Source organism: Pilimelia terevasa, from assembly GCF_014647915.1.
Lineage (GTDB): Bacteria > Actinomycetota > Actinomycetes > Mycobacteriales > Micromonosporaceae > Pilimelia > Pilimelia terevasa.
In genome coordinates, this window is the sequence record NZ_BMQC01000013.1 from 1 (window position 1) to 57,671 (window position 57,671).

The following is a 57,671-nucleotide window of genomic DNA, read 5'->3' on the forward strand; positions in this document are numbered from 1 at the left end:
CGCTCCTGCTGCACCCGCGCCTGCGCAGAGAGCTGGCTACCCGCCTCCTGCGCCAGATTCCGCACCTGCCGACCCGCCTCGGCGGCCACCTCCCCACCCTGCTCCTGCACCGACCCCAGAACCTGCGCGCCCTGGGTGGCCGCGGTGTCCGCTACCGCGCGCACGGAATCCGACGCCGCGCCGCTTCCGGCGGGGGCGGCAGAGTGGCCCGTGCCGGCAGGCGATCGTGTGCCGACGACATCCGCCATCGTGGTGACTCCTCGCGTGTGATGGACCGCCTCCCGGACGGGGGCTTGTCGCGACCTGTACCCCGCACACGCACGGGATACTCGTCCACCGTCCGATGGGGTGCCACGTACCGCGCCCCGCGAGCGGCGTCGGTCAGGCCCGACGGTCGGGGCCGACCGCGGCGGCCTCGGCCCGGTGCACCACGTACCGGCTCTTGCCGGCCTGCTTCGCCCGGTACATCGCGGCGTCGGCGGCCCGCAGCACCTCGTCGGGGTCCGGGCCGGCCGAGCCCGCCACGCCGATGCTGACCCGCAGGTGCAGCGGGTGGCCGTCCACCGGGACCGGCTCCCGCAGCGCGTGCAGGACCCGGTCGGCGACCCGGACCGCCTCGGCGGCGTCCGCCCCGGGAAGCAGCACGGCGAACTCGTCGCCGCCCAGCCGGGCCGCCGTGTCGGAGGTACGCAGGCAGCTCCGCAGCCGCTCGGCGAGCCCGACCAGCGCGGCGTCCCCCGCGTGGTGGCCGAGCGTGTCGTTGATCCCCTTGAAGTCGTCCAGGTCGATCGCCAGGACGGCGGCCCCCGGCGCCTGCGCCGCCGGGGCGGGCCGGGGGGCCAGCGCCTCCTCCAGCCGCTCGCCGAACAGCGAACGGTTCGCGAGCTGCGTCAGGGGGTCGTGGGACGCCTGGTGCTGGAGGAGCTGCTGCAGCTCGCGGGCCGCGGTCACCTCGCGGCTGTTGCTGATCAGCCCGCCGACGTGCGGGGCGTCGATCAGGTTCGTGGTGATGACCTCCAGCCAGCGCCAGGTGCCGTCGGCGTGCCGGTACCGGGCCTGGTGGGTGTGGCTGCGGCCGGGCGTGGCCAGCAGGGCCCGCATCGGCGCCTCGACCTGTGCCCGGTCCTGCGGGTGCAGGAACGTCGCGGCGGACCGGCCGTGCAGCGCGCCGGCCCGGTAGCCCAGGATGCGCTCGGCGGCGGGGCTGACATAGGTGACCCGCAGGTCGGCGCCGGTGATGGTGGTGATGTCGGAGGAGTGCTCCAGCAGCGCGCTCATCCGCTGCTCCTGCCGGCCGAGCTGGGCCAGCAGCCGGTCGTTGTCGGTGAACGCGACGAGCTGGCGCGCCACCACCAGGGCGACGCTGAGGAGCACCGCCGACAGCACGCCGACGGCCTGCGCGTTGACGCCCCGGCCCGAGGCGTTCAGGAGCTGGGGCAGCGAGACCAGCAGCAGGCCGAAGACCGCCGCCAGGGTCAGGTACGGCAGCAGGCTGTACGAGCGGCGGCGCCACCGGCCGCGCGCCGCCCGGCGCACCGACCAGCCCGTCCGGCGCTGGACGAGGACGCCGGCCACGCCGAGCAGGGCGGGCAGCAGCCAGACCAGCATCCGCAGGCCGTACACGTCGGCGTTGGCCAGGTCGGGGATGGGCAGGGTCAGGTTGGCGACGCTGATCACGCCGACGGAGGTGACCAGCAGGACGGCGGCGGGCCAGACCACGGGCGGGTCGTCGCTGACGGCCAGGCGCGCCCCGGCGAACGTGGTCAGGACGAACACCGCGGCGGTGACCAGCGCCAGCGCGATCTGGCTCCAGCTCGACCCGGGCCGCACGACGAGGAACCAACTGAACGCGGCGGCGCCCACCGACACGGTGCCGGTGTCCAGCCAGAAGGCGAGGCGGGCCCGCCCGCTGCGCCAGCGCACGGGGTGCCGCAGCATCGTCACCAGGACCGTGAGCAGCCCGCTGGACAGCCCGACCGCCTGGAGGATCGCCAGCCCCTGCGGCCACTCCAGGTACCGCAGTCCGGCGAACGCCGAGCCGACGTCGCCGACCATGAACACGGCCGAGGCGAAGCTGAGCGCGCGCCAGAACGCGCGGGCCGGGCCGGCCGGCAGGCTGCGCGCGACGCCGACGCTGACGGCGACGAGGACGACGTCGAGCAGCAGCATGGCGGCCCAGAAGACCTGGAGGCGGGCCGCGGCCCCGCCCCAGCCGCTGCCGAAGTACGCCGCGAGCGCCGCCGTCGCCACGGGCAGGCCCACGACGAGCAGGCCGCCCCCGGGACGCGGTGCCTCGGCGGACGGCTGCGGCTCAGCTCTCGACATCAGGCGCCCCGGCTCCTCTCGTGCGGCCCACCGTGCCCTGTCGTCGGGCCGGGCCGGAAGTCAAGAAGAAGTAAGGAGCCGATCGGTATTTGCTGGTGAGCCGCGCGCGTCGGCCCCCGGGCACGGGTCCGGGCGCGCCCGCCGTCCCGATCGTCCCCGGCGTCCGGGGCGGGCGGCGGCGTCGAGCTGACATTGAGGTTGGTCATCCACCGTGTCGGCGGACCCGGCAACCGTGCCGGGGGCCGACTCCCCGCAACGGAGGACATTTCCATGCGCAAGACCGCTATCGGGTGCGGCGTCGCCGTACTCGCCCTGTTCGGCGGCCTCACCGCCGCCGGGCCGGCCGGTGCTGCCGCTGCCGCGGCCAACGAGATCTACCTCGGCGACGCGACCCTCGCCCCGGGCGCCACCTCGGACGCCAACGCGCTGTATGTGAACTTTGACAGCGACTTTCTGTTCGTGCAGAACGCGACGGTGACCTACGACTACAGCAAGGCCGCCGGCGTCGTCGGCATCACCTCCGACGACGAGGACTGGGACTCCTGTACGGCCGGCACGGGCAAGCTGAACTGCAAGCTCTCGGAGTGGGAGCTGTACGACGGCTCCGACGTCCTGCCGACCGTCGCCCTGAACGCCCCGGCCAACGCCAAGGTCGGCGCCTCCGGCACCGTCACCGTCACGATGACCGACGCCGCCACCGGCACCCTGACGACCGCCTCCCGGGTCCGGGTCGCCGAGGCCGTCGACCTCGTGGCCGGCGCCGCGCAGAAGGCCACTGCCGCCGTGAACGGCACCTTCGACCAGAAGGTGAGCGTCCGCAACGGCGGCAAGAAGGCAGTGACCGGCGTCGTGGCCGTCTTCGGCGGTACGAACAACGTCGTCGACGACGAGACCGACTACGCCAACTGCAACTACGACGCGGACGGCGTCGCCGTCTCGTGCGCGTTCGACGACACGCTGGCCGTCGGCAGGACGTACACGGCGACCATCCCGATGCTCGTCGGCGCGGCCGCGATGGCGCCGGGCAGGCAGCGCAGCGAGATCACCTGGATGACGCCGGCCGAGGCCGAGGACGCCATCGACGAGGACGACGCGGGCGAGCCGGGCGAGGGCGACCCGCTGGTGCTGACCGAGGCCAAGGGCGTGCGGGCCGGCGAGCAGGCCGACGCGAACCCGGACAACAACACCTCCGTCACCGACGTCACCGTCACCGGCAAGAACGGCGCGGACGTCGCCGTCGCCGGCAGCACCGCGACCGGCAAGGTCGGCAGCACGGTCGAGCTGGAGCTGACCTACACCAACAACGGCCCGGCCGACCTGGAGACCACCGACGAGAACCTCGCCGTCACCGCGGTCGACGTGACCCTGCCGCAGGGCACCTCGATCGTCGGCGACCCCGACCAGGGCTGCGAGCTGCTGGAGGGCAGCACCTACCGGTGCTACGCCTTCGGCGCGCTGCTGGCCGTCGGCGAGTCCGAGTGGTGCGCGTTCCAGGTCCGCGTCGACCGGATCGTGCCCAACGGCGCGGGCAGGGTCAGCCTGGTGACCGACGACGAGTTCGTCCTCCACAAGAGCGACACCAACGCCGCGAACAACAGCGCGCAGCTCGTCGTCAAGGGAAGCTGAGCGACGCCGCGGGGACGCCGGTCCGGCGTCCCCGCGGCACCTCGGCCGTCGCGCCCACGCCCGGGGTGAGGCGGTCAGTAGCCGGGCAGGGTCGGGTCCACGTCGCGGATCCAGGCCAGGATCCCGCCGTCGAGGTGCACCGCGTCGGTCCGGCCGGCGGCCCGCAGCGCCGCGAGCGCCCGCGCCGAACGGGCGCCGGACTTGCAGTGGACCACGACGCGGCGGTCCGCCGGCAGCTCCGCGACGCGCGCGGGGTCGGCGAGCAGCCGGTCCAGCGGCAGCAGGACGCTGCCGGCCAGGCGGACCAGCTCGTGCTCCCACGGCTCGCGGACGTCCAGCACCAGCGGGTCGCCGCCGGCCGCGCGCAGGTCGCGCAGGGCCGCGGGCGAGATCGTGTCGCCGGCCGCCGCCGGACGGACGCCGCAGAAGTACGCGTAGTCGGCCAGCAGGTCGCGCTGGGTGGCCCGCGGTCCGCACAGGACGCAGTCGGGGTCGCGGCGGAGCGCCACGGTGCGCTGCTGCATCCGCAGGGCGTCGTGCAGCAGCAGGCGCCCGACCAGCGGTTCGCCGATGCCGGTCACCAGCTTGACGGCCTCGGTCGCCTGGACCGCACCGACCGCGGCGCACAGCACGCCGAGCACGCCCCCCTCGGCGCAGGACGGCGCGTCCCCCGGGGCGGGCGGCTCGGGGTACAGGCAGCGGTAGCAGGGGCCGTGCGCCGCCCAGAAGACCGACGCCTGGCCGTCGAAGCGCAGCACCGAGCCCCACACGTACGGCTTGCCGAGCAGGACGGCCGCGTCGTTGACCAGGTACCGGGTGGCGAAGTTGTCGGTGCCGTCCACCACCAGGTCGTACCCGGCGAACAGGTCGCGGGCGTTGCCGACGTCCAGGGTCGTCGGGTGCGGCTCGACCCGCACCAGCGGGTTGACCGCGGCCAGCGCCGCCGCCGCCGAGGCGGTCTTGGCCCGGCCGATGTCGCCCTGGCCGTGCAGCACCTGGCGGTGCAGGTTGGACTCGTCCACGGTGTCGGGGTCGACGACGCCGATCGTGCCGACCCCGGCCGCCGCCAGGTAGAGCAGGACCGGCGAGCCCAGCCCGCCCGCGCCGACGCACAGGACCCGCGCGTTCTTCAGCCGCCGCTGGCCGACCTCGCCCACCTCGGCGAGGGTGAGCTGCCGCGCGTAGCGGCGGCGCTCGGCGGCGGTCAGGGCCGCCCCCGGGGCGACCAGTGCCGGCAGTGCCATGGCTGCCCCTTCCCTCCGGTCCCGCGGCCCGGGCTGCCGTGCCGCCGGGACGCCCGCGGCGTCCCGCGCCATCGTGACACGGCCGGGCGGCGGCCGTCAGCGGGCGCCCTCGCCGTAGTCCTTCAGCGGCGGCCCGGCCGTCAGCAGCGGCGGGGCGTTCCACTTCTGGAGGGCGGTGTCGTCGCAGGCGGCCACCACCAGCTTGCCGATCTCGGGGAAGTCCGCCGGCCGGTAGAAGTCCGCCCGGGTGGCGGTGTCCGTCGGGGCCAGGCAGTACCCCTCGGCGACCGCGTCGCCGTCCTCGTCGGCCTCCCGGATCCGGTAGCTGGTCGCCGGGTCGCCGGTGTCGCGGCTGACGGTCCAGCGGGTCCGGTCCGGGGTGGCCCGGGCCGGGTCGCAGCGCACCGGCACCACGTACCGGCCGGGGGCCGGCGTGCCCGGGCTCTGGAGGCAGTAGGTGCCGAGCGCGGTGCCGTCGTAGTCCTCGGCGCCGATGGTGATCGGGCCGGTGGCGGTCGCGCCGCCCGCCGCCGGGGTCGGCAGGGTGAGCCGCTGGTTCCAGTCGGCCGTCCCGGCGACCTTCTGCTTGCAGGGCCACAGGATCAGGTACCCGAAGTCGATCGTCATCTCGGTCACGTCGATGCACCGGCCGAACTGGTGGAAGTTGACTAGCTGCCCCAGCTTCGCGCCGGCCCGGCCCGCCCCGACGGTCGCCTCCGGCGTGAACGACTTGCGCGAGTTGTACGTCGGGGTGTCGGTCGTCGAGTCGTGCTCGCAGTTGTTGGCGGCCCTGGCGCCGAGCGTGACCAGGCTGTTCACGGCCCCGGGTGTGGCGGCGTTGAAGCAGAACTGGTCGACGCCGGTACCGCTGGTGTCGATGCCCTGGAAGTTGGCCCAGTCGTTGAAGGCCCACTGCTGGCGCCACGTCACCGGGGACAGGCACCGCTGGAGCCGCACCTGGTCGCCGGTGCGGTGGCTGCCGCCCGCGTCCAGGCACAGCGGGGTCGCGCCGCCGGACACGAGCGTCAGGCTCAGGTCGGGCCGGTACGCGAAGCTCTGCCGGGGGGAGCCGGGGTCGCAGGTCTGGAGGGTGAGGGGGAGGCCGGCGGCAGGGGCGGCGCCGCCGTCGAAGCACAGGTTCGTGCCGTACTCCCGGATCAGCCCGCCGGGGATCACCGCGTCGGTGGTCTGGAACACGTACGTCACCCACAGCGCCCGCTGCCGGGCGGCGGCGTCCGGGCCGGCGGCGGGGGTGCCCCACGCGTGGATCAGCGCGAAGCGGGGGCTGGCCGCCGGGCCGTCGGCGGTGCAGGCGACGGCGTTGGCGGCGGCCCACTGCGCCGAGCGCCCGTGCGGGTCGGCGGTGAGGTAGTCGACGCGCACCCGGTACCGGTTGCCGCCGGCCTCGGTGCCGGCCCACTCGCCGCAGGGCAGCTTCCGGTGGTCGCCGACGGTGGCGTCCTCGGCGGCGTGCGCGGCGCGGATGTGGCCGACCGCCGCGTCGATCCCGGACCGGGCGGCCGTCAGCGCCTGCTCCCGGTCGACGTCGAGCCTGGTCGCCGCGGTCTCCACCAGGACCGCCGAGAGCGCGACGGTGCTCGTGGCGACGGCCGTCAGGACCAGCAGCAGCGCCATCGGCAGCGAGCCGCGGTCGCCGCGGGGCCGCCACGCCGCCGCGGGGTGAGACGGGCGGGTGGCGCTCACCGGGCCTCCGCCCGGCAGTCCGCGGCCCGCCCGGCGCCCCGGTTGGCGCTGTTGAGCGCGACGAAGGTCGTGTCGGCGAGCCGGCTGACCACCGCCCCCTCGTCGACGAGCCGGGCCAGCACCCGCACGCGCAGCCGCTGGTACAGGTGCGCGGCGTCGATGTCGTACCGGGTGAAGGCCGGCGCGTCGGCCGGCGCCGACACGGGCGCGGCGACCAGTTCCCATGCCGCCTGCGGCGCGCCCAGCGGCCAGGCGCGCCGCTCCAGCCGCGTACCGGCCAGCCGCAGTTGCAGGCAGCGGCCCACGGCGGCGTTGCTGAGCAGCAGGGTCACGGCGGGGTGGCCGGCGGCCGTCGCGGACGGGTCGACATCGGCCGCGTACCGCACCTCGGTCTCCAGCCGGGCGAACGCCCGCCGCGTGCTGCCCTGCGCGTCGGCGGCCCCCTCGATCGTCCGCGTCGCGCGGCTGACCTGGACGATGCCGGCGGTGACGGTGAGCAGGACGACCAGCAGGATCCCGCTGGCCACCAGCACCTCGGCGAGGGTCACCCCGGCGTCGTCGCCGCCGCGCCGGCTCACCGGGTCCCCCGGGTGACGGCGGCTCCGGCGATGGCGGTGAGCCGCACCGACGCCGCGGTACCCGCCGCCGCGCCCTGCGCCGTCGGTTCGGCGACGGCCGGCGCCAGGGCGTGGAAGACCGGGTCGGTGGTGCCGGCGGTGCGGGTGGTGGCGCTGAGCCGGGCGCAGCCGGCCGCCGGGCACTCGACGCCCGACCAGGTCAGCGCGACGACCACCCGGACGAACTCCGCGCCCGCCACCGCGGTGCCGCAGGCTGCCGACGGAGTGCGCTGCCAGCAGCGCCCGACGAAGTACTGGCGCCGGACCGTGACCCCGTCCACCCGCGGCAGCGCCACCGCGACGGTGGGCAGCCGCGCGCCGACGCCCGCGCCGGCCGCCGCGGCGGGGTCCACGGCGGCGACCATCGAGGCCAGCGCGGGGCGGGCCGCGGCGGGCGCCGCCGCCCACTGGGCCGCCACCCCGGCCGCGTCCCGCCCGCGGACCAGCTCGCCGACCGGCAGGGCGCGCACGGCGTCCAGGCTGTCCCCGGCGACCCGCCCGGCCTCCTGGAGGACGCCCTGGGCGTCGGTGGTCCGCAGCGCCCGGGCCAGGAACGCCGTCACCGGGAACATCACGACCCCCACCAGTGCCGCTGCGACCATCGCCTCGACCAGCGTGAAGCCGTCCGCCGACCGGGCTCGGCGGACCAGCCGCGTGCGGACGGAGGACACCTTCTGCCTATCGGCAGCCCCCGGCCCGAACCGAGCGCCTCAGCGGGCCAGCGGCCGGAACCCGCGCAGCCGCAGGCTGTTGGCCACCACGAAGACCGACGACAGCGCCATCGCCGCCCCGGCGATCATGGGACTGAGCAGCCCGAGGACGGCCAGGGGCAGCGCCACCACGTTGTAGGCGAACGCCCAGAACAGATTGCCGCGGATCGTCCGCAGCGTCCGCCGGGCCAGCCGGATCGCGTCCGCCGCCACCCGCAGGTCCCCGCGGACCAGGGTCAGGTCGGCGGCCTCGATGGCCGCGTCGGTCCCGGTGCCCATCGCCAGCCCCAGGTCGGCGCGGGCGAGCGCCGCGGCGTCGTTGACCCCGTCGCCGACCATCGCCACCACCCGCCCCCGCGCCTGGAGGGCGGCGACCACCGCCGCCTTCTCCGCCGGCAGCACCTCGGCGTGCACCTCGGTGATGCCCAGGGCGGCGGCGACGGTCCCGGCCGCCGCGGCGTTGTCGCCGGTTAACAGCACGGGTGTCAGGCCCAGCCCGCGCAGGGCGGCCACGGCGTCGGCGGAGGTCTCCTTCACCGTGTCGGCCACCACGCACGCGCCGCGCGCCTCCCCGTCCCACCCGGCGAGAACCGCGGTGTGGCCGCGCCGCTCGGCGTCGGCGACGGCGCGCGCGACCTCCTCCGGTACGACGAGACCCGACTCGGCGAGCAGCCGGGGCCGGCCGACCACCACGCGGACACCGTCGACCTCCCCGACGACGCCCAGGCCGGGCCGGTTGGCGAACCCGGTCACGGCGGGCAGCGGGCCGGTCCGGTCGGCGGCGGCGCCGGCCACCGCCCGGCCGACCGGGTGCTCCGAGGCCGCCTCCACGGCACCGGCGCGGCGCAGCAGCAGGTCCGGGTCCGCGCCGGGCGCCGCCACGACGTCGACCAGCGCCATCCGGCCCGTGGTCACCGTGCCGGTCTTGTCCAGGACGACGGTGTCGACCCGCCGGGTCGACTCCAGCACCTCGGGGCCGCGGATGAGGATGCCGAGCTGCGCGCCGCGGCCGGTACCCACGAGCAGCGCCGTCGGCGTGGCCAGCCCGAGCGCGCAGGGGCAGGCGATGATCAGGACGGCGACCGCCGCGGTGAACGCCGCCGCGGACCCGTACCCCGCCCCGAGCCAGAAGCCGAGCGTGCCGGCGGACAGCGCCAGCACGACGGGGACGAAGACGGCCGAGACCCGGTCCGCGAGCCGCTGGACGGCCGCCTTGCCGGCCTGCGCCTCCTCCACCAGCGCGGCCATCCGCGCGAGCTGGGTGTCGGCGCCGACCCGCGTCGCGCGGACCGTCAGCCGGCCGCCGGCGTTGACGGTCGCGCCGACCACGGCGTCGCCGGGGCCGACGTCGACCGGTACGGACTCGCCGGTGACCGATGCCGCGTCGACGGCCGAGCTGCCCTCCTCGACCACGCCGTCGGTGGCGACGCGCTCGCCGGGCCGGACCACGAAGCGGTCCCCGACCACGAGCTGGCCGACGGGGATCCGCTGCTCCTGCCCGCCGCGGCGGACCGTGACGTCCTTGGCGCCCAGGGCCAGCAGCGCGCGCAGCGCGGCGCCCGCCCGGCGCCGCGCCCGGTGCTCGAAGTACCGCCCGGCCAGCAGGAACACCGTCACACCCGCCGCGGCCTCCAGGTAGATCGCACCGGCGCCGTCGGTGCGGGCGACGGCGAGGGTGAAGCCGTGCCGCATCCCGGGCACCCCGGCGGTACCCAGGAACAGCGCCCACGCCGACCAGCCGAACGCGGCGAGCGTCCCGACGGAGACGAGGGTGTCCATGGTGGCCGCGCCGTGGCGCAGGTTGGCCCAGGCGGCGCGGTGGAACGGCCAGCCGCCGTACGCGACGACGGGTCCGGCGAGCGCGAACGACAGCCACTGCCAGTACGTGAACTGCCACGGCGGGACCATGGCGAGGGCGACCACCGGTACCGCGAGGACGGCCGACACGGCGAGCCGCTGGCGTACCGGGCGCAGGTCGTCGGCGCCCTCGGCCGGGTCGGCGCCGGTGCCGGCGTCGCGGTCGGCGAGCGGCGGCGGGAGGGTGGCGGTGTAGCCGGTGCGGTGGACGTCGGCGACGAGGTCGTCGACGCTGACCGCGCCGGTGTAGTGCACCGTGGCCTTCTCGGTGGCGTAGTTGACGGTCGCGGTGACGCCCTCGCGGCGGTTCAGCCGCTTCTCGATCCGGGCGGCGCAGGAGGCGCAGGTCATCCCGCCGATCACCAGGTCGACGCGGTGGGTGGCCGGGTCCTGGACCCGCGGCCCGGTCACCGGCCGGCGCCTTCGTGGTCGGCGCCCGGGTGTGCGAGGCCCGGGTGTGCGAGGCCCGGGTGTGCGAGGCCCTGGTGGACGTCGCCCGGGTGGGTGTCGCCCGGGTGGACGGTGGCCTGGGGGGCCGGCGCGGGGCCGGGGCGGGGCGGGGCGGCCGGGGCGACGACGCGGCCGAGCCCGAAGGCGGCGGCGAAGACCGCGACCAGCACGGCCGCGAACAGCCCCAGGCGGGCGGGCACGGCCATGTCAGCCGACCAGCTCGTACCCGGCCTCGTCGACCGCCGCGCGCACGGCGGCCGGGTCGGGCGGGGTCTCGCTCACCACGGTCGCCGTACCCGCGGCGAGGTCGACCGTCACCTCCCGCACGCCGGGCAGGGCGCGCAGTTCGCGGCCGACCGCCTCGACACAGTGCTGGCAGGTCATCCCCTGGACCGCGTAGCTGGTCTCCATCGGTGCCGTCCTCTCAGCCGGTATACCCACCTGGGGTATGAGGAAACCAAGATTACCTCATACCCCCGAGGGGTAACCACCCGCGCCCCCGCGCGGGGGCGCTGCACGGTCCCGGGTGCACCTCCGGCGCCACCCGTGGGCGGGGGGCTCAGGGGCGGGCGGCGAGCTGCTGGATCCGGGCGATCTCGGCGGACTGGGTGTCGGCGATCGTCGCGGCGAGCGCGCGGGCCTCGGGGTTGGCGCCGTTGGCCTTCTCCCTGCCCGCCGTCTTCGCCGTACCCTCGTCATGCGCGATCATCAGCGTCAGGAAACGCCGGTCGAAGGCCGCCCCGCGGAGCCGGGCCAGCGCGCGCACCTCGGCGGGGCCGACCAGGCCGGGCAGGTCGCCGGACCCCGGGTGGCCGGCGGCCGGGCCGGCCGGCGGTACCGGCTCCCCCCACGCGCGCAGCCAGCCCGCGAGTTGGTGGAGCTGCGGCTCCCGGGCGCCGCGGGTCGCGGCCGCGAGCGCCCGGACCTCGGCGCCGGCCCGGGTACCGGCCAGCTCGGCCAGCTCCAGGGCCTGCCGGTGGTGCGCCGTCATGCCGGCGGCGAACGCCACGTCCGCCCGGCTGAAGACGGGCGACGCCGTCGGGCCGGCGACCGCGGCGGTCGGGGCGGCCCCGCCGCAGCCGCCGAGCGCCACCACAGCGACCAAGGCGGGCACGGCAGCCCACGCGGGCTGACCGGCCCGCGCAGGCAGAGCGGCCCACACGGGCAGAGCGGCCCGCGCCCGCGCCGCGGTCGAGACCGTCGGGGCGGGGCCGGGCGGCGCCGGACGGCAAGCGGTCCTGCGGGACATCGGTGTTCCCCTCCCGGGTCGTCCGGTCGGCGGCGGCGGGGTCCCCGGCCCGCGCGCAAGGTCCGCGGCACGGGGCGGCGCCGGTGATCATCGCCGCGGAGCCTAGCCGCGGCGGCGGCGTGGTCGCGCGATACGCACCGGTACATCGGGGGGCGTTTCGGGCCGGCGGCAACGCCCGCGCGTCGCGGCGCGTCTGACCTGCTGTCAGTACCGCACCTGCCGCGGTCGGCCTGCGGGCCGGTGTCCCGGCGGGAGGAGGCAGCACATGCACCGAATCACCGCCGCCCTGTTCGGCACGCTGGCCGGCACGGCCGTCATCGTCGGCCTGCGCCTGGTCCCGCCGGAGCCGCCGCCGGCCGAGGTCGACCCGGCCGGCTCCGCCAGCGACGACACGGGCGGCGCCGGCACGGGCGGCGGCGCCGACAACGCGACGGGCGGCTCCCGCCCCGGCGACCCGCCGCCGGCCCCGACGGTCCGCCCCACGCCGGACATCGACAAGGGCAACGACGGCAGCGGCAACGGCAACGACGGCGGAGACGGCGGAGACGACGACGGAGGCGGCAGCGGCGTCTTCCCCGGGAAGTCGGTCACCGACCGGTACGGCGCCGTGCGGGTCACCGTGACGCTGGCCCGCGGCAGGATCACCGAGATCGCCACCCGGCACCCGGACAAGGGGGAGTCCGGGCAGATCAACGACCGCGCGGTGCCGCTGCTCAAGGAGCGGACCCTGGTCGCCCAGAGCGCCGAGGTGGACACCGTCTCCGGCGCCACCTACACCAGTCGCGCGTACCGCAAGTCCCTCCAGTCGGCACTGGACGCGGCGAAGCCGGCCCGCCGCTGACGCGGGGGCCGGCTCCGGTGCCCGGCGGTGCGCGGGTCCGCGACCCGCTCCGGTGCGGTGGCGCTCAGTCGCCGGCGCCGCAGGCGACCCCGTCGCGGTTGCGGTCCAGCCCGTGCGGGTCGCCCGCCCGGACGGCGAGCCCGCCCAGGCCGCGCTCGCGCAGGTACCCGCACCGGTCGGCGACCATCGACGGGAACGTCCGCGGCACGCACTGGCTGCCGTTGCCGTAGCTGCGCAGGCAGCCGTCCACGCCGGCCGGTACCGGTACGGCCGGCGGGCGGACGGCGGCGGTGCGGCGGGCCCGGGGCGGGGCCGCGGCCGGCGCCTCGATCTTCACCCACTGGGCCGCCGAGGGCACCCCGCGGGCGTCCGAGGCGTACAGCATGTACCAGCCCGGCGGCGCAATGTTCGGGTTGTCGGTGACCTGCACCTCGACGGTGCCGTCGTCGTCCTCGTCGGTGACGGGCAGCACCACGTACCGCTGGTTCGGGTCCGAGGAGTGGGTGACGGCGGCCGGCCGGATGAGGGCCACCTCGGCGATCTCCCGGTCGACCGTCAGCTTCTGCCGGCTGCCCGTCGACCAGGTGCGGGACGCGACCGCGGTGATCGCCGGCCGGTTCTTCTCGAACAGGTACCAGGGCGAGTACACCGAGATCCGGTTGTCGAACGAGCCGTCGCTCGGGTTGTCGCCGACCGCCATCACCCGGCCGTCGGGCAGCAGGAACGCCGACGAGTGGTACCCGCGCGGCACCGGGTCCCGGGCCATCCCGTCGTTGAACCGGTCGGTCGACGGGTTGTACATCGACGCCTCGAACACCGGGTCGGCCCGGTTGTGCAGCGCGCCGCCGGTCTCGAAGACCTGCCCGTCGGGCAGGATCACCGCCGAGACGTACATCTTGCCCTGGTGCGCCTTCTGCACCGACCCGTCCTCGCGGTAGCCGGTGGGCAGCTTCGGGCCGGGCATGTACTTCGGCTTGCGGGCCGTCAGGTCGATGATGTCGGTGTGCCGCACGGCGTCCGGGTTGGAGTTGACGTTGCCGCCGCCCATGGTGAGGACCCGCTGGTCCTGGGCCGGCGGCAGCAGCACGCTCATCGACTGGTCGCGCCGGTCCTTGTCCTGCAGGCCGGGGACATCGGTGACGACGCCGGTGTTGTGGTCGTAGAGGGACGCGCCGGTGCCGGGCTGGCCGTCGCCGAAGACGTGGCTGCCGGTGTAGAACAGCTTGCCGTCCGCGGTCAGGATCATCGCCGGGTACAGGCCCCAGAAGCGGTACGTCTGGGTGACCTCGTCCGGCTTCAGCCAGCGCTGCTCGGCCGCCGAGAAGTACTCGGTGCTCACCGCGCCCTCGGACCGCTCGTTGAGCCCGCCGACCGAGAGCACGTCGCCGTTGCCGAGCACGGTCGCCGACGGGTACCAGTGGCCCTCGTTCATGTCGTTGGTGCGGGTGTAGCTGTTGGTCGCCGGGTCGAAGACGTACGACACCCGCAGGCCCTTGTACCCGTGCGAGCCGTCGGCCGCCGGGTACGCGGCGTTGCCGCCGAGGACCAGCAGCCGCCCGTCGGGGAGCTGGGCGTGGCCGGCGCAGAACAGGTCGGCCGGCGTCGGGATCGACGTGAACGCGCCGGTTCGCGGGTCGTACAGCGTCGTGCTGAACCGGCCCTTGGCGAACTCCCCGGTGTCGTTGCCCGACCCGGCGATCAGCAGTACCTTGCCGGTGCGCAGCAGCGCCGCGTGGATCCCGCGGACCGGCGACTGGTACGGCAGCACCTCCCAGGCGCCCGTCGGACACCGCTTGCCCGGCCGGCAGACCGGGTTCTCCGGCGGCTTGCCGGCCTCGTTCATCCGGTAGTCGTCGGTGGTCACCGCCCCGGCCCCGGCGAGGCCGACGCCCCACTGGACCCCGGTGGTGCCCGGCGGGACGACCGGGGTCCGGGCGGTGGCCTCGGTGTACTTCGCGGCGGCGGGCAGGTTGGCCAGTTCGGTCCAGTACTGCCACTGGGTGCCGTCGTACCGGAACAGCGTGATGGACGCGGCCGCCGCGGTACTGCGGTACCAGAGCGAGAGGTCGTAGCGCAGGCCCGGCGTGACCGCCGGGGCACAGCCGGCCTGCTCGGCCATCATCACCTTCGCGTCGCCGTCGGTGTACGCCGACACCGTCAGCGTCATCGCGCGGCGGCCGCCGTGCGCCTCCCGGGTGCTGGTCAGCTCGGCGGTGTTGGCGCCGCGCCGGTAGAGCTGCCAGCACTCCGGCTGCCCGTCGGCCAGCTTCTCCGTGCCCGGGTTGGCGACCAGGTTGTCGGGTGCCGCCGCCGAGGCGGGTGGGAGCACGCCCGCGGCGAAGATCATGGTGGGAAGGAGCAGGCCCAGGGTCAGGCCCGCCGTTCGACGGATCATGGCGTCGCCTCTCTCAGCTCGGTCAGGACGCGGCGGACCTCGATCCGCTCCGCGCCCGCGCCGAAGGCGGCCACCACCTCGGAGTGCGTGATGGCCTCGGTCAGGGTCGGCAGGCCGTCGGGGCGCTGCCGCATCATCGGGGTGACCACGACGTAGTGCAGGTCCCGCCAGCCGCCGGGCAGGTGCGCCATCACCGCCGGGTCCAGGTCCAGCTTGTAGAACCAGATCGCCCCGGTCCCGGGCGCGAAGCCGGCGCGGACCATGTCCGGCCACAGGGCGTCGTCCACGACGATCCGCGGCGTCTGGGCCGGGCGCACGTGCTCGCGGACCCAGCGGCCGGCGGTGACGTACCCGGCGTTGGCATCCTCGCGCCACAGCCGCCGGTTGCCGTCGTACCAGCTCGCCCCCACCCCCGCCGCCAGGGCGGCGGCCAGCACCAAGGCGGCGGCCCGCACCGGGCGGCGCAGGCGCGGCGGCGCCCAGGTGCCGCGGCGGAACAGCACCGTCGCGGTGTGCGCGAGCCCGGCCAGGCAGAGCGCGAAGAACGGGAGTACCTGCGTGACGTACATGGCCGGCAGGTAGCCGCCCGGGCGCAGCGCGATCAGCGACATCACCGTCGCCGCGACCGCCGGTACCCGCAGCCGCCGCACGCCGAGGGCCAGCAGCGCCGCCGCGGCCCCGGCCAGCACGACCACCGGGTCCTGGTACAGCCAGGCGTCGACCGTCCGGTACGCGTCGCTGCCGGCGTCCAGTACGTTGCCCGACGAGTGCCGACCCGCCACCTGGTGAAACCACGCCCCCAGCAGCGACACGTGGCCGCCGCCGGGCATCAGCTCGCCGTTGAGCGCGGCGTACAGCGGGTACACCGACAGCGTCAGCACGAACGCGGCCACGAACCCCGTGAGGCAGAACGCCCGGGTGCTGCGGTGGCTGCGCTGCCAGATCGCCAGCGCGACCGCCGGTACCGCCAGCACGACGGTCTCCTTGGACAGCACCGCGCCCGCCGCGCAGCCGCCGGCCGCGATGTAGTGCCACAGGTGCCGGCGCCGCGACAGCGCCAGCAGCAGCGCGCCGAGCAGCCAGGTCACCGCGATGTTGTCCAGGTACACCTGCCGGTGCAGGGCCAGCTCCAGCGGCGACAGGACGAACAGCGCCACCGCGGTGGCCGCGGCCCACGGCGGCAGCCGAAGCCGGCGCGCCAGCAGGTACACCAGCACCGTGCTGGCCAGCGCGAACACCATCATCGCCACCCGCCCGGCCACCAGCGACGGGCGCGCCGACAGCGCCAGGTCCGGCAGCCATCCCAGGGCCGCGAGCTGCATCCAGCCGAACGGCGGGTGGTCGTACCAGTAGGTGTAGTGCGCGAGGCCGACGCCCTCCCGGACCGCCCACGCCTGCGCCAGGTAGGTGCCCTCGTCGGCGCCGAACACCGGGCCGCCGCCCAGGTTGACCCCGTGCACGAGCGCGGTGAGCGCGGTGAGGCCCAGCAGCAGCGGCCGGTCGGCGCGGTGCCGGCGGCGACCCAGCGGTGCGGGCGCGGCCGGCGGCGCGGGCCGGGCGGGCGGACCGGCGACGGCCGGCGCCTCGGTGACCACAGTCGTCATCGCACTCTCCGTCAGGCGTCGGCGGTGGCGGGCGTGGGCGCGTCGGGCAGCAGGTGGGCGCCGACGTGCCGGGTCAGCTCCCAGTCCCGCCGGCCGCGCCACTCGCGCAGGACGGCGCGGGTCGCGGCACCGGCGAGCAGCAGCATGTACACCGGCACGCCGACGACGAGCTTGGCGTAGTCGAGGGCGCGGATGCGCAGCCCGTACTGCCGGCCGAAGTCGTGCAGGCCGATGATCTCGAAGAACAGGGTGCCCACGGTGGGCAGCAGCGGCAGGTAGGACAGCAGCGCGATCCCCACCGGCAGGTCGAACAGGATGGCCATCGTGAACCCCGCCAGCGTCGTCACCCCGGTGAACGCCTGCACGAACGGCGAGGCCAGCGTGTACCGCGCGAGCAGCCGCTGCCGGCGGCTGGGGAGCTGGCGCCAGTCGCCCTTGCGCAGTACCTGGAGGAAGCCCTGGTTCCACCTGGTCCGCTGCTTGAACAGCGCCATCGCCGAGTCGGGCGTCTCCTCCCGCGTGACCAGCAGCGCGTCGTAGGCCACGACGACCTTGCAGCCGATGCTGGACAGCCGCACGCCCAGGTCGCAGTCCTCGGCCAGGCACTGCGGGTCCCAGCCGCCGACCTGGCGCAGCGTGTCCGCCCGGACGAAGACGGTGTTGCCGCCCAGCGGGATGAAGCCGCGCTGGGCCTGCAGGTGCAGCCGGCTGCGGAACCAGAAGAAGTACTCCAGGCAGTTGCGGACGCTGTACCAGTTGGAGTGGAAGTTGATGAGCTGCACGCCGCCCTGCACGACCGTCGCGTCGGTCGTGCGGAACGCGTAGTCGACGTGGGTGAGCAGGTCGGCGTGGACCTGGTCCTCGGCGTCGAAGACGCCGACGATGTCGCCGGTGCACGTCGGCAGCGCGGTGTTGAGGGCCTTGGGCTTGTTCTTCACCGCGTGCTGGTCGACGACCACGCGCACCTGCGGATACTCCGCGGCCAGTTCGTGCGCGACCGCCGAGGTCGCCGGGTCGTCGTGGCCGACGATGAGGATCAGCTCGAAGGCCTGGTGCCGGGACTGGAGGAGCTGGCGCACGGTGCGGGCGAGCACCGCCTCCTCGTGTCGCGCGGGCAGGAGGAGCGAGAAGGTGTACGCGTGGCTGCCGTCGGGCGGCGCGAACCGCGTCGCGTGCAGTGTCTGCGGTGTCCGCCAGGCGTGCAGCGTCCACCACAGCGTGATGGTGGCGGCCAGAAAAAGGGTCGCCGACATTGCTACGGCAAGGCCAGTCAGGACCACCGTGCACCCACCCGTTCGCGCAGTAAGGACGGGGGCACGGCCCCAGACCGTCCCCGCCATCGGGCGCGTCCACGGGCACGGCGAAGCAGCGCAGTCTCAGCTTCGTCCGGGCACCACGCAGACACGCACGTCGATGGCATCCCCAGTCACCGACGCGTGAAACTCATCCTTGTGGACCGGCCCGACCGCTGGCAACAGCCATCGATGGGCCACCACACCAGCCAAGTCCGAAATCTTTGTGTTCGCCGGAAGGGTCGGAGCTTCGCCGGAGTGTCGTATCGGCAGATACCCGGCCACATGGCCGACACCGGGGCTCCACTATGGCGCAGAACACAGTTCAGAGTGTCCATTCCCGGAATGGACCGCAGCGAAACCCGGCGGCCGGATGCGCGCGGGTGGACGTTCACGCCGACCGACTCCTGCGCCGCGGTGGTGTAGCGCGCGGCAGGACGGGGAATGGCGGACCGAGACGGCGGTGCGCCGTCGTCCGCCGGCCTGAGGAGGTCCCATGAGCACTCCCGGAATCATCGTGCTGGTCGTCGTACTCGCTCTCGTGGCCGCCGCGGCCGCGGTCGGTGCCCTCTGGTACCGCCGGCAGCGGCTGCGCCGCGTGTTCGGGCCCGAGTACGACCGCGCGCTCGCCTCGGCGCCCGACCGCCGGGCGGCCGAGGAGGAGCTGCGCGACCGCGAGCGCCGCCACGAGGACCTGACGCTGCGCGAGATCCCGGCCGAGGCGCGCCGGGCCTACCACGTGCGGTGGAACCAGATCCAGGAGCAGTTCGTCGACGACCCCGCCGGTGCGGTCCGCGCCGCGGACGTCCTGCTGACGACCGTGATCGGCGAGCGCGGGTACCCGACCGACGGCTACGACCAGCAGGTCGCCGACCTGTCCGTGGAGCACGCCGACGTCCTGCACCACTACCGCGCCGCGCACGCGGTCAGCGACCGGGCGGCCGCCGACACCGCCTCCACCGAGGACCTGCGCCAGGCGCTCGTGCACTACCGCCAGCTCGTGGCCACCCTGCTCGGTGCCGACACCGACACCGGCCGGCACCGCACCGACGGAGCCGCGCACGGTACCGACCCGCGGCACACCGACCCGCGGCACCTCGACGGTCACGACCCGGCGCACGACGACCGGGCGGACGCGGACGCGGACGGTCGCGGCGCGGACGCGGCGGGCGACCGGGGCGCGGGGCGGTTCACCGACCGGCAGTACCACCCGGGGACGCACGGCGAGCCGGGCCGGGACCGGGAGTACGGGGAGCGGGAGAACGGAGCGGAGGCGGCCGACGGCCGCCCGCGCGCGACCCGCTGACCACCCCACGCACTTCGTCATCGAACCGAGTGAGAGGACCACCATGAGCCGCACCGTTCCGCAGCAGCCGCCCGCCGTCGGTCAGGCGACGGTCGACCGGAGTACCGACGACGACCGCCGCGGGGCCGGCAGCTCCACCGAGCGCCCCGACACGTCCACGGCGCGACCGGGCACCTCCACCGAGCGGCCCGAGCCCCGCGGCGGGGACGGGACGGGCGAGTCGGTCGAGCGCCCCGACCCGGCGACCGGCCGCACCGCGTCCGCCGCCTCCGGCGCGACCAACCCGCCCGCCGCCTCCGGCGCAACCACCCCGCCCGCCGCGTCCGGCGCGGCTGCCGCGTCCGGGGGCGCGGGCGGGTCGGGTGCGCCGCGCGCGGGCGGCGAGGGGGCGGCGATCCCGCGCCAGGTGCGCGGGTCGGACCGGGACGCCGCGGCCCGGGACGCGGGCGGCCGCCCGGCCGGCGCGGCCGGCGGGCGCACCGGCGACGCGGCGGAGGACGGCCTGTGGCCGGACGGCGCCGCCGACGACTTCGACCGGCAGTGGCGGGACATCCAGTCCGGCTTCGTCGACGACCCGCGGACGGCCTACACCGAGGCCCGCGAGCTGCTCGACGGCGCGGTCGCGCAGTACACCGAAGCCCTGCGCCGCCGGCTGGCCGACATCGCCGAGGGCGCCGGGGACGACGCCGACACCGAGCGCCTGCGGACGGCCCTGCGGGCGCAGCGGCGGCTCCTCACCCGCCTGACCCACTGAACTCCCACGCCGACGGCGGCGCACCAGCGGCCCGTGGGCCTCGGTGCGCCGCCGTCGGCCTGGGGGCTCACACGGGCGGGATCACGAGCCGGTAGTCGTACGACGTCTCGTTGTCGCGCAGCGCCAGGTAGCCGGTGTGCAGAAGCTGCTCCATGGTGGACATGAGGACCAGCGCGACGAACCGGTCGTAGGCCAGCGACCACTCCGCCGCGTCGTCGCCGTCGCGCAGGACCGCCGACATCTCGGCCGCGTAGAACTCGTGCAGCCGGAAGTTGAGGATCTCGCCGTTGTCGTCGGCGGCCAGGGCGAGGGCGTCGAGCAGGACCGTCACGTACGGCGGCCACGTCCGCTCCTCCACGACCGCGCGCCACTCGGCCACGCTGAGCAGCATGACGTCCGGGCGGTGGCGCCACCGGTCGCCGCTGACGGTGAACTCCTCCGTCGCCGACGGTTGAAGTACGGGCATGACAGTCTCCGAACGTCCAGGGTGGTCCCGGCGTCGCCGGACGCGGCGCCGTCGGGGCTGCTCTGCCCTACCCTGCCGCCCGCGAAACCCGGGCGCGACCCGGACCCCGGCCGGATGGCACGAAGGTCACAGTGGAGGGTCGCCCGTACCGGTGACCGCGGTACCACCCGCGGCCGGCCGGTCAGCCGAACGGCCGGCCGGTCAGCCGAGCGGCTGGCCCGTGAAGACCGAGACGGCGACCGTCGCGAGACCGCCGCCGACGACGGCCGCGGCGAAGCCGACCGTCGAGGCCTTCCACGACGTACTGACCTTGCGCAGCACCAGGGCCACGCCGAGGCTCAGCAGCAGGATCGCGCCGGCCTTGGGCACCTCGCCGAGCAGCGAGGCGAGCGCGGCGCCGCGCTGGGAGTTGCAGGGCAGTCCGTCCACACAGTTCGCGGACGCCTCGCCGTTGAGGGTCAGGCTCCACAGCACCAGCACAACCAGCGGTACCGCGAACCACAGTGCCGTGTACGCCATCGCCTGGTTGTAGCCGTTGGACAGCCGCCCCGGCGCGGCCTCGTCGGCCTCGGACCGGCGGATCCGGCTCTGGGTGGACGGGCCGGGCGCGGCCGGGTCGCCGCCGCGGTACGGGGACACGCTGCCGGTGCCGGAGGTCGGCGCCGACTGCCGGTAGGCGGCCGGGCGGGTGGTGACCGCGCGGGAGCCGTACCCGTCGGCCGGCTGGTCGAGCATCCCCGTCGAGGTCTCGTCGCTCAGGAGCGGGCGGCGCGCGGGCGCACGGTCGCCGGCGTCCCGGTAGTTGGCCGGCCCGCGGTACCCGCCGTCGGTCTGGTCGCGCCGGGGGCGCGGGGCGCCGTCGCCGCGCTCCCGGGTCGGGCGGGCCGGGGGTTCGCGGCGGGTGCGGGCGCTGCCGGGCGGATCGTCGACCGGGCGCCGCTGGGCGGGAGGGTACGCACGTTCGTCGATGGATTCCACGCCGGGACGGTACCCGGCCGGCCGGCGTGGGCGGCCTTCGGCGCCGGTCCGGTAGCCGGCCGGCCGGCCGGCGCCGTCGGTCTGCTCCGCCGGCCAGTCCCGGTCCCGGTCGTCGGTGTCGTCGGCGCGGACCGGCCGGCGGCGGACCACGTCGGTGCTCGCCGCCGGGTCGCCGTCGCGCCGCCGGGTCGGCCGCGGGGGCTGGCCGTCGGTCAGCTCGCGGCCGCGGGAGGGCCGGCCGGCGCGCGGGGGCGGGCCGTCGGCCCGGTCCCGGCGGACGCGCGCCTCGCCGGCCTCCGGGCGGTCGGGCCGGGGCCGCTGCGGGCGGTCCTCGGGGGCGTCGGCGAGATCGCGCGCGGAGCGGCCGGCGTCCCGCGCGCGGGACTGGCCGGCCTCCGCGCCCTCGTCGCGGCGACGCGGCCGGCCGGTCGGTCCGGGGCGATCGGCGTCCGCGGGCTCGCGGCGGCGCGGGGGCTGGCCGGCCTCGGTCATGGAACGGTCCGCGGAGCCGCGGCGGCGCGGGGGCTGGCCGGCGTCCGTCATGGACGGGTCCGCGGGGTTCCGGCGGCGCGGGGGCTGACCCGCGTCCGTCATGGACCGGTCCGCGGGGTCCCGGCGGCGCGGCGGCTGACCCGCGTCCGTCATGGACCGGTCCGCGGGGTCCCGGCGGCGCGGCGGCTGACCCGCCTCCGTCATGGAGCGGCGGCGCGGGGGCTGGCCGGCGTCCGTGAGGCCCTGGCGGCGGGGGGACTCGTCGTCGTCCCGCAGGTCCCGGCGCGGCGGCGGCTCGTCGGCGTCGGACACGGACCGGCGGCGCGGCGGCCGCGCGGCGCCGGGGGCGTCCCGGCCGGCGCGCGGGAGCCCGGCGCCGGCCCGGGCCGACCGGCCCCGGCCCGCCGGCCCGTCGGGGCGGCGCGCACCGGCGTCCGGGTCGTCGCCGCTCCCGCGGGCGTAGTCGTCGGCGTCCTCGTCCACGTCGTCGGGCAGCTCGGACCAGGAGACGTCGACGGTGTCCCGGGACCGCCCGCGGCCGCGGGCGGGGGCGTCGCGGTAGCTGCGGCTGACGGGGTCGTCGGTGCGGCCGCGGGCGGCCGGGCGGGGTTCCTGGCCGCCGTCGGTGTCCTCGTCGAACTCGGGCTCCGCGGCGACCGGCCGGCGGCGGCGCGGCGGGTAGGGGGCCGCGTCGGCGCGGTCGGCCGGCGGGTCGTCGCCGCGCTGGCGGCGACCCCGCGGCGCGTCGGTGTCCGCCGCACCGGCGGGCCTCCGCTGCTCGTCGTACCGGTCGTCGTCGTACCGGTCGTCGGCGGACGGCGCGTCGTCGTCGCGGAACCCGTCCTCGTACCGGTCCTCGGCGTAGCGCTCGCTGTAGCGGGCGTCGTCGTCGTACCGGTCCTCGGCGAAGCGGGCGTCGTCGTACCGGTCGTCGTCGGCGCGCCCGGACCCGTTGTCGGCGTACCGCGGTTCGTCGGCGTAGCGGACCTCGGCGACGTACCCGGACCCGTCGGTGTCGGGCGCGTCGGCGTAGCGGGGACCCGCGGAACGCGGCTCGGCGGCGCGGGGGGCCGGGCGGGGTTCGGGGTCGTGCGCCGGGGCGTCGGCGTAGCGCGACGCGGCGTAGCGGATCCCGGCCTGGGGAGGGCCGTTGTCAGCCGGCCGGTCCGCGTACCCCGTCGCCTCCGCCCGGTCCTCGACGCGGCGGGGGGCCGCCGCGTCGGCGTAGCGGGGCGCGGCGGCCTCGTCGTCGGCGTAGCGGGGTGCGGCGGGGCGCTCGTCGGCGTAGCGCGGGGCCGCAGCCCGGTCCTCGGCGTAGCGGGGCGGGGCGGGGGGCTCCTCGGTGTAGCGCGGGGGGCCGGCCTGGTCGTCGGCGTAGCGCGGAGCCGCGGTCCGGTCGTCGGCGTAGCGGGCGGCCGCGGCCTGGCCGCCGGCGTAGTGGGCAGCCGCGGCCTGGCCGCCGGCGTAGTGGGCAGCCGCGGCCTGGTCGTCCGGGTAGCGGGCGCCCCCCGCCTGGTCCCCGGCGTAGCGGACACCCCCGGCGTGGTCTCCGGCGTAGCGGGCGCTCTCGGCCTGGCCGCCGGCGTAGCGGGCACCCCCGGTCTGGTCTCCGGCGTAGGGGGCGGCCGCGGTCCGGTCCCCGGCGTAGGGCGGGCTTGCGACCCAGCCGTCGGCGTGGCCCCGGTCGCCCGCGTGGCGGGAAGCGGCCTCCCGGGCGTCGGCGCGCGGAGCGGCCTGCGGGTGCTGCGCGGCGTCGCGCGGCGTCGGCCACCGGTCGTCGGCGTCGCGCGGTGCGGGAGCGGCCTGGGGGTCCGCCTGCGGCGCGGCGGCGTAGCCCGCCCCGGCCGCCGCGGACCAGCCCCCGCGCGCGGCCTCGCGCGCGCGAGCGCCGGCCTCGTCGGCCGGCGGGTAGGCGCGGCGCGCGTCGGGCGCACCGGCGCCCGACGCCCAGCCGCCGGCAGCCGGTGCCGCGTCGGAGCCCGCGGCGGTCCACGCCGGGGCGGCGCCGTAGGGCTCGGCCCGCTCGGGCTCGGCGCGGCGCGGGTGGTAGCCGGCGAGGTCGCCCGTCTGGTCGGCCTGGCGGCGACGCCCCTCGTACCCGTCCGCGGCGTGCGCGGCCGCGCCGTACGACCGGCCGGCCGGGTCGGACCACGCGCCGCCGTACTCCGCCCCCGGCACGGCGTGCCGCTGCGCGGACCCGTACCCGGTCGCGGCGCGGTACCCCTGCGGGGGCGCGCCGTAGTCCGGCGCGCGGGCACCGTAGTCAGGCGCGCGGGCGCTGTAGTCCGGCGCGGGGGCGCCGTGGTCCCGGGCCGGAGCGCCGTAGTCCGGCGCCGGGGCGCGGTAGTTGCCGGCCTGGGTGCCGTAGTCCTGCGTGCCGGAGTCGGCAGAGGGCGCGCGGTGGCCCGGCGACGGTGCGCCGTAGTCCCGCGTGACCGGGGCGGACGACGGGGTGGCGCCGCCGCCGTACTCCCAGGTGGGGCTGGGGGGCGGCGCCGGGTACGGCGCTGCCGGGGCGGAGCGCTGCGCGGCGGCGGGGCGGTCCCACGACGGCCGGGCGGACCACGCCGACGGCGCCGGTGCGGAGGTGGCCGGCGTGCTCCAGCGCGGGTCGGTCGGGCGGTCGTCGGCCGGGGGCGGCGCGGCCGCGTCCGGCCAGGCGGCGGCGCGGGGGTCGCGCCAGGGCGTCCCGTTGGGGTCGGACTGCCGGAGGGCCTCGTAGCGTGAGCTGCCGGGCCCGTAGTCGGCGCGGCGCAGGGCCGGCAGGACCTCGCCGACGTACGCCGTGTCCTCCTCGTCCGCCGGGGGACGGTGGGCGCCGGGCCGGTCGGTGCCGGACCCGTCGGTGCCGGCGACCCGGTGCCGGCCGGAGTCGGCGCCGCCGTACGGCGGCCAGCCGCCAGCGGAGCCCGCGACGGGACCCGGGTCCGGTGGCGGGGGCCGCTCAGGTTCGAGCCACCCGTCCGCGGAGGACCGGGGCGTCCGCGTGCGCGGGCCCTCCTCCCAATCTCGGTGGTAGCTCACCTGGGTGATGGTTTCGCCTCCGTCATGCGATCGCAATGGGCTACACGGACCACCGACCGGCGCCGGACCGACCGGCGCGGGGTGGCACGGGCCGTCCGGCCGGATCGCCGCGGGTCCGCTGATCGGCGGCGGGAGGGGCGGTTCGGCGGGACCGACGGCTGTTCGGCGGGCGACCGGGCGGCGGCGGAGCGGCGGCGAGGGCCGAGTGGAAAGCGTAGCCGGCCGAGCGGCGCGGGCGGAAGGGGACAGTCGGCCCCGTACCGCCACGATGGAGACACCGAATCACCGGACTTTCTTCTGTCCACAACACCGACGCCACGTAGACGCAGGCCAGGCAAACTATGTGGTTTTTTCTCATGTTCTTGTCCACAGGCTGTCCCCAGGGTTATCCACAGCATCGGACGAGTTATCCACAGGTTTTCCCCAGGACTGTCCACCGGCCGACTGGCAGGCGTCGGCCCACTTCCCTATCGTTTGCCAACGGCCTCCGCACGCCGGCGCGGTACCACCCCCTGCCGCGTCCCGCCGGCCCGGCGACGACCGCCGACGACGCTCAGCGAGGGGGACCCAGTGCCGACCGACGACGGCGCGCGACCCGAGCCGCGGGCCGGCGCGCGACCCGACACCCGGACCGGACCGCGGACCGACGCCGCCCCCGCGGTACCCGAGCGGCGCCCGCCCGCCGACGACGCGCCCCGCGGCGGCTACGACCGCACCCCGCCCCAGGACATCGCCGCCGAGCAGTGCGTACTCGGCGGAATGCTGCTGTCCAAGGACGCCATCGCCGACGTCATCGAGATCCTCAAGCCGAACGACTTCTACCGGCCCCACCACGCGACGGTCTTCGACGCGGTCCTCGACCTGTACGGCCGCGGCGAGCCGGCCGACGCGATCACCGTCGCCGCGGCCCTCGCCGACTCCGGCGAGCTGGGCCGCGTGGGCGGCGCCCCGTACCTGCACACCCTCATCGCGGCCGTCCCCACCGCGGCCAACGCCGCCTACTACGCGCGCATCGTCGGCGAGCGGGCCATCCTGCGCCGGCTGGTCGAGGCGGGCACCCGGATCGTGCAGATCGGCTACGGCTCGGCCTCCGGCGGCACCCGCGACGTCGACGACGCGGTCGACCTGGCCCAGCAGGCGGTGTACGACGTCACCGAGCGCCGGGTGAGCGAGGATTTCGCGGTACTGGCCGACATGCTCCAGCCGACCCTCGACGAGATCGAGGCCGTGGGCGCCTCCGGCGGCATGATGACCGGGGTGCCGACCGGCTTCTCCGACCTGGACCGCCTGCTCAACGGCCTGCACGCCGGCCAGCTCGTCATCGTCGCCGGCCGGCCCGGCCTGGGCAAGGCGCTGGCGCTGGAAACCCCGCTGGCGACGCCCGCGGGCTGGACGACGATGGGCGAGGTCGCGGTGGGCGACGAGGTCCTCGGCGCGGACGGGCGTCCGACGCGGGTGACGGAGGCGTTCGCGGTCCGGTACGGCCGGCCCTGCTACGAGGTGGCGTTCTCCGACGGGTCGGTGATCGTCGCCGACGCCGCCCACCTCTGGGTGACGACCGACCGGGCGCGGCGCCGGCAGCCCCCCGCGCTCGCGCCGACCGGCGCCGGCCGCGCCACCACCGGGGACGCCGCCGCCGGGCACGTCGCCGCCGAGGATGTCGTCGCCGCCGAGGATGCCGCCGTCGCCAGGGACGCCGTCGCCGCCGGGGATGATGTCGTCGCCAGGGACGCCGTCGCCGCCGGGGATGATGTCGTCGCCGGGGATGATGTCGTCGCCGGGCCGGCGATCGTCACCACCCGGCAGATCGCCGAGACCCTGCGCGACCCCCGCGACGGGCGGCCCCGCCACGCGGTCGCCACCTGCGCGCCGCTGGCCCTGCCGCACCGGGACGACCTCCCGGTCCCGCCGTACGCGCTCGGCACCCGCCTGGGCACCGCGGGCGCCGCCGCGCCGCACGCCCCGGAGCCGGGCGCCGCGGCGACCGCGTACCTCCCCCGGCGCTACCTGCGGGCCTCAGCGGCCCAGCGCCGGGACCTGCTCGCCGGCCTGGTGGACGCCGCCGGTACGGCCGTCGACGGCGGCGCGGTGCGGATCACCACCTGGTCGGCGCGGCTGGCCCGGGACGTCCGCGAGCTGGTGAGCAGCCTGGGCCGCCGCTGCACGGCGACCGGCGGGCCGGTGCCGGCCGCGCCGTACCGCCTGACCTTCCCCGCCGACGCCGGGGACGACCGGCGGTACATCGTCGGCGTCCGGCCGGTGCCGAGCGTGCCGGTACGGTGCATCGCCGTCGACAACGCCGACCACCTGTACCTCGCGGGTCCGAGCATGATCCCGACCCACAACTCGACGGCGGCGATGGACTTCGCGCGCTCCGCCTCGCTGAAGCACAACCTGGCGAGCTGCATCTTCTCGCTGGAGATGAGCAAGGTCGAGATCGTGATGCGGCTGCTGTCCGCCGAGGCCCGGGTACCGCTGCACACCCTGCGCTCCGGCCAGCTCTCCGACGACGACTGGACCAAGCTGGCCCGCCGGATGGGCGAGATCAGCGAGGCGCCGCTGTTCGTCGACGACACCCCCAACATGAACCTGATGGAGATCCGGGCCAAGGCCCGCCGGCTCAAGCAGCGGCACGACCTCAAGCTGATCGTCGTGGACTACCTGCAGTTGATGTCCTCGCCGAAGCGGGTCGAGTCCCGGCAGCAGGAGGTGTCGGAGCTGTCGCGGGGGCTGAAGCTGCTGGCCAAGGAGATCGAGTGCCCGGTGATCGCGGTGAGCCAGCTCAACCGCGGGCCGGAGCAGCGGACCGACAAGCGGCCCCAGCTCAGCGACCTGCGCGAGTCGGGGTGCCTGACCGCCGAGACGCGCGTGCTCCGCGCGGACACCGGCGCCGAGACGACCCTGGGCGAACTGTTCGCCACCGGCGCCCGGGACGTACCCGTGTGGGCGCTCGACGAACGGCTGAAGTACGTGCGCCGGCACCTCACGCACGTCTTCAGCACCGGCGAGAGGCCGGTGTTCCGGCTGCGCCTGGCCTCCGGTCGGGAGGTCCGCGCCACCGGCAACCACCCGTTCCTCGCCTACCGGGGGTGGGCCGCCCTGGACGACCTGGCGGTCGGCGACCGGGTCGCCGCACCGCGGCACGTGCCCGCTCCCGAGCGGGCCACCGCCTGGGACGACCGGCAGGTGGTGCTGCTGGCCCGCCTGCTGGGCGACGGGTCGGCGTCGGAGCGCGGGAGGTCCGTGCCGGCGGAGGTGTTCGGCCTGCCGAAGCGCCAGATCGCGCTGTTCCTGCGGCATCTGTGGGCCACCGGGGGGTCCGCGCGCGTCCGCCCGGATGCCGGCGCGGGGGCACTCGGGCAGGTCTCCTACGCCGCCGCCAGCCGGCGGCTCGCGGACGACGTGGCGCGCCTGCTGTGGCGCTTCGGCATCCAGACGCGGATCGGGACCGCCGGGCGGGTCGGCCGCCGGTACGGTTTCCGGCTCGACGTCCACGACAGCGGCGACCAGGAGGCGTTCTGCCGGGTCATCGGCGTGCACGGCGAGCGCGGCGCCGCCGCCGCGTTGCTGCGCGAGCGGCTGCACGAAGTCAGGGCCCACACGACCGTCCCCCGGGACGTGTGGGAGCGCGTCCGGGATGTCCTGGCCGAGCGCGGCACGGCGCACCGGCACGTCGCCGCCGCGGTGGGCACCCGGTCCCGCGGCGGCGTCCCGGACAGGAGCCGGCCGTCCCCGGGCCGCATCGCGCGGGTCGCGGCGCTGCTGGAGGACAACCGGCTGGAGATGCTCGCCACGAACGACGTCACCTGGGACGAGATCGTCGCCATCGAGCCGGACGGAGTCGAGACGGTCTACGACGCCACCGTCGCGGGGGCGCACAACTTCGTGGCCAACGGCATCGCCGTCCACAACTCGATCGAGCAGGACGCCGACGTGGTGATCCTGCTGCACCGCGACGACTACTACGACAAGGAGTCCCCGCGCGCCGGCGAGGCGGACTTCATCGTCGCCAAGCACCGCAACGGCCCCACCGACTCGGTGACGGTGGCCGCGCAGCTACACCTGTCCCGCTTCGTGGACATGGCCCTCTGACCGCGCCCGCGGACGGGAACGACCGCGCGCCGGCCCCCACCAGAAAGGGGCCGACGCGCGGCGACCGGTGCGGCGGATCAGAGTCTCGGGGCCGGGCCGCCGGAGCCCCCGGCGTTGCGCCGGACCTTCGCGGCCTCCTGCGGGTTCGGCTCGGCGTTCCGGCACGTGGCAGGGGCGCTGCTGCCCGACATCAGGTCCGTGCACCGGCCGGTGCGGTCGTCGGGCAGGCCGAAGATGTGGCCCATCTCGTGGGCGGCGATGCGCGGTACGTGGTGGCCCAGGTCGACGGCCTCCTTGCCCATGACGATCCGGCCCCGGCCGAAGCCCGACGGGGACGCGGACGGCCAGCCGTTCTCGGCGACGATGGTGATGGCCGCCGGCGAACCCTCCCTGACCTCGATCTCGGGCACCTTCGCGTTCCAGATCCGGGCGGCCTCCGCGAGGCCCTCCCGGTACTGGCTGGCGCGGCTGGCGTCGTAGGTGACGACCCGGACGGCGGCGGTCGCGGCCGGGGTCGCGGCACCCGCCGCGTGCGGCGCCGCCAGGCCGGCGCCGACGACGCCCGCGGCGACCAGGGCGCGGATGGCGGTACGCCTGAGCATGTGGGCTCCTAGCTCGGGGCCGGCGGCGAGGTCGTCGGTCACCGGTGGGGCGGGGGCAGCGCCGGGGCGGCCGGTGCCGGTGCGTAACCCCGGACAGTCCGCGCGTCAGGGCGTCTGACACATTCAGCACCGTCAATCTAGCGCCGAAAAGTGATCTGGACAACAGCGGTCGCCGCCCGGATGTGGCGCCCTCACGCCGCCGCGGCGGCGCCGGCCGCGACGGCGGCGACGGTGCGCGGCGTGGGCCGCGGGCGGGTGCTCACGCCGCCCGGCGCGGCGCGACCGCCGGCCGGCGGGGTGCGGGGCCGGCGGCGGGGCGCAGCGCGGGGACCCAGAGGGCGAGGGCGGCGGGGTAGAGCAGGTACCCGAAGCGGGTGGCGGGCAGCAGCAGCGTCGCGGCGAGCAGGCCGGCGGCGCAGACGGCGGCGGCGCGGGCCGCCGTGCGCGGCGGGTCGCGCCGCAGCCACCAGGCGATCGCAAGGCCGGCGGCCAGGAGCAGGCCGAGCGCGAGCGGCCGCCCGTACGGCAGGTGCGTGCCGATCAGGTGGCCCGGCAGCGGCGAGGCGGCCGGGCTGCGCACCACGCCGTGGCCCAGCGGGAAGCCGACGAGGTTGTCCGCGGCGGCACCCGGGTCGACGAGGACCGCCGGCAGCGCCGAGGCCAGCGGGATGCCGACCGCGCCGGCCAGGTACCGGCCGAGGTCCCGGGGGCGGCGGGCGGCGACCGCGACGGCCAGGACCAGGGCGACCGGCCAGGCGAGCAGCTTCAGCGCCCCGGCCGCGCCGACGGCGGCCCCGGCCGCGCCGGGGCGGCGGCCGGCGAGCAGCGCGCAGGCGAGCAGGCAGAGGGCCAGCACCGGCAGGTCGTCGCCGCCGGTGGCCAGGGTCAGGGCGCAGACGGGCAGGACGGTGGCAGCCTGCGCCGCGCGCACCACCGCCGGGCGGCGGCCGGCGGTGGTGGGGAGCACGGCCAGCGCGGCGCCGAGGGCGACGAGGGCGACGAGGGCGAAGCCGACCCGGGCGTCGGTCCACCAGTGGGCGCCGGCCAGGGCGCGCGGCAGTCCGAACACGACCATGCCCGGCTGGTACGGCAGGTAGCCCAGGAGCTGCTCGGCCGCGGGGCGGGCGGCAATGGCCGCGTCGGCGAGGTACGGCGTGCCGGTGGCCAGGAGCCGGCCGGCGCCCGCCTCGACGACCGCGACCTCCTCCTGCGCCCGGTGGGCGTTCCCGCCCGCCCGCTGGACCGCCTGCGCGAGCAGCGGGACCAGGCAGGTCGCGGCGAACGCCGCCGCGGTCAGCGTCGCCCGCGCGGCCGCGGACGCACCGCGCGGCCACCGGCGGCGCAGCGCCCACTGCCCCCCGCAGACCAGCGCCGCCGCCGCGTACCCCCAGAGGGCCAGCGCACCCCAGGCCCGGTGGGCGGGCAGCGTGGACGAGGCGGCGGTGAACCCGGCGAAGGCCGCCCCGGACAGGTACAGCGCGAGGTCGAGCGGGAGGCCGCCGGCGGTGCGGTCGAGGCGCCGCCAGCGGTCGTGGATCACGCCGGCAAGTGTGGCAGACGGGGCTGGCGCCCGCCGGCCCGCCGGGCCGTCGGGATGCGGATGACGGCGCCCTCGTCGTGCAGCGGGGCGGCGAGCAGGCCGGGCCGGCCGTGGGTACCCCGGTGCAGCGCCGCGAGCAGCCGGTTCGCGGCCATCGGCCGGGCGAACAGGTGCCCCTGGCCGGCGGCGCAGCCGAGTTCCCACAGCGCCCGGCGCTGCGCGTCGGTCTCCACGCCGGTGGCCACGACGGCGACCTTGAGGCTGCGGCCCAGCTCCACGGCGGACCGGACGACCTTGGCCGCCTCGTCCGAGGACGCCATGCCGCGGACGAACTCCGGCCCGATCTTGATCTCGTGCAGCGGGAGCTGCGACAGCACCGCCAGGGATGCCGGGCCGTGCCCCACGTCGTCGAGGGTGAGCTTCACCCCGGCGGCGCCGAGCTGGCTGAGTACGTCCTGGACCACGTCCAGCGGGGTCAGGGCGAGGCTCTCGGTGAGTTCGAGGATGAGCCGGTGCGGGGGGATGTCGTGGGTCCGCAGGCGGGTGATCACGGCGGCCGGGAAGCGGGGGTCCAGCAGGCTGCGCGGGGCGATGTTGACGCTGACCGGGAGGTCGAAGCCCGCCTCGCGCCAGTCCGCGGCGGCCAGCAGCGCCATGTCGAGCACGATGTCCTGGAACTGCGGCAGCAGGCTCGGCCGGTCCACGGCCTCCAGGAGGCCGGCCGGGTCGTCGGCGGGGGTGGGGAAGTCCTTCAGCCGGACCAGCGCCTCGGCCGCGACGACCTGGCCGTCGGCGAGGTCGACGATCGGCTGGAACAGCACCGAGAACTCCTGGTCGGCGACCAGGCCCGGCCGCTCCCCGCCGCGGGCGCGGCGGCCGACCTCGCTGGTGTCCCGGCGCCGGCTGTAGACGGCCACCCGGTTGCCGGCCCGCTTGGCCTGGTACATCGCCACGTCGGCGCGGCGCAGCAGCTCGACCATGCCGCTGGTGCCGGTGGCGACGGCGACGCCGCCGCTGGCCTCCATGGCGACCTGCATCCCCTCGATGTCGACGGGGTGGTGCAGCGCGTCGACGATCCGGGCGGCCCGGTTGCTGGCGACCGCGGGCGCGGGCAGGTGGGTGAGCAGGACCGCGAACTCGTCGCCGCCGAGCCGGGCCACCACGTCGTCGGGGCCGGCGGCGGCCTCCAGCCGCTGCGCGGCGGCGATGATGACCTGGTCTCCCGCGGCGTGCCCGAGGGTGTCGTTGACCTCTTTGAAGTGGTCTAAATCGATCAGCAGCAGCGCCATCACGCCCTGGGTGTGCCGCTGGCCGAGCAGCCGGGCGCCGGAGTCCAGCAGCGCGCGGCGGTTGGTCAGGCCGGTCAGCGGGTCGTGGGCGGCGGCGTGGGCGTGGGCCGCGGCGACCCGCTCCAGTTCGGCGTACGCCGCGGCGTTGCGCAGCGCGGTGCAGAGGGCGGACGCGAAGGTCCGCAGGGTGTACCGCTCCCGCTCCGAGAGCGTGACCTTGCCCCGGAACAGCAGCCGCAGCTCGCCGATGTCGGGACCGTCGTCCCGGCTGCTCAGCGGCGCCGCGATGGAGTCGGCGGCCTCGGTCGGCGCGGCGGTGTGCCGCGGCCCGTTGTAGTGCACGCCGCGGCTGTTGCCGCGCAGCAGCCGCGGGGTCTCGGCGCCCCGGTAGCAGATCTCGACCTCGTCGGCCGAGAACAGCTCCGCCGCGCGGATCACGCCGAGGGTGAGGACGGCGTCGAGGTCGACGTCGTTGAGGCTCTCGGTGGTGCTCGCCAGTTGCTGCCAGGCCTCGCGTTCGGCCCGCCCGCGCAGCCGGCTCGCCGACCACAGGTGCAGGCTGAGGACCAGGCCCGGTACCGCGACCAGCAGGGAGGGCGTCAGCCGGACGAGGACGACCGTGCCGATGGCCATCGCTGTCTGTGCGGCGACCAGCAGCAGGCGGATGTCGAGTTCGTCGGTGAAGCGTTGCAGGACCGGCGTGCGGCTGGCCAGTGCCACCACCGGCACCACCAGCAGGTCACCCACCACCTCCATCGCCACGTAGGCGAGGAACAGGCAGCCGACCAGCGTCCACGAGAGCGGGTCGTCCACCGCCAGGCCCGTGGCCGCGAACACGGCGCACCCGGCCGCGGCGACGACTGTCTCCTTGGCGACGCTGAACAGAAAACGTTGGGGCGCCAGTCGCAGAACCGCACCGTAGACAATCGCGCTGACAAAGACGATCAGTACGACCCAGTACGGCTCCTTGGCCGAAAGTGCAATGAGTATTCCGAAGCAGTTCCAACTTGATGCCTGATGTGTGCCGCCGATCCTCATGCGGACGTACGCGAACCGGGAAACCGAGGTCAGCGCGACGAGTGTCACCGCTGTCGCCGCTTCCAGCGCGGAGCTGTTCGCACCCAGGGCAGCAACGATCGCCCAGGTCAGAACTGCTGCCGCCAGCAGGGAGGCAACACCGACCAGTCGCCGCAATTGGCGTTCTGCCCGTACGTTGCCCGATTCAGTCATGCAGTTACTTCCCACTCGCCCATCTGTGGTGGATTTACTTTCTGATCGGCCGCTGCCAGGGGAGCCGGTACGGCCCGGGCCGATTCACTCACTGCCAGTCCTGTCCACGCATCGTAACCCTCCCCCACGCTCTCCGTCAGTGATGAAAGCCGTTGTCTTGCGATGCGGAGAACGTTAGAGGAGATTTGAAATGGACGGTACCAATAAATGTCCATTTATACACATTCCGATAATGCAGGCATGTTTTGCGACAGATTGTCCACATAAGACCACCGCTGGTGGCGGGGTGGGAAGGGACTCGTAGATGGTCCCACCGGGGTGCGGACTTCGCGCCGATGGAAATTGCAGGAAGCGCACACCAAGACGCACTTTTACCATAAGAAATACTGATATCAACGTCCGGTGTCCGCGCGTAGGATCGGCCACATGCCCGCCTCACCCGGCCCCGCCGCCCCGGCCCTGACCCATCTGGACCCCTCCGGCGCCGCCCGGATGGTCGACGTCAGCGGCAAGGAGGTGACGGCCCGCTCCGCGGTCGCCGCCGCCGAGGTCCACACGACGCCGGAGGTCCTGGCCGCCCTCCGGCGCGACGGACTGCCCAAGGGCGACGCCCTCGCCACCGCCCGGCTCGCCGGCATCATGGGCGCCAAGCGCACCCCCGACCTGATCCCGCTGTGCCACCCGATCACGCTGCACAGCGTCGCCGTCACGCTGACGCCGCACGACACCGGCGTCGCCATCACCGCCACCACCCGGACCGCCGACCGGACCGGCGTCGAGATGGAGGCGCTGACCGCCGTGGCGACCGCCGGGCTGGCGCTCATCGACATGATCAAGGCACTGGACCCCGCGGCCACCCTGGACGCCGTCCGGGTCCTGCGCAAGGACGGCGGCGCGACCGGCCCCTGGACCCGCCCGTGACCGCCGGGCCGCAGCAGCCCCCGCGCGCCCGGGTCATCGTGGCGTCGCAGCGGGCCGCCGCGGGCGTCTACGCCGACCGCAGCGGGCCGCTGCTGGTGGAAGGGCTGCGCGCCCTCGGGTTCGCGGCCGACCGGGTGGTCGTCGGCGACGGCGCGCCCGTCGCCGAGGCGCTGCGGGCGGCCCTGGACGGCGGCGTCGACCTGGTGGTCACCAGCGGCGGCACCGGCGTCTCGCCGACCGACCGGACGCCAGAGGTGACGGCGCCGCTGCTGGGGTACCAGATCCCGGGCATCGCCGAGGCGGTCCGCGCGTACGGCGCCCGGACGGTGCCCACGGCCGCCCTCTCGCGCGGCCTGGCCGGCGTCGCCGGGCGGACCCTCGTGGTCAACGTGGCCGGCTCGACCGGCGCGGCCCGCGACGCCCTCGCCGCGCTCGGCCCGCTGCTGCCGCACGCCCTGGCCCAGTTGCGCGGCGCGGACCACCCGCCGCCGGCCGAGACCCGGGCGCCCCGGCCCGCGTCAGGGTCGGCGTCGGCGGCGGCGTCAGGGTCGGCGGCGGCGTCAGGGTCGGCGGCGGCGTCAGGGTCGGCGGCGGCGTCAGGGTCGGCGGCGGCGTCAGGGTCGGCGGCGGCGTCAGGGTCGGCGGCGGCGTCAGGGTCGGCATCGGCGCCGACGTCCTGGGAGCAGGCGCGGGCGGCGGCCCACGCCGCCGGCCTGGCCGCCCTGCTGCCCGCGGCCGACGTCCCGCTCGCCGGGGCCGACGGCGCCACGCTCGCCGCGGACCTCACCGCGCGCACGGCGCTGCCGGCGTTCGACACCTCCAGCGTGGACGGGTACGCCCTGCGCGGCGCCCCGCCCTGGCGGGTCGTCGGCCGCGTCCTGGCCGGTGCGCGCCCGGCGCCGCTGCCCGACGGCGGCACCGCCGCCGAGGTCGCCACCGGAGCCATGCTGCCGCCGGGCACCGACGCCGTCCTGCGCGTCGAGGAGGCCGAGGTGGCCGGGGGCGTTGTCACGGGCACGCCCCGCCCGGCCGGGGCCGCCGTGCCCGAGTGGCGGGCCGCCGGTGCGGAGGCGGCGGCCGGGGCGCTGCTGGTGCCGGCGGGTGCCGCCGTCACGCCGGCCGTGCTCGGGCTCGCCGCCGCGGCCGGCCACGACGTGCTGCCGGTCCACCGGGTGCCGCGGGTCGCCGTCCGGGTCTTCGGCGACGAACTGCGCACGGCCGGCCCCGCCGCCGACGGGCAGCTACGCGACGCCCTCGGGCCGGCGCTGCCGGCGCTGCTGCGCCGCTGGGGCGCCGAGGTGGACGCGCCGCCGCCGCCCATCGCCGACACGCTGGAGGCGCACGTGGCCGCCCTGCGCGACGCGCTGGCCGACGCCGACGTCGTGTGCACCACCGGCGGCACGATGCGCGGCCCCGCCGACCACCTGCACGCCGCGCTCGACGCGCTCGGCGCGACGTACCTCGTGGACACCGTCGCCGTGCGGCCCGGGTACCCGATGCTGCTGGCGCGCGTCGGGGACCGGTACGTCGTGGGGCTGCCCGGGAACCCGCAGTCGGCGGTGATCGCGGCGCTGACCCTCGCGGTACCGCTGCTGGCCGGGCTCGGCGGGCGGGACCTGCCGGCGCTGGCCGCCGTACCGCTGGCGGCGGCGCTGCCGGGCCGCGGCGGCGACACCCACCTGGCCCTGGCCCGGCTGACCGGGGCGGGCGCCGAGCCGGTACCGCACGGCGGGTCGGCGATGCTGCGCGGCCTGGCGCTGGCCGACGGGTACGCCGTGGTGCTGCCCGGGGCGGCGGCCGGCGCGGGCGCGACGGTGCCGTTCCTGCCGGTCCACCCCGCGGCCGACGCCGCGGCCCCGCCGGTGTCCGGGCGGGCGGACGGCGCAGTGGTCGTCGTGGCGGAGGTGACCGGGGCCGCCTGGGACCCGGCCGCCCTGGCCGACGCCGTGCGGCGGCCCGCGGCCGGCGCCGTCGCCGCGTTCCACGGGGTGGTGCGCGACCACGACGGCGGGCGCGGTGTCACCGCCCTCACCTACGAGGCGCACCCCGACGCGGGGGCGGTCCTCGCGGCCGTCGCCGCCGAGGTCGCCGCGGACCCGGCCGTGCACGCCGTCGCCGTCCGGCACCGGGTCGGCGCCCTCGGCGTCGGCGACGTGGCGCTGAGCGCGGCGGTGAGCAGCGCCCACCGGGCGGCCGCCTTCGCCGCGTGCGCCCGGCTCGTGGAGCTGGTCAAGGAGCGGCTACCGGTGTGGAAGCACCAGCACTTCGCCGACGGCACCGCCGAGTGGGTCCACTGCGCCTGAACGCCGCGGCCCGCCGCCCCGACCGGGGTGAACCGGCGGGGCGGCGGGCCGCGGGCGTGGGCTCAGCGGGAGGCGGTCAGCGGCGCTTCATGCACAGGACGTAGCTGTCCGCGGGCGGGTTGATCCCGTTGTGCGTGTACGTGTGGTCGTACCGGCCCTTACCCGCGCCGAGGAACGCGTTGTCGCACTTGGTGCGGTCCGTGGTGAACAGCACCCGGGCCACGACCTCGAAGGTGCCGACGGCGCACGGCACCTTGCGCAGCTTGGCGTTCTGGTCGGTGCCCTCGTTGACGGCGCAGTCCCCCTTGGCGAAGGAGTCCTCGTCCAGCGACGGCGCGGCGGTCGGGGAGGCGAGCGCCGTCGGCGCCGTGTCCTCCTTCTTCTTCGCCTCGTCGAAGCCGCGCTTGGCGAGGTAGATCGCACCGGCGCCGCAGAGGCAGAGGATCAGCAGCACGACGCCGAGGACGATGGCGACGATCTTGCCGGTCCGCCGCTTGCGCGGCGCGGCCGGGAAGCCGGGGCCGGCGCCGTACGGCGGGGCGCCGGGCGGGTAGTCCGACGGCGCGCCGATGGGCGGCAGCGCTCCCGGCGGGCCGGGCGGCAGCGCGCCGCCGGGCGGCGGCACGGCGCCGGGCGGCGGCGGGAAGTCGCCGGCCGCCGGGAACGCCCCGGGCGGGGGCGCGTGGGGCGGGGGCGCGTGGGGCGGCGTGGCCGCGGGCGGTGGCGGGCCCGGCGGAGGTACGGCGCCGGGCGGCGGGGAGGCGGGAGGGGGCGTGGAGCCCGGCGGCGGTACGGCGCCCGGCGGCATCCCGGGCGGGCCGGGCGGCGCGGCGGGCGGCGGTACGGCGGCGGGCGGAGGCGGCGGCGGAGGCGGCGGGGGCGCGGTGGGATCGGCGGCCGGGTGCAGCGGGGCGGTCGGCTCCTCGCCGGGGTGGATCGGGCGGGTCGGCTCGTCCGGGTCGCTGCCGTACGGCGGCCGGGGTGGTTCAGACATGACTCTCCTCGCGGTGGACGCCCGTTAGCGGCGGCGGCGCACGCGGCGGGTGTCCACGCCGCGTCCGACGGTCACAGTGTTCCGGCTTGACAACCTAGCGGGTGCGCGACACGCACATCACCCGTGCGCCCCGACGGCAGGTCAGCGCGGCCCGGCGCCCGGGCGCCGGCGCAGACAGAGCACGAAGTCGTTGCTGTTCTCGGCGGCGTCGAAGAAGTAGTAGAACTCGTACCCCCTGATCTTCCCCTTGCATTTCGCGGTGTAGTCGAGCGTGCCGTCGAACCGGGCCAGGACCTGGTAGTCGGCGTTGGCGCACGGGGCGATATGCAGGTCGGGCTTCTTCTCGTTGCCCCGGTTGACCAGGCACTGGCCGGTCACCGCGATGCGCGCGTCGGCGTCGGCCGGGCTCGGGGCGGCCGTGCTGGGGCGGTACGAGGTCGGGGCGACGGTCGGGACGGCCTGGCCGGGTGCCGCGCCCTGGCGTCCCCACAGGTAGATGCCGACCCCCCAGCCGGCGACGGCGAGCAGGGTCAGCACCCCCATCGCCAGGGCGATCATGAACGAGCGGCGGCCCCGGGAGCGCGGCTCGGGAGCCGGCGGCGGCGCCGGCCAGGCCGGAGCGGGCGCGTCGGCCGGCGGCGCCTGGGCCGGCGGGGCGTACGACTCGCCGGTCGGGTCGTAGGGCGGGAGGTCCTGGGGCGGGTGCGCCCACGGTCCGAGCGGGGCGCCGCTGCCGCCCCAGGGGTCGGAGGGTGCGTCCCAGGTCTCGGCGTCCTCGGGGGCGGGCCGGGGGGCGCCGGGGGACACGTCGGCGTCGTCGGGGCCGCCCCACGGCTCGGGGGGCCGCCCGGATGCGGGGGCGTCGTGCGACATCGGTCCTCCTGGCTGCCCGGCGCCGTCGGCACCGGGCCGGGCGGGCACCCGTCACCGTAGCGTGGACGCGGCGCCGGGGCGCCCCCCGACCCGGGGCCGCGCCCGCGCCTCAGGACGGCCGGATCCCCCGCACGCACAACGGACAACCCGCAAAACCTGGGGTAACTCCGCGGAAAATGCTGCTGATCACCCTGTACCCCGACCGGGTCGGGCGTCGCCCGGACGGGGGAGTCACAGGAGTCCGTGCTCGGTGGCGGCGGCCAGCGCCTCGGCGCGGCTGTGCACGCCGAGCTTGTCGTAGACGCGGGCCAGGTAGGTGCGGACGGTCGACTCGGTGAGCCGCATGCTGTCGGCGATGGCGGCGTTGTTCGCGCCGACGTACAGGTGGCGCAGGACCTGGGTCTCCCGGGGGCTCAGCGCCGCGGGGGCCAGCCGCTGGGTCGCCGTGGCGTCGAAGTCGGGCGCGGCGAAGTTGGTGGGGGCCAGGGCCGCGCGGTGGATCGCGCCGCGGACGCTCTCCACCCCGGCGGTGCGCGCCAGGTAGCCGGAGAACCGCTGGCGCAGCGCCCGCAGCAGGAGCCGGTCGTCGGGCGGGCCGACCAGGACCAGGCCGACGTGCGGCAGGTCGGCGCGCAGCAGCGCGCCGAGGCCGAGCCCGTCCACCCCGGGCAGGTCCAGGTCGAGCAGCACGACGTCCGGGCGCTGCCGGGCGACGAGCTGGCGGGCGGGCGCGGCGTGTCCGGCCTGGCCGACGAGGTCCAGCTCGGGGTCGGCGTCGAGCGCCGCGGCGTAGCCCAGTTGGGCCATGGTGTGCGGGTCGGCGGTGACGACGCGGATCACGGCACCCTCCTCTGGATCGGCGTACGGGTTACCCAACGCGCCGACACCCGCGGAGGAAACCCTCTCCAGTCAGGATGAAACGGACCAAGCTCCCGGTGACCGGTCCCGGGGGCGCGTCCTCACGGCAGGACCAGCAGGTCGCCGAGCGCCGCCCCCTCCTCCACCAGCGCGCCGAGGCCCTTGATCTGGAGCTGGCGCAGCGACGTGCCCGCGTCGGCGTCGTACGTGGTCAGCGTCGCCGGCTGGCCGAGGTCGGCGGGCTGGTGCAGGACGTGCAGCCGGTTGCCGCTCCAGTAGGTCAGCGCCATCCCCACCTGGTACGGCGGCATCGGCAGGACCACGTCCCGCCGGACCGCGCCGGTCGCCACGGTGACGGCGGTGATCCGGCCCTGGCCGTCCACGTGGTACAGCCGGCCGGCGTGCAGGTGCGTGGCCCGGTCCACGTGCCAGGCGGCGGACTCCTGCTGCTCGTCGCGGTCGGCGTACCGCCGCACGACCCGGTGGGCGGCCGTCCCCCGCCGCGGGTCGACCGAGGCGACGAGCGCCTGCGCCGCCCCGGCCGTCGTCTCGTACCAGAAGTGCACCCCGCCCGCGGCGCAGAACAGGCGCCCCATGACCGTGCCCGCCGTGGCGGGGGTCCGCGGCCACCGGGCGACGGTGTCGACGTCCAGGGTGCCGCCGAAGCGCAGTCGCAGCAGGGACAGGTCGGCGCCGGGCCGCCCGTCGGGGCCGTGCGTCTCGGCCAGCGCGAACACCTCGTCGCCGCAGTCCCCGGCGGCCAGCAGGTAGCGGTCGACCGTGCCGCCGCGCTGCCGGCCGCCCGCGCGCCAGCCCACGTCGAACCGGTAGCCGCCGGAGCCGGCCGCCCGGCCGCCGTTGAAGACGGTGACGTACCCGACCGTCGGCAGCCAGGCGGCGAAGAAGCCGATCGCCTGCCCGCCGCGGGCGTAGGTACCCGCCTGGGCGCCGACGACGGTGTCGCTGGCCGCCTCGGAGACCTGTACGGACTCGCGGGCGTGGGCGGCCAGCCGGCCCATGTCCAGCCCGCCGGTGCGGTACACCCGCGCCGCGCCGTCCTGGCCGACGAAGACGACGCGGCCGTGCTGCCGGGTCTCGTAGGCCTGGGTGGAGAGCTGGATCACCGCGGCCTTGTCGCCGAGGAACCCGGCCGCGAACCGGTGCCCCGCCAGCGGCGGCACCCGCCCGCCGCAGCCGCCCAGCAGCAGCAGGACGGCGCCGAGCACCGCGAGGATCCGCACCGCCACCGCGCCGACTACCTGCCGATGACCCGGTACGTCGTCGACTGCGCCGCGTCCCGCACGTCGCGCGGGTACACGCCCGCGCCGCCGTTGGCGTCCAGGTCCATGCCGCCGGTCACCCGGTAGGCGCTCCAGATCAACTTGCTGCAGTTCTTCGCTCCGGTGTGGCCGGTCAGCCGGTTCGTGGCGAAGTTGAGTGAGTAGGCGTCCCGGCCGACCCGGCTCAGCGCCCAGCCGCTGGCGGCCCCGCGCTGGCTGTCGGAGGCGCGGATCTCGAACAGCACCGCGCCCGGCCTGACCCACCGGCCGTGGTACGGGATGGTGTGGACCCGCTGGCCGACCACGCTCTCGGTGATCTGGTCGACGGCCGTGTACAGGCCCACGTGGCCGTGGTCGACCCCGCCGGTCGACGCCGGGGTGTAGTAGGCGTCCCCGACGCGCCGGGCCGGTACCAGCCGGCGGTCGCCGGCACTGCCGCCGCGCGGCCGGGCGGCCGCCTCGGCGGCGCCCTGCGCGCGGTCGGCCTCGACCTCGGCGAGGATCCGCCGCGCCACGACGCGCTCCGGCGCGCCCGCGGACCGGGCCGCCTCCCGCAGGCCGGCTCGCACCTCCTCGGCGTCAGCGCCGGGCAGCGCCGCCGCCAGGGCCGCGGCGGGATCGGCCGGCGGCGCCGCCGCCGGACCGCCCCACACCGCCACCAGCACCGTTCCCCATACACCCAGTACCGACATCGCCACCTCCCGGGCCCCCGGCACCGACCCGCGGGCCGGACAAGCTGACGGTATGGCGCCCGCGGACCCGGGGTCAACGCCTCCGCGGCGATCACGCGGCCACGGTGCGACACGCCGCCCGACACGCCACCGCGACCGCGTGATCGACAACGGATCGCCGACCGGCGGCCGCCCCGGGGTGGCTCAGAGCAGGCGGAGCTGGCGGTCGCGGGGCGAGCGCGGGGTCAGCGTGTGCAGCGGGTGCAGGAGCGCGCCGTCGATCGCCGCCAGGAACGGCGACTCGCGGGTCTCCCGCTCGGCCCCGTGCCGGAACCGGCGCGCCGCCGACGACACGTACAGCCGGTTGCGCGCCCGGGTGATCCCCACGAAGAACAGCCGGCGCTCCTCGGCGACCGCGCCCTCCGACGGCGGGTCCCCGGGCAGGCGCAGCGGCAGCAGGCCGTCCTCGCAGCCGACCAGGAAGACGACCGGGAACTCCAGCCCCTTCGAGGCGTGCAGGGTGAGCAGGGTGACGGCCTCCGCCCGCGGGTCCAGGGCGTCGACCTCCGCGCCGGTGGCGATCTCGGTCAGGAAGCCGGTCAGGTCCTCGTGGTGCCGGGCGGCCAGCGGGCCGAGCAGGTCGGCCGCCGTCCAGACGTCCTCGGGCGCGACCGCCGCCGCGCCGTCCAGCGTCGGGGCGGTGTGCCGCGCGGCCAGCGCCCGCGCCGCCGCCGCCAGCCGCTCCGGGACGGTACCGCCGCCGTTGGCCAGGCGCAGCTCCCGGGCCAGCGGGGCCACGCCCGGCCGGTCCCGGAGCCGGTTGTGCGACCGCTTCTGGACCGGGATGTTCGCCCGCGACAGCGCCTCCACGATCGCCGCCGACTGGGCGTCCGTGCGGTACAGGACCGCGACGTCGCCGAAGGACAGCGGCTCGGCGGGCACCGCCCGCGGGTCGACCCGCGCGTCGAAGGACCGGTGCGACAGCCCGCCGACCAGCTCGTCGACGGTGCGGGCGACGAACTCCGCCTCCTCCGCCGCCGTCGCCGCCGCGTACCGGCCGATCAGCGGGGCGTCGGGGTCGAGCCGGGCCGGGTCCAGCCGGCGGTCCCGGACCAGCGAGGTCGGGGCGATCGCCTGCACCGCCGCGGCGACGATCGGCGCGGTCGACCGGTAGTTGCGGGTGAGGCGCACCTGCCGGGCGTCGGTGAAGTCGTGGGCGAACCGCAGGAAGTACTCGACGTCCGCGCCGCGGAACGAGTAGATCGCCTGGTCCGGGTCGCCGATCGCGTACAGGTTCCCGTCCGGCGGGGACAGCAGCCGCAGCAGCGCGTACTGGTCGGCGTCGACGTCCTGGTACTCGTCGACGAAGATCCAGACCCAGCGGTCGCGGTACTCCCGCACCAGGCGCGGGTCCCGCTCCAGCATCGCCACGGCCAGCGGCACCAGCTCGTCCAGGTCGACCAGGTGCGTGGCGCGCAGCGCCCGGCGGTACGCCTCCGCGCTGTCCCCGGCCTCCGCGCGCGCCGCGGCGCACTGCGCCTCGTCGGCGATGGCGAACCCGTCGGCCAGCCCGGCCGCCCGCGGGTGCGCGCGCAGCAGGGTCAGCGCCAGGGCGTGGAAGGTCCCGACGGTGACCTCGTCCGCATCGTCGGCGAGCAGGTCGGCGAGGCGTTCGCGCAGCTCCTGGGCGGCGCGCCGGGTGAAGGTGATCGCCAGGCAGCGCTGCGGGTTGACGTTCAGCTCCGCGCACAGGTAGGCGATGCGGTGGGTCAGGGTCCGGGTCTTGCCGGTACCCGGCCCGGCCACGATCAGCATCGGCCCGCCGTGCGCGGAGGCGGCCACCCGCTGCATCGCGTCGAGCCGGTCCAGCAGCCCGGTGCCGACCTCCTCCATGCCGGCGAGCATCGGCTCGAACGGCTCGTGCGGGGACGCGCCGCCGGCCGTACCCCCGCCGGGCGGGCCGTCGCCGGCCGGCGGCCGGGGGGTGGGCGGCGGTGCGGCCGGCCCCGCCGCGGGCGCCTCGCTCTCCCGGCCGACCGCCGGCACCGCGGCGACCCGCCGGGCGGCCGGGCGTGCGGCGGCGGGCCGCGCCGGGGCGGGGCGCGCGGCCGGCGGACCGGCGGGCTCCGGGGCCGGGCGGGGCGCCGGGATGTCGAACAGCGCCTCGGCCTGCACGGGCGCGGCGCGGCGCAGCTCGCCGGGCGCGAACGCCGTGATCACGCCGTACACGCCGTCGTAGCCGGGCTCCCGGTGCACCGCCCCCCGGCGCAGCCGGTCGACCGCCTCGCCGAGCAGCTCGCCGCCGGCCCGGGCCACGTCGGCCAGCGGGACCCGGGTGAGGATCTCCAGCTCGGGGCCGAGGGTGGCGACCAGGTGCTGCAGCCGCCCGTCCACGGTCTTCGTCCGCGGGCCGACGCCGTGGATCTCGCCGAGCAGCTCGGCCAGCGGGATGAGGTGGGTGACCGCCTTCGCCCCCGGCCGGACCGTGCCCTCGGGCCGGTCGGCCAGCGCCTCGATCCGGCTCAGCACGCCGACCGTCACCGGCTGCCCGCACCCGGGGCAGCGCCCGCCCGCGGCGCGGGTCTGCTCCGGCGACCAGCGCACGTCGCAGGCCCGGTGCCCGTCGGCGTGGTACTTGCCCTCCTCGGGGAAGAACTCCAGCGTCCCGTGCAGGCCGTCGCCGGTGCGCAGGGCGGACCGGATCGCGTGGTAGTCCAGCGCCGCCGTGAACTGCGTCGCCTCCCGGCCCAGCGCGGGCGGCGAGTGGGCGTCGGAGTAGGACACGAGCTGGTACCGGTCCAGGCTGGAGATCCGCCAGTTCATCGCCGGGTCGCTGGACAGGCCCGTCTCGACGGCGAAGATCTCGTCGGCGAGGTCGGCGTAGCAGTCGGCGATCGCGTCGAAGCCGGACTTGCTGCCCAGCGCGGCGAACCACGGGGTCCAGATGTGCGCCGGCACCAGGTACCCGTGCTCGCTGGCGGTGAGCGTGATCTCCAGCAGGTCCCGGGAGTCCAGGCCCAGGATCGGCCGGCCGTCCGAGCCGAGGTTGCCGATGCGCCCAAGCACCTGGTTGAACCGGGCCGCCGCGCCCAGGTCCGGCAGGTACACCAGGTGGTGCACCTTGCGGGTGCGGTCGCCGCGCTTGTAGATGGTGGAGATCTCGACCGAGAGCATGAACCGGGTCGCGGTGTCGTCGGCGGCCAGCAGCGGCGGCAGCCGGCGGTCCACATCGGCCTGCGGCCCGGGGCGCAGCCGGAACAGCCCCGGCTCGGCCGGCACCAGCGACTCGCGCAGGTGGTCGTACCAGGCCGGGTGGGTGAAGTCGCCGGTACCGACGAGGCTGATCCCCTTGCGACGGGCCCACCACGCCAGGTTGGGCAGCGTCAGCGCGCGGCTGCACGCGCGCGAGTACGAGGAGTGGATGTGCAGGTCGGCCACGTACGGCGTCGACCGCGGCGGGGGCAGCGGGGCCGGCGCGGGCCGGGCCAGCGGCGACCCCTGCGCGCCGTACGGCGACACGACCGGCCCGCCAGCGGTCCCGTCACCCGGTCCAGTACGCAGCGGAGGCACGCCGCAGTGTGCCACGGCGCCGCGAGCCGCCCGCACGCGCCACGCGCGGGAGTACCGGGCAGCGCCGGGCTAGGCGGTGGACCGCAGTTGCACGAGCGCCACCTCCGGCGGCGCCCCGACCCGCACCGGCGGCCCCCAGAACCCGGCGCCGTCGGTCACGTACACCCGGGTGCCGTCCACCTCGCCGAGGCCCGACACCACCGGCTGCTGGAGGCGGACGGCCAGGTTGAACGGCACCATCTGCCCGCCGTGGGTGTGCCCGGAGAGCTGGAGGTCGACGCCGTGCCGCGCCGCCTCGTACGCCTGCACGGGCTGGTGGGCCAGCAGGACCACCGGGCGGGCGGGGTCGCGCCCGGCGAACGTCCGGCCGAAGTCGGGCGCGAAGCCGGCGTCCTGCTCGGCGCCCGCCACGTCGTGGACGCCGGCCAGGTCCAGGCCGTCGACGGCGAGCCGCTCGTTGGCCAGGACCCGCACCCCGAGCCGCGGCAGCTCCGCCAGCCAGGGCGCCGCGCCCGAGTAGAACTCGTGGTTGCCGGTGACGAAGAAGGTGCCGTGCCGGGAGCGCAGGTCGCGCAGCGGCTCGGCGGCGCGGCCCAGCTCCTCGACGGTCCCGTCGACCAGGTCGCCGACGATGGCCACGGCGTCGGCGTCGAGCCGGTTGAGCGCGGCCACGATCCGGGTGGTGTGGGCGCGGCCGCTGAGCGGGCCGAGGTGGATGTCGGAGACCAGCGCGATCCGGAAGCCGTCCATCCGGCGCGGGAGCCGGTCCAGCGGGACCTGCACCCGGTCCAGGCGCGGCGGGCCCAGCGCGGTGCGGATGCCGTGGCCGGTCACCCCGGCGGCGGTGAGGCCGGCGACGATCGCCGCCCCGCGCCGCAGGAGCAGGCGCCGCTGGAGGTCCGCCGCCGCGGTGTCCGTCGTCGGGGTGTCTGCCGTCGGGGTGTCTGTTCCCGCGGCGTCCGTCGTCGACCTGTCGGGGGGCGGCGCGGGGCGGCGGGAGCGGCGCAGGGCGAGGGCCACCGGCACCTCCGCCAGGAGCAGCGCCACCAGCAGGTAGAACATGAGGGCGATCCAGACCGCGGCCCAGGCGGTCCACGCCCGGCCGCCGCGGGCGAGCGCGAGGGTCACCGGTACCGAGAGCGCCAGCGCCAGGACGGCCAGCCCGCCCAGGCGCCGCCCCCGGGTGCCCGGCCGGGTGGTGGCGACGACGAGGCGCCGCCAGAGGTACAGGTGGATCCCGCCGACCACTCCGAGCACCACGGCAAAGAAGATCAGCATCCGCACCCGTCACCCTCCTTCCGGCTCCCCAACGTACCCGCGCCCGCGCCGCCGCCGGCCCGGCCGGCTCAGCCGCCGGCGAACGGGGGCAGCACGTCCAGGGTGGCGCCGGCCGGCACCGGGCGCCCGCGGTCGTGGGCGGCGGTGCCGTCCACGAGGTACGAGCAGCGGTCCAGGACCGCGGCCAGCGCCGCCCCGTGGCGGGCGGCGGCCGCCGCGAGCACCGCCGCCAGCGAGCCGGCCGGCACCCGCTCGGCGGCTACCCCGGCGGCCTCCCGGGCCGCCGCGAAGTACCGGATCGTGATCATGTGCTCGCTCTCCTCGCGGTCAGCCGCCGATGGCCGACATCGGGCGGTCCGGCGGGGCGAAGCCGGCGTCGTCGATGCCGTGCCCGGGCGCCTTCGGCCACATCGCCGCCCGCCACGCCGCGGCCAGCGCCTCGTCGTCCGCCCCGGCCCGCAGCGGGCCGCGCAGGTCGGTCTCGGTCCGGGCGAACAGGCAGCTCCGCACCTGCCCGTCGGCGGTGAGGCGGGTCCGGTCGCAGGCGGCGCAGAACGGCCGGGTCACGCTGCCGATGACCCCGACGGTGGCAGGCGCGCCGGCCGCGTCCCGGTAGCCGGGCACCTGCCACCGCTCGGCCGGCGCGGCGCCGCGGGCGGCGGGGTCGGGCACCAGCGGCACGTGGGCGCGCAGCCGGTCCAGGATCTCGTCGGCCGTGACCATCTGCGCGCGCCGCCAGGTGTGGCCGGCGTCCAGCGGCATCTGCTCGATGAACCGCAGGTGGTAGCCGTGGTCGAGGGCGAACCGCAGCAGCGCGGGCGCCTCGTCCTCGTTGACGCCGCGCAGGAGCACCGAGTTGATCTTCACTGGGGCCAGGCCGGCGGCCGCGGCGGCGGCGAGGCCGGCCAGGGTGTCGTCGAGGCGGCGGCGCCGGGTGAGGGCGGCGAAGCGGTCGGGGTCCAGCGTGTCGAGCGAGACGTTGACCCGGTCCAGGCCGGCGGCGCGCAGGTCGGCGGCGCGGGCGGCGAGCCCGAGGGCGTTCGTGGTGAGCGACAGCCGCGGCCGCGGCGTCAGGGCGGCCGCGGCGGCGACGATGTCCACCAGCCCGGGCCGCAGCAGCGGCTCGCCGCCGGTGAACCGCACCCCGGTCACCCCCAGCCGGGTCACCGCGACCCGCACCAGCCGCCCGACCTCGGCGTCGGTGAGCAGGGTCGGCGCGGGCAGCCAGGCGGTCCCCTCGGCGGGCAGGCAGTACGCGCACCGCAGGTTGCACCGGTCGGTCAGGGAGACCCGCAGGTCCCGGGCGACCCGGCCGGTCCGGTCCAGGAGCACCGGGACGTCCGGCCTGGCCGGGGCGGGTGGCGCGGGAGGTCTCACCCCTGCCACGGTACCGCCGCCGCTCAGAGCCGGTCCACGGCCGCGCGGACCGCGGCGCGCCAGCCGGCGCCGAAGGCGGCGGCGTGCACGAGCAGCAGGTGGAGCTGGTGCAGCGGCACCCGCTCCCGCCAGCCGTCGGCCAGGGGCCACACCTGCGTGTACCCGGCCAGCACCCGGTCCCTGTGCGGCAGCCCGCCCCACAGGGCCAGGGTCGCCAGGTCGGTCTCCCGGTGCCCGCCGTGGGCGGCCGGGTCGACCAGCCGCGCGCGCCCGTCGGCGGCCCACAGGACGTTGCCGGGCCACAGGTCGCCGTGGATCCGGGCGGGCGGCTCGGCGCCGCCGTACTCCTCGATCCGGGCGAGCACCCGGTCGACCGCGGCGGCGTCGGCGGCGGTCAGCGCGCCGCCGTCGACCGCGGCGCGCAGGTAGGGCAGCAGCCGGCGGGCGGCGAACCACGGCCCCCACGGCCCGTCCCCGGCCGTGTTGTCCAGCGGCAGCCGGCCGATCCAGCCGGCCCACCCGGCGCCGAAGGCGGGGGCGCCGGCCCGGTGCACGGCGGCCAGTTCCCGGCCCAGCCGCTCGGCGGCGGCCGGACCGGGCACTCCGGGCTCGACCCACTCCAGCGCCAGCAGGTCCGGCAGCGCGGTGATCACCTCGGGTACCGGCGCGCCGGCCTCGGCGAGCCAGCGCAGGCCGGCGGCCTCGGCGGCGAACAGGCCCGCGGGCACCGGCGCGGGCGACTCCTCGGGCCAGCTCTTGGCGAACACCGAGTGGCCGTCGTCGAGGGTCAGCCGGCGGGCCGCGCAGGTGTCGCCGCCGGGCACCGGGGTCTCCCGGATGCGCTGGTGGGTCAGGAACGTCGGCAGGTGCTCCGGGTGGCGGCGCAGGTAGGCGAGGTCCATGCGTTCTCCCACTTCGGCGGCGGCGGGACCGGATGGGGTTCATTATGGCGACATGACGGAAGCTTACGGAACGACGGCTGTCAGTGAGCAGGCTGCGGTGACCGTGCGGCCGTACCGGCCCACCGACCACCGCGAGGGCCGGCACCTGTGGGCGGAGCTGGCCGAGGAGCGCGCCCGTCAGTACCCGCTCAGCGCCGCGGACGGCGGCGGCGAGACCGCCCGCGGCGCCGGCTTCGAGGAGTACCTGGCCCGGATCGACCTCGCGGGCGTGTGGGTCGCCGAGGACGACGACGAGGGCGTCGTCGGCCTGGCCGGCCTCGTGCTGCGCGAGGACGCGGGCGAGATCTGGCCCATCGTGGTCAGCGAGAAGTGGCGCGGGCTGGGTATCGGCACGGCGCTGGTGGACGAGGTGGTCGAGGTGGCCCGGCGGCGGCAGATGCGGGCGCTGAGCGTGTCCCCGGCCGTCCGGGACACCGCCGCCATGCACTGCCTGCACCGGGCGGGCTTCACGGCGGTCGCCTCGGTGGAGCTGTCGCTGGACCTGGGCCGGCGGCAGCGCGACTGGCACGACGGCCTGGAGCTGACCGACCTGCCGTTCCGCTACTGACCCGACCTGCCGTTCCGCTACTGACCGGCGGGCGGGACGTCCGCTGACTGGGGCGGGACGCCGCGAGGGCGGTGGTCGCGGTGACCACCGCCCCGTTGGCGTCCGTTGCTCCCCGGTGGCGGGGGCCTCCCCCGCGCGGTTCAGGACCGGGCCGCGGCCCGCCGCCGACGGGACGCCGCGAGGAGGACCCCGCCGGCACCCAGGCCGAGTACGCCCGCGCCCACCAGGGCGCCGAGCGAGGCGCCGGTGACCGGCAGGCCCGAGAGCGCGCCGCCGGTGACCGGGGTCGCCACCGGGGCCGGCGCGCCGCCGGTCACCGCCACGCCGACGCCCACGGTCTGGGCGAGGTCGTCGATGTCCCTGTGCGCGGCGACCACGACGTCGTCGTCCCGGACGGTCTCGAACGCGACCAGCGTCTGTCCGGCCAGCGCCGCGGGAACCGCGAACTCGACCTCCACCGTGCCGTCGACCCGGGTCGCGCCGCCGGTGGCCGCCGGGGTGGTGAACGTGCGGCTCGCCCGGACGCCCGTGGCCGTGCCGGTCGCCTTGTCCATGAGCACGCCGGTGACGGTGTGGGCGGTCGACGGCGTGAGGCCGGAGTACGTCACCACGTCGACCACCCTGCCGCCGGTCGGGGCGATCGTCTTGTCGCCGTCGGCCCTGTCGCTGGCCGAGGTGGTGACGGCGGGCGCGACCGGGGCGGGCGGCCCGCCGGTCGCCGGCGGGGTGGTCGGGGGCCGGGGCGCCGCGGTCCAGCGGATCACGGCCGAGTCCGTCGCGGTGCCGTACTGGTGCGAGGCGACGACGTAGGACTGGGTCCGCACCGAGGCGCCGGTGAAGACCTGGCCCGCGTACGCCTGGACGGTGCGGTCGGAGGCGAAGGTCAGGTTGACCGCGCCCGCGGGGGCGTCGGCGGCGGTCTTGACGTAGACCTTCTGGCCGTCGCGGAGGTCGTCGGCGGCCACGGCGGCGCCGGTGGAGTCGACCAGGTTCACGCCGGCCGGCAGGGCGGAGGTCAGTCGCACCTTGTCGCCGGTCGTCCGCACGGTCATCGGGCCGATCAGGCCGCCCGCGACGCCGGAGGAGTCGGCCGGGCTGACCGACATGCCGCGCGGGCCGGCGTCCTCGGCGCGGTCCTGCGCCTGGGCCAGGAAGTACTCGTACACCTTCCGGGTGTCGGCGGCGGCGCCGGCGGCGGTACTGCGCGCGTCGGGGCTGCGGACGTCGGCCAGCGTGCGGTCGTCGCTGAGGTGCCACAGCGCCGCCTGGGTGCCGGACAGCGCCTCCTGGGCCTGGAGGCCGTTGGTCAGCGGCGGCCTGCCGGCGTCGGACAGCCAGCGGGCGACAGCCGTCTCCATGTCGGCGCGCCCCGTCGCCGCGATGCTGTGGTTCACCACCCAGTTGATCTTTGGCAGGTTGTCCCCGGCAGCGTTGGCGCCCGGGTACCGCGACCACGGGATCTGCTGCATCGCGACGCCGGTGCGGGCGGTCCGGGTCAGCTCGATGCAGTACGCCAGCAGCCGGTCGTCGGGGTTGCCGTTGACGTCGATCCCCTGCCGGGAGCTGGACCACGGCTGCCCGGACATCTTCACGGCGATCGGTGCGCGGCCGAGCGCGGTCTGCGACCAGGCGGTGGGGGCGCTGGTCGCCTTCCCGGTCGTGGCCGGGTCGGCGAGCGCGGCCTCGGCCGCCAGGGCCGTCGCGCCGGCGACGCCGACGAGGGCGGCCAGCGCGAGCGTCCGGCGGCGGGGGGAGGAGTGAGCCATCGCTGTTCGGGAACCTTCCTGTCTACGTGCGTCTGCGTCCGTGGGTTCAAAGCCTGCGGAGAAACCGGTCGACCGGGAAGGGCGGGCGCGCTCATCTGCCGGGGCGGCCGGGCCGGTCGTACCGGGGCGGGCAGCCGTCCATCGGGCGGTCGCGGCCGGGCGGCCCCGGCTGCCGGACGCCGGTCCCGACGCCGCGGGCCACGGCGGATCCCGGTCCCGAAAGAGGACGAACGCCGAATTCGCGGCGGCACTCCCGGGGAGGCAGTGACTTTTAGGTAAGGCTTCCCTAAGATGCGAACCATGGCGATGGACATGGGCGAGGTGACGCGGACGCTCCTGCGGGGGCGGCTGGCCGGCGAGCTGCACGTCAGCGGGCTTGACGAGCCGGTCCCGGTACGCCACGGGACGGACTGCGCGGGCCGGCCGATGGTGCTCGTGCGCGACGGCGACGACCTCCTGGCGGCCCTGGCCCGGGCCGGCGACCCCGCCGTCCTGCTCACCGTCGTCGACGAGCCGCCCGCCGACGACGCCCCCAGCCTCGGCCGGGCGACCGTCGCGGGCCGGCTGCGGCCGGTCCCGGCCGCCGCGCTGGCGCTGGCCGCCGTCGAGTTCGCCGACGCCAACCCCGACCCCGACCTGCTGGACGTCGGCCGCGGCCTGGGCCTGCACCGGATCGAGGTCGACGCCGTCCGCCTGCGGACCAGCCAGGCCGACCACCTGGTGCCGCTGGACGACTACATCGCCGCCGACCCCGACCCGCTGCACGCGGTGGAGGCCGACGTCCTCGCCGACCTCGCCGACCACCACGCGGCGGAGATGGAGGGGTACCTGCACGCCACGCTCGTCGCCGCGGGCGTGGCGTGCGCCCAGCCGCCCCGCGCGGTCCGGCTCGACCGGTACGGCTTCACCGTCCACATCGGCGGCACCGCCCCGTACGTGCGCCTGCACTTCCCCGGACCCGTCCGCGACGAGCAGGAACTCGCCCGGCTGCTGCACCCGGTGCTGTTCCACTGTGCGGTGCACGGCGCCGGCTGAGCCGGCCGGACGGAGGGTGTCGTCGATGCGGCCGGCGCCGTAGGCTCGGCACTTTCCGAACCGGGAGTCCCGCCGTGCTGATCCGAATCGCCCTGGCCGGTGCCGCGCTCGCCGCCGCCGGCACCCTGTCCGCCTGCGCCGGGGACCCGGCCCCGCCGGCCGCCGGCCCCACCGCCGCGCCCACCGCGGGCGGGGCGGGCGGCGGCCAGCCGTGGCTGTGCACCTGGGAGAAGCTGTGGCTGTCGGAGGCCGCCGACCAGGGCGCGCGGGACGCCGCGCTGAAGAAGGTCGAGGAGTTCAAAACCAAGCCGGGGTACCAGGAGCTGGACGGCGTCGGCCGGCAGAGCCTGGACGAGGACATCGCCAAGGCGCGGGCCGGCGACGCCAGCGCCTTCGAGGCGTACGTGCGCGACCGCTGCTGATGCCCGGCCGCCCTGGTCCCGCGCCTGGTCCCGCGGCTGGCCGGGGCGTCCTCACGGTAGGTGATCACGGCGGCGGCGACCGGATTTCCGGGCGACCGGTGTCGGAAGTGCCGTGATCGCGGGACCGGAAGTTGTCCCGGCCGGGCGGGCCGGGGAGGATCGGGGGCGTGGAGCGGACGGCGGCAGCGACAGACACGGCGACGAACGACGACCGGGTGCGCGACGACCCGGCGGGCGGCGGCGCGGCGGGCGGGGCGGCCGAGGTGCTGCGGCGGGTGTTCGGCTACGACGCCTTCCGGGGCGAGCAGGAGGCGATCATCTCGCACGTCGTCGGCGGCGGCGACGCGCTGGTCCTCATGCCGACCGGCGGCGGCAAGTCGCTGTGCTACCAGATTCCGGCGCTCGTCCGCGACGGCGTCGGCGTCGTCGTCTCGCCCCTCATCGCGCTCATGCAGGACCAGGTGGACGCGCTGCGCGCACTCGGCGTCCGGGCCGGCTTCCTCAACTCCAGCCAGGACGCGGCCGCCCGACGCGAGGTCGAGCGCGCCTTCCGCGACGGCGACCTGGATTTGCTGTACCTGGCGCCCGAAGGGCTGAACACCGGCGCGGCCACCCGGCTGCTGGAGCAGGGCCGGGTGGCGCTGTTCGCCATCGACGAGGCGCACTGCGTGTCCCAGTGGGGCCACGACTTCCGCCCCGACTACCTCGGCCTGTCGATGCTGCACGAACGCTGGCCGGACGTGCCCCGCATCGCGCTGACCGCCACCGCGACCACCGCCACCCGCGACGAGATCGTCCACCGGCTCCAACTGCAGGACGCCCGGCGGTTCGTCTCCAGCTTCGACCGCCCCAACATCCAGTACCGGATCGCGCCGAAGAACGAGCCGCGGCGGCAACTGCTGCACCTGCTGCGCGACGAGCACGCCGGCGAGGCCGGCATCGTCTACTGCCTGTCCCGCGCCTCGGTGGACAGGACGGCCGAGTTCCTGGTGGCCCAGGGCGTCCCGGCCCTGCCGTACCACGCCGGGCTCGACGCGGGCACCCGCGCCCGCCACCAGTCCCGCTTCCTGCGCGAGGACGGCGTGGTCATGGTGGCCACGATCGCCTTCGGCATGGGCATCGACAAGCCGGACGTCCGCTTCGTCGCCCACCTGGACCTGCCCAAGTCGGTCGAGGGCTACTACCAGGAGACCGGCCGCGCGGGCCGCGACGGCCAGCCCTCGACCGCCTGGCTCGCCTACGGGCTCCAGGACGTCGTCCAGCAGCGCAAGATGATCGACTCCTCCGGCGGCGACGTCGCCCACCGCCGCAACGCCAGCGCCCACCTCGACGCGATGCTGGCGCTGTGCGAGACGGTCGAGTGCCGGCGGGTCCGCCTGCTCGCCTACTTCGGACAGCCCAGTACGCCCTGCGGCAACTGCGACACCTGCCTCCAGCCGCCCGAGTCCTGGGACGGCACGGTACCGGCGCAGAAGCTGCTCAGTACCGTCCTGCGCCTGCACCGCGAGCGCGGCCAGTCCTTCGGCGCCGGCCAGACCATCGACATCCTGCTGGGGCGCCGCACCGACAAGGTGGTCCAGCACGGGCACGACGGGCTCAGCACCTTCGGCATCGGCGAGGAGCTGGCCGAGGCGGAGTGGCGCGGCGTGGTCCGGCAACTGCTGGCGCAGGGCCTGCTGACCGTGGCCGGCGAGTACGGCACCCTCACGCTCACCCCGGACAGCGCCGAGGTGCTGGGCCGGCGCCGCCAGGTGATGCTGCGCCGCGAGCCGAAGCGGGCGCCCCGGTCCTCGGCCGGCCGGCAGCGCAGCGCACCCGCCGTCGCCCTCAGCGCGGAGGCGGCGCCGGTCTTCGAACGGCTGCGGGGCTGGCGGGCGGCCGCGGCCCGGGAGCAGGGCGTGCCGGCCTACGTGATCTTCCACGACGCCACCCTGCGCCAGATCGCCACGGACCTGCCGGGCGATCTGGCGGCCCTCGGCCAGGTCAGCGGCGTCGGCGAGACGAAGCTGGAGCGGTACGGGCCGCAGGTGCTGGCCACCCTCCGCGGCGAGGAGCCCCCGCCACCCGCGGACCCCGCCACCTGATCCACCCGCGCCGCCGCGCCCGCGCGGCGGCGGGGCCGGTCAGCCGCCCGCGATCTGGCGGACCGCGGCGATGGCCCTGTCGACCTCCTCCGGGGTGTTGATGCAGGCCGTGCCGATGCGCGCGTAGGGGACCTGGTACGTCGCGTGCGACGCCAGCAGGTTGCGCTGCTTCAGGCCGTTGACGATGGTCGAGTCGCTGACCCCGTCGATCTGGAAGCAGGTGATGCCCGCGGACATCGCCGGGTCCGTCGGCGTCTTCAGCCGCATCCCGCGGATCCCGCCGAGGCCGTCCTTGAGCCGGCTCGACAGCTCGGTGATCCGGTCGGCGATGTTCTTGCGGCCGATGTTGTCGTGCCACGCGATCGTGGCGGGGATGGACCAGCGGGCCTCGAAGTCGTGGAAGCCGCCCGGGTTGAGGCTGCCGCCGCCGTACGAGTGGTGCTGGGCGTGGAACTGCGAGACCGCGTCGCCCTTGTACCAGACCACGCCGGTGCCCCGCGGCCCGAACAGCCACTTGTGCAGCCCGGCGATGAACACGTCCACCCCGGATGCCGCCGGGGTGTCGTCGACGGCGCCGAGCGCGTGCACGCCGTCGACGATGAGCAGACATCGGTCGGCCGGGGCGCGGCCCTTGTTGGCCTCGGCGACGACGGCGGCCATCGCCTTGAGCGGCATCCGCACCCCGCAGCTCGACATGCCCCAGGTGGTGCCGACGGCGCGGGTCTTCGGCGTGATGGCCGCCTTCAACTTTCCGGTGATCTCGTCCGCGGTGGCCCTGCCGGGGTCGGCGAACAGGCTGATCTGCCGCTTGCGCGCCCCCGCCCGGCGCACGCACAGGTCGACGGAGCCGTGCGCGACGAAGTGGTCGTAGTCGGTGAGCAGGATCTCCTGGTCAGCCTTGATCTTCAGGCTGCCCCAGACGAGGCCGTGGCCGGTGGTGGTGTTCCAGCACAGGGCGGTTTCGCCGCCGGACGCGCCGAGGTACCGGGCGACGACGCTCGCGGCGTTGTTGTCGCCCTCGTACGCGAGCATCGGGTCGGCGTCGAACTGCTCGGCGACCTTGGCGATCTGGTCCCGGATGGGCTTGGGGTTCGAGGACAGCAGGAACAGGGAGAAGTGCACCTTGTCGGGCTTGAGCCGGAACTGCGCACGGACCGCCGCCCAGTCGACCGCGCCGGTGACCGGGTCGACGACCCGGGGGCCGGGGTCGACGCGGCCGAGCGGGCCGGCGGCCGCCGCGGGCGGCGCCGCGCAGGCCGCCGCGGCGGCGCCGAGCGCGCCGGCTGTCGCGGCCGCGCCGGTGACCGCGCCGAGACCGGCGAGGAGGGTACGTCTGTCCAGGCCGCCGGTGGATGGCATCGGGCCTCCCGAGCGAAGCCCCGCGCGGCCGGTGGGCAGGTCCCCACACATTGATGGAAGCCGATGGCGAAGATTCGTGGGCGACAGCTTGCACCAGGAAGTCCTACGAGAAAAGCCCTGGTCAGAGATTTGCCCCGCCGAGGTCCCGAATGCGCCGCCTGCGGCCGTCAGTGCAGAGAGAACCGCTGCCGGCGCAGGGTCCGCTCGCCGTCCTCGCCCTCCTCGATCTCGTGGGTGGCACCCGGCGGCAGCGGCGTGCCCGCCGGTACCGCCTCGCCGCGCGCGACGAGGTCCTCGGCGAACCGGTCCGCCGCTACCCGGGCGCGCTCCTGCTCCTGCCGGTCCCGCTCCGCGGCCGACCCCTGCGGGTCGTCGCCGGTGCGGTCCGTGGCGTCGTGCGGGGTGTCCATCGCTGCTCCCGTCGGTCAGTCGAACAGTCGGCGGGTCAGGGTCGGCCCCGCCCCGTCCTCCATGATCTCGTGCGTGTAGAGCGCCTCGTCGTCGCCGCTGAGGTCGGTGTCGGCGCGCAGGTTCTCCGGTACCGCGACCCGGCCCCGCCGGAACAGGTCCTCGACGAACGACTCCGCCACCAGGCCCGCCCCGCTCGGCGTGACGGCCCCGACGTCCAGTGCCGCCCCCGCCACCGAGAACCGGCTCGCCGCCGTCGGCGCCGCCACCGCGAACGAGTGGGTCAGACCGTACGCCTCGCCCGGGATGGTGACCATCGCCAGACCGGGCTGCTCCAGGGGGACCGCCCCGACGATCCCCGCCGACTTGCGCTGGAGGGTGTCGGCGGTCAGGCTCGTCGCCGCCGTCGGGGCGAGGATGCCGTAGCGCACGAACGCCGTCCGCAGCCGCCGCCCGTACCGGCCCTGGTAGAGCTGGCTGTCGGCGGCGAGCATGTGCGCGGCGACCTGCGCGAAGTACCCGGGTACCAGCGGCGCCGCGGCCACCGCGGCCACGAGCAGCCGGCCCATGTCGACGCTGACGGCCGCCAGGGACGCGGTGTCGGTGGTGCCCTGCTGGCGCCACATGCCGGCCAGCGCCCGCAGGAAGGCGCCGGTGAACACCCGGGAGAACGAGTGCGGTTCGCTGCACAGCCGGCTGGCCGGCCCGCGCGAGGGCAGCGTCACCGGGTCGACGTAGAAGAAGCTGTTGGCGGCGTTGCGCAGGCAGTCCGGGTCGACGGCGGCGGGGTTGATCTCGCGGATCGCCCAGCCGAGCTGCTCGGCGATCCGGGACAGGGTGCTGGTGCGGGACAGGTCGCCCAGCGTCTCGGCGATCACCTCCGCCCGGACCGACTCCAACTGCAGCGCGCACAGGATGGCGCTCATGTCCCCGAACGACTCGTGGAACGCGGCGCCCTCGGCACTGGCCACCGACCACAGGCCCGGCTGGAGCGAGTCCAGGACCGCGTGCCCGACCTCGTGGCACACCACGTCCGGGCTCTCGGCGGAGTAGACCACCATGCCGCTGATCGCGTGGTGGAAGAACACCAGGCCGGTGCGGTCGTAGTACGCGTTGAGGTCGTCGCCGTGGTCCATCGTGGCGTGCAGCGCCAGCCCGACCTCCGGGCGCCAGGCCAGGCCGAGGGGCATCAGCGGGCCCCAGTAGTCGGCGGCGCGGCGCAGGGCGGCGGCGAGGTTCCAGTACCGGAACTCCAGCGATCCGGGCTGGTCGCCCT

Annotated in this window: 43 protein-coding genes and 2 pseudogenes (1 of these 45 running past the window's edge); 13 read left to right on the forward strand and 32 right to left on the reverse strand. The window is 76.5% G+C overall.

Annotated elements, in window-relative coordinates:
* On the reverse strand, positions 1-248 hold a 248-nt coding region (locus IEY75_RS16325; RefSeq protein ID WP_373290283.1), incomplete at its 3' end, for a hypothetical protein.
* A gap of 133 nt (positions 249-381) precedes the next feature.
* Positions 382-2,325: a sensor domain-containing diguanylate cyclase gene (locus IEY75_RS16330; protein ID WP_189115234.1), complete on the reverse strand. Its 1,944-nt coding sequence runs from the start codon at positions 2,323-2,325 to the stop codon at positions 382-384.
* 270 nt (positions 2,326-2,595) lie between these two features.
* Here IEY75_RS16330 and IEY75_RS16335 point away from each other — a divergent pair, with 270 nt between their 5' ends.
* Positions 2,596-3,951, forward strand: a complete 1,356-nt coding sequence (locus tag IEY75_RS16335; RefSeq protein ID WP_189115235.1) for a COG1361 family protein — start codon at positions 2,596-2,598, stop codon at positions 3,949-3,951.
* Between the two features lie 74 nt (positions 3,952-4,025).
* Here the strand turns inward: IEY75_RS16335 and moeB are convergent, their stop codons facing one another.
* The 8 genes from moeB to IEY75_RS16375 all read right to left on the reverse strand — a co-directional run bounded on the left by moeB (position 4,026) and on the right by IEY75_RS16375 (position 11,629).
* Positions 4,026-5,195, reverse strand: coding sequence for a molybdopterin-synthase adenylyltransferase MoeB (gene moeB, locus IEY75_RS16340; RefSeq protein WP_189115236.1), 1,170 nt, complete (start codon positions 5,193-5,195; stop codon positions 4,026-4,028).
* 96 nt (positions 5,196-5,291) lie between these two features.
* Entirely contained in the window at positions 5,292-6,899 is a 1,608-nt protein-coding gene (locus IEY75_RS16345; protein WP_189115237.1) for a ricin-type beta-trefoil lectin domain protein, read from the reverse strand.
* On the reverse strand, positions 6,896-7,477 hold the full coding sequence (locus tag IEY75_RS16350) for a PulJ/GspJ family protein (protein ID WP_189115238.1): 582 nt from the start codon (positions 7,475-7,477) through the stop codon (positions 6,896-6,898). Before IEY75_RS16350 ends, IEY75_RS16345 begins: the two co-directional genes overlap by 4 nt.
* On the reverse strand, positions 7,474-8,187 hold the full coding sequence (locus IEY75_RS16355) for a type IV pilus modification PilV family protein (RefSeq protein ID WP_189115239.1): 714 nt from the start codon (positions 8,185-8,187) through the stop codon (positions 7,474-7,476). The genes IEY75_RS16350 and IEY75_RS16355 overlap by 4 nt, the downstream gene beginning before the upstream one ends.
* Before the next feature lie 39 nt (positions 8,188-8,226).
* Positions 8,227-10,434 (reverse strand): heavy metal translocating P-type ATPase, encoded by a 2,208-nt coding sequence (locus IEY75_RS16360; RefSeq protein WP_189115297.1) that lies wholly within the window; start codon positions 10,432-10,434, stop codon positions 8,227-8,229.
* Between the two features lie 56 nt (positions 10,435-10,490).
* Entirely contained in the window at positions 10,491-10,739 is a 249-nt protein-coding gene (locus IEY75_RS16365) for a hypothetical protein (RefSeq protein WP_189115240.1), read from the reverse strand.
* 1 nt (position 10,740) lies between these two features.
* Complete coding sequence (locus tag IEY75_RS16370; RefSeq protein WP_189115241.1) at positions 10,741-10,944, reverse strand: heavy-metal-associated domain-containing protein; 204 nt, start codon at positions 10,942-10,944, stop codon at positions 10,741-10,743.
* Positions 10,945-11,092: 148 nt separating this feature from the next.
* The gene (locus IEY75_RS16375; RefSeq protein WP_229789794.1) at positions 11,093-11,629 is read right to left on the reverse strand and encodes a DUF305 domain-containing protein; all 537 of its coding nucleotides are present in this window, start codon (positions 11,627-11,629) and stop codon (positions 11,093-11,095) included.
* A gap of 418 nt (positions 11,630-12,047) precedes the next feature.
* Between IEY75_RS16375 and IEY75_RS16380 the strand changes: the two genes are divergently transcribed.
* On the forward strand, positions 12,048-12,623 hold the full coding sequence (locus tag IEY75_RS16380; protein WP_189115243.1) for an FMN-binding protein: 576 nt from the start codon (positions 12,048-12,050) through the stop codon (positions 12,621-12,623).
* A gap of 64 nt (positions 12,624-12,687) precedes the next feature.
* Here IEY75_RS16380 and IEY75_RS16385 read toward each other — a convergent pair whose 3' ends face one another.
* The 3 genes from IEY75_RS16385 to IEY75_RS16395 are packed head-to-tail and all read right to left on the reverse strand — an operon-like array spanning position 12,688 to position 17,875.
* Positions 12,688-15,018, reverse strand: a complete 2,331-nt coding sequence (locus IEY75_RS16385) for a galactose oxidase early set domain-containing protein (protein ID WP_229789782.1) — start codon at positions 15,016-15,018, stop codon at positions 12,688-12,690.
* Positions 15,015-16,622, reverse strand: coding sequence for an ArnT family glycosyltransferase (locus tag IEY75_RS16390; RefSeq protein WP_189115244.1), 1,608 nt, complete (start codon positions 16,620-16,622; stop codon positions 15,015-15,017). Before IEY75_RS16390 ends, IEY75_RS16385 begins: the two co-directional genes overlap by 4 nt.
* An 11-nt stretch (positions 16,623-16,633) precedes the next feature.
* Positions 16,634-17,875, reverse strand: a complete 1,242-nt coding sequence (locus IEY75_RS16395) for a glycosyltransferase (RefSeq protein WP_229789784.1) — start codon at positions 17,873-17,875, stop codon at positions 16,634-16,636.
* Positions 17,876-18,410: 535 nt separating this feature from the next.
* Here IEY75_RS16395 and IEY75_RS16400 point away from each other — a divergent pair.
* On the forward strand, positions 18,411-19,220 hold the full coding sequence (locus IEY75_RS16400) for a hypothetical protein (RefSeq protein ID WP_189115246.1): 810 nt from the start codon (positions 18,411-18,413) through the stop codon (positions 19,218-19,220).
* Positions 19,221-19,263: 43 nt separating this feature from the next.
* A complete protein-coding gene (locus IEY75_RS16405; RefSeq protein ID WP_189115247.1) occupies positions 19,264-19,974 on the forward strand; it encodes a hypothetical protein in 711 nt (236 codons plus the stop codon).
* Positions 19,975-20,041: 67 nt separating this feature from the next.
* On the opposite strand, the gene IEY75_RS16410 is transcribed toward IEY75_RS16405, so the two are convergent.
* Both IEY75_RS16410 and IEY75_RS16415 read right to left on the reverse strand, forming a co-directional pair.
* A complete protein-coding gene (locus IEY75_RS16410) occupies positions 20,042-20,440 on the reverse strand; it encodes a hypothetical protein (protein ID WP_189115248.1) in 399 nt (132 codons plus the stop codon).
* 201 nt (positions 20,441-20,641) lie between these two features.
* Complete coding sequence (locus IEY75_RS16415) at positions 20,642-24,934, reverse strand: hypothetical protein (protein ID WP_189115249.1); 4,293 nt, start codon at positions 24,932-24,934, stop codon at positions 20,642-20,644.
* Between the two features lie 570 nt (positions 24,935-25,504).
* Here IEY75_RS16415 and dnaB point away from each other — a divergent pair.
* Entirely contained in the window at positions 25,505-29,026 is a 3,522-nt protein-coding gene (gene dnaB / locus IEY75_RS16420) for a replicative DNA helicase (protein ID WP_189115250.1), read from the forward strand.
* A gap of 77 nt (positions 29,027-29,103) precedes the next feature.
* Here dnaB and IEY75_RS16425 read toward each other — a convergent pair whose 3' ends face one another.
* The 3 genes from IEY75_RS16425 to IEY75_RS16435 all read right to left on the reverse strand — a co-directional run bounded on the left by IEY75_RS16425 (position 29,104) and on the right by IEY75_RS16435 (position 33,687).
* Positions 29,104-29,628: a snapalysin family zinc-dependent metalloprotease gene (locus IEY75_RS16425; RefSeq protein WP_189115251.1), complete on the reverse strand. Its 525-nt coding sequence runs from the start codon at positions 29,626-29,628 to the stop codon at positions 29,104-29,106.
* Positions 29,629-29,887: 259 nt separating this feature from the next.
* A complete protein-coding gene (locus tag IEY75_RS16430) occupies positions 29,888-31,168 on the reverse strand; it encodes a glycosyltransferase 87 family protein (protein WP_373290284.1) in 1,281 nt (426 codons plus the stop codon).
* Entirely contained in the window at positions 31,165-33,687 is a 2,523-nt protein-coding gene (locus IEY75_RS16435; RefSeq protein WP_189115252.1) for a putative bifunctional diguanylate cyclase/phosphodiesterase, read from the reverse strand. Before IEY75_RS16435 ends, IEY75_RS16430 begins: the two co-directional genes overlap by 4 nt.
* A 426-nt stretch (positions 33,688-34,113) precedes the next feature.
* Here IEY75_RS16435 and moaC point away from each other — a divergent pair, with 426 nt between their 5' ends.
* From moaC to IEY75_RS21000, 4 genes and pseudogenes are all read left to right on the forward strand, one after another.
* Positions 34,114-34,608 carry a cyclic pyranopterin monophosphate synthase MoaC gene (moaC, locus tag IEY75_RS16440; RefSeq protein WP_189115253.1) on the forward strand — a complete coding sequence of 165 codons (495 nt, stop codon included), beginning with the start codon at positions 34,114-34,116 and terminating at the stop codon, positions 34,606-34,608.
* Positions 34,593-35,090 (forward strand): annotated as a pseudogene (locus IEY75_RS20990) (MogA/MoaB family molybdenum cofactor biosynthesis protein); the annotation flags it as partial. The gene moaC and the pseudogene IEY75_RS20990, both read left to right, overlap by 16 nt.
* Before the next feature lie 153 nt (positions 35,091-35,243).
* A pseudogene (locus IEY75_RS20995) lies at positions 35,244-36,440 on the forward strand (molybdopterin molybdotransferase MoeA); the annotation flags it as partial.
* A gap of 30 nt (positions 36,441-36,470) precedes the next feature.
* Positions 36,471-36,911 (forward strand): molybdenum cofactor biosynthesis protein MoaE, encoded by a 441-nt coding sequence (locus tag IEY75_RS21000; RefSeq protein WP_373290285.1) that lies wholly within the window; start codon positions 36,471-36,473, stop codon positions 36,909-36,911.
* A 76-nt stretch (positions 36,912-36,987) separates the two neighbouring features.
* Here the strand turns inward: IEY75_RS21000 and IEY75_RS21420 are convergent, their stop codons facing one another.
* The 10 genes from IEY75_RS21420 to IEY75_RS16495 form a co-directional block, all read right to left on the reverse strand.
* Positions 36,988-37,905, reverse strand: coding sequence for an LppU/SCO3897 family protein (locus IEY75_RS21420; RefSeq protein ID WP_189115255.1), 918 nt, complete (start codon positions 37,903-37,905; stop codon positions 36,988-36,990).
* Positions 37,906-38,046: 141 nt separating this feature from the next.
* Complete coding sequence (locus tag IEY75_RS16455) at positions 38,047-38,778, reverse strand: LppU/SCO3897 family protein (RefSeq protein ID WP_189115256.1); 732 nt, start codon at positions 38,776-38,778, stop codon at positions 38,047-38,049.
* 231 nt (positions 38,779-39,009) lie between these two features.
* Positions 39,010-39,618, reverse strand: coding sequence for a response regulator transcription factor (locus IEY75_RS16460; RefSeq protein WP_189115257.1), 609 nt, complete (start codon positions 39,616-39,618; stop codon positions 39,010-39,012).
* Positions 39,619-39,737: 119 nt separating this feature from the next.
* On the reverse strand, positions 39,738-40,883 hold the full coding sequence (locus IEY75_RS16465) for a YycP family beta-propeller protein (RefSeq protein ID WP_189115258.1): 1,146 nt from the start codon (positions 40,881-40,883) through the stop codon (positions 39,738-39,740).
* 8 nt (positions 40,884-40,891) lie between these two features.
* Positions 40,892-41,608, reverse strand: coding sequence for a hypothetical protein (locus IEY75_RS16470; protein ID WP_189115259.1), 717 nt, complete (start codon positions 41,606-41,608; stop codon positions 40,892-40,894).
* 183 nt (positions 41,609-41,791) lie between these two features.
* The gene (locus IEY75_RS16475; protein WP_373290286.1) at positions 41,792-45,076 is read right to left on the reverse strand and encodes a UvrD-helicase domain-containing protein; all 3,285 of its coding nucleotides are present in this window, start codon (positions 45,074-45,076) and stop codon (positions 41,792-41,794) included.
* Between the two features lie 150 nt (positions 45,077-45,226).
* Positions 45,227-46,435, reverse strand: coding sequence for a metallophosphoesterase (locus tag IEY75_RS16480; RefSeq protein ID WP_189115260.1), 1,209 nt, complete (start codon positions 46,433-46,435; stop codon positions 45,227-45,229).
* Positions 46,436-46,503: 68 nt separating this feature from the next.
* The gene (locus IEY75_RS16485; RefSeq protein ID WP_189115261.1) at positions 46,504-46,743 is read right to left on the reverse strand and encodes a MoaD/ThiS family protein; all 240 of its coding nucleotides are present in this window, start codon (positions 46,741-46,743) and stop codon (positions 46,504-46,506) included.
* A 19-nt stretch (positions 46,744-46,762) separates the two neighbouring features.
* Entirely contained in the window at positions 46,763-47,812 is a 1,050-nt protein-coding gene (gene moaA / locus IEY75_RS16490) for a GTP 3',8-cyclase MoaA (protein WP_189115262.1), read from the reverse strand.
* 23 nt (positions 47,813-47,835) lie between these two features.
* Positions 47,836-48,714 (reverse strand): fructosamine kinase family protein, encoded by an 879-nt coding sequence (locus IEY75_RS16495; RefSeq protein WP_189115263.1) that lies wholly within the window; start codon positions 48,712-48,714, stop codon positions 47,836-47,838.
* Positions 48,715-48,766: 52 nt separating this feature from the next.
* On the opposite strand from IEY75_RS16495, the gene IEY75_RS16500 reads away from it, so the two are divergent.
* Positions 48,767-49,321, forward strand: a complete 555-nt coding sequence (locus tag IEY75_RS16500; RefSeq protein ID WP_229789790.1) for a GNAT family N-acetyltransferase — start codon at positions 48,767-48,769, stop codon at positions 49,319-49,321.
* Positions 49,322-49,461: 140 nt separating this feature from the next.
* On the opposite strand, the gene IEY75_RS16505 is transcribed toward IEY75_RS16500, so the two are convergent.
* Positions 49,462-51,087 carry a VaFE repeat-containing surface-anchored protein gene (locus IEY75_RS16505; protein ID WP_189115264.1) on the reverse strand — a complete coding sequence of 542 codons (1,626 nt, stop codon included), beginning with the start codon at positions 51,085-51,087 and terminating at the stop codon, positions 49,462-49,464.
* 300 nt (positions 51,088-51,387) lie between these two features.
* On the opposite strand from IEY75_RS16505, the gene IEY75_RS16510 reads away from it, so the two are divergent.
* The 3 genes from IEY75_RS16510 to recQ all read left to right on the forward strand — a co-directional run bounded on the left by IEY75_RS16510 (position 51,388) and on the right by recQ (position 54,628).
* The gene (locus tag IEY75_RS16510) at positions 51,388-52,122 is read left to right on the forward strand and encodes a DUF2470 domain-containing protein (RefSeq protein WP_189115265.1); all 735 of its coding nucleotides are present in this window, start codon (positions 51,388-51,390) and stop codon (positions 52,120-52,122) included.
* Between the two features lie 74 nt (positions 52,123-52,196).
* Positions 52,197-52,544 carry a hypothetical protein gene (locus IEY75_RS16515; RefSeq protein WP_189115266.1) on the forward strand — a complete coding sequence of 116 codons (348 nt, stop codon included), beginning with the start codon at positions 52,197-52,199 and terminating at the stop codon, positions 52,542-52,544.
* 215 nt (positions 52,545-52,759) lie between these two features.
* Positions 52,760-54,628: a DNA helicase RecQ gene (recQ, locus tag IEY75_RS16520; protein ID WP_189115302.1), complete on the forward strand. Its 1,869-nt coding sequence runs from the start codon at positions 52,760-52,762 to the stop codon at positions 54,626-54,628.
* Between the two features lie 39 nt (positions 54,629-54,667).
* Here recQ and IEY75_RS16525 read toward each other — a convergent pair whose 3' ends face one another.
* From IEY75_RS16525 to IEY75_RS16535, 3 genes are all read right to left on the reverse strand, one after another.
* A complete protein-coding gene (locus IEY75_RS16525) occupies positions 54,668-55,987 on the reverse strand; it encodes an aminotransferase class V-fold PLP-dependent enzyme (protein ID WP_189115267.1) in 1,320 nt (439 codons plus the stop codon).
* 167 nt (positions 55,988-56,154) lie between these two features.
* The gene (locus IEY75_RS16530) at positions 56,155-56,397 is read right to left on the reverse strand and encodes a hypothetical protein (protein WP_189115268.1); all 243 of its coding nucleotides are present in this window, start codon (positions 56,395-56,397) and stop codon (positions 56,155-56,157) included.
* A gap of 15 nt (positions 56,398-56,412) precedes the next feature.
* On the reverse strand, positions 56,413-57,671 hold the 3' portion of the coding sequence (locus IEY75_RS16535; RefSeq protein WP_189115269.1) for a gluzincin family metallopeptidase. 160 nt of this gene lie beyond the right edge of the window; 1,259 of the gene's 1,419 nt are visible here — the last part of the coding sequence; the start codon falls outside the window, past its right edge — the gene reads right to left on this strand; its stop codon occupies positions 56,413-56,415.

Excerpts from the sequence above, each read along its gene's own strand:
- IEY75_RS16365 (WP_189115240.1), bottom strand. The coding sequence starts at position 10,739 with ATGGCCGTGCCCGCCCGCCTGGGGCTGTTCGCGGCCGTGCTGGTCGCG.
- IEY75_RS16510 (WP_189115265.1), top strand. The coding sequence starts at position 51,388 with ATGGCGATGGACATGGGCGAGGTGACGCGGACGCTCCTGCGGGGGCGG.
- IEY75_RS16385 (WP_229789782.1), bottom strand. The coding sequence starts at position 15,018 with ATGATCCGTCGAACGGCGGGCCTGACCCTGGGCCTGCTCCTTCCCACC.
- IEY75_RS16330 (WP_189115234.1), bottom strand. The coding sequence starts at position 2,325 with ATGTCGAGAGCTGAGCCGCAGCCGTCCGCCGAGGCACCGCGTCCCGGG.
- IEY75_RS16470 (WP_189115259.1), bottom strand. The coding sequence starts at position 41,608 with ATGTCGGTACTGGGTGTATGGGGAACGGTGCTGGTGGCGGTGTGGGGC.
- IEY75_RS16495 (WP_189115263.1), bottom strand. The coding sequence starts at position 48,714 with ATGGACCTCGCCTACCTGCGCCGCCACCCGGAGCACCTGCCGACGTTC.
- IEY75_RS16410 (WP_189115248.1), bottom strand. The coding sequence starts at position 20,440 with ATGCCCGTACTTCAACCGTCGGCGACGGAGGAGTTCACCGTCAGCGGC.
- IEY75_RS16455 (WP_189115256.1), bottom strand. The coding sequence starts at position 38,778 with ATGTCGCACGACGCCCCCGCATCCGGGCGGCCCCCCGAGCCGTGGGGC.
- IEY75_RS16505 (WP_189115264.1), bottom strand. The coding sequence starts at position 51,087 with ATGGCTCACTCCTCCCCCCGCCGCCGGACGCTCGCGCTGGCCGCCCTC.
- IEY75_RS16530 (WP_189115268.1), bottom strand. The coding sequence starts at position 56,397 with ATGGACACCCCGCACGACGCCACGGACCGCACCGGCGACGACCCGCAG.
- moeB (WP_189115236.1), bottom strand. The coding sequence starts at position 5,195 with ATGGCACTGCCGGCACTGGTCGCCCCGGGGGCGGCCCTGACCGCCGCC.
- IEY75_RS16380 (WP_189115243.1), top strand. The coding sequence starts at position 12,048 with ATGCACCGAATCACCGCCGCCCTGTTCGGCACGCTGGCCGGCACGGCC.
- IEY75_RS16400 (WP_189115246.1), top strand. The coding sequence starts at position 18,411 with ATGAGCACTCCCGGAATCATCGTGCTGGTCGTCGTACTCGCTCTCGTG.
- IEY75_RS16360 (WP_189115297.1), bottom strand. The coding sequence starts at position 10,434 with ATGACCTGCGCCTCCTGCGCCGCCCGGATCGAGAAGCGGCTGAACCGC.
- IEY75_RS16485 (WP_189115261.1), bottom strand. The coding sequence starts at position 46,743 with ATGATCACGATCCGGTACTTCGCGGCGGCCCGGGAGGCCGCCGGGGTA.
- IEY75_RS16395 (WP_229789784.1), bottom strand. The coding sequence starts at position 17,875 with ATGTCGGCGACCCTTTTTCTGGCCGCCACCATCACGCTGTGGTGGACG.
- IEY75_RS16335 (WP_189115235.1), top strand. The coding sequence starts at position 2,596 with ATGCGCAAGACCGCTATCGGGTGCGGCGTCGCCGTACTCGCCCTGTTC.
- IEY75_RS16405 (WP_189115247.1), top strand. The coding sequence starts at position 19,264 with ATGAGCCGCACCGTTCCGCAGCAGCCGCCCGCCGTCGGTCAGGCGACG.
- IEY75_RS21420 (WP_189115255.1), bottom strand. The coding sequence starts at position 37,905 with ATGTCTGAACCACCCCGGCCGCCGTACGGCAGCGACCCGGACGAGCCG.
- IEY75_RS16500 (WP_229789790.1), top strand. The coding sequence starts at position 48,767 with ATGACGGAAGCTTACGGAACGACGGCTGTCAGTGAGCAGGCTGCGGTG.
- IEY75_RS16435 (WP_189115252.1), bottom strand. The coding sequence starts at position 33,687 with ATGACTGAATCGGGCAACGTACGGGCAGAACGCCAATTGCGGCGACTG.
- IEY75_RS16370 (WP_189115241.1), bottom strand. The coding sequence starts at position 10,944 with ATGGAGACCAGCTACGCGGTCCAGGGGATGACCTGCCAGCACTGTGTC.
- IEY75_RS16525 (WP_189115267.1), bottom strand. The coding sequence starts at position 55,987 with ATGCCATCCACCGGCGGCCTGGACAGACGTACCCTCCTCGCCGGTCTC.
- moaC (WP_189115253.1), top strand. The coding sequence starts at position 34,114 with ATGCCCGCCTCACCCGGCCCCGCCGCCCCGGCCCTGACCCATCTGGAC.
- IEY75_RS16390 (WP_189115244.1), bottom strand. The coding sequence starts at position 16,622 with ATGACGACTGTGGTCACCGAGGCGCCGGCCGTCGCCGGTCCGCCCGCC.
- IEY75_RS16425 (WP_189115251.1), bottom strand. The coding sequence starts at position 29,628 with ATGCTCAGGCGTACCGCCATCCGCGCCCTGGTCGCCGCGGGCGTCGTC.
- IEY75_RS16480 (WP_189115260.1), bottom strand. The coding sequence starts at position 46,435 with ATGCTGATCTTCTTTGCCGTGGTGCTCGGAGTGGTCGGCGGGATCCAC.